Source organism: Caballeronia sp. AZ7_KS35 (genome assembly GCF_023631045.1).
GTDB classification, from domain to species: domain Bacteria; phylum Pseudomonadota; class Gammaproteobacteria; order Burkholderiales; family Burkholderiaceae; genus Caballeronia; species Caballeronia zhejiangensis.
Genome location: NZ_JALQDV010000001.1, coordinates 966,245 through 1,021,586, shown reverse-complemented (window position 1 = coordinate 1,021,586; position 55,342 = coordinate 966,245). Strand labels below are relative to the sequence as shown.

Sequence of the window (55,342 nt, the reverse complement as noted above, 5' to 3'; positions counted from 1 at the left end):
GATCGGAATGGCGAGGAAGAACGAGAACTCCGTCGCCACGCGCCGTTCGAGCCCGAACAACATGCCGCCGATGATCGTCGCACCCGAACGCGAGGTGCCCGGAATCAGCGCGAAACATTGCGCGAGGCCGACCTTGAAGGCATCCCCATAGGAAAGATCGTCGACGGAATGCACGCGCGTGATGACGCCCCGCTCGCGCTGGCGCGACTCCGCCCAGAGAATGACGATGCCGCCGACGATCAGCGCGACCGACACCGGCACCGGCGAGAACAGCACCGCCTTGATGTGCTTTTCGAGCAGGAGACCGAGCACGATGGCCGGAATCGTCGCGATGATGAGGTTGAGCGTGAAGCGCCGCGCGTCGGAGCGTGCGGGCAGGCCGGCGACGACGGAGCCGATCTTCGCGCGGTATTCCCAGCAAATCGCGAGAATCGCGCCGAACTGGATGACGACGTCGAAGGTTTTCGATTGCGCGTCGGTGAAATTCAGCAAGCTGCCCGCCACGATCAGATGCCCCGTGCTCGAGACCGGCAGAAATTCGGTCAAGCCCTCCACGACGCCCAGGATGAGCGCCTTCACCATCAATATCCAGTCCATCCGTCAGCCCTTGTTCGCGGTGTAGCCGTAGGTTTTGATGCACATTGCGCAGCGATTTCGATTCACTTCTCGACAATCTGCACACGTATGCCGTTTGTAAGGACTGTGATTGTACCGGGTTCGTAAGACACCCCGGCGAACTGGAGCTCCTCGGGCTTGAAGGTGTGGATCGGATAGCGGTCGAGCAATTGCGCCGCGAGTTGCGCGCCGACCGACGCGATCTGCTGGTTATATTGCGCGGCATCGCCCGTGAACTGCGCATCGTCGACGGACGGCGACACGAGAATGACCGAACGGCTCGGCGCATCGTAGCCGAGCTGCGTCGAGAGCGTGAACGCGCCGATCACGGGATTCGGCATGAACGGCGTCGAAAGTCGCGCATCGACGCGCACGGTCACGCGATTGCGATCCGGCGCCATCCCGACGACGGGATTGCTCAGGACGACGTCGAATATCTGCGAAGCCGTGCGTTGCAGCGGGAACTTGCGCGCGACGGCGGCTTGCACCTGCTGCGTCGAGAATGTGTAGTGATCCGGAATGAAGGGGAATACCGAGTTCGAGGCCGCGTGGGCCTTCGATGCGAGTGCGAGCGCGGGCAGCGCCATCAGCCCTGCCCGCACGAACCGGCGCCGCAGCGGCGCGACGGGTTCCGTCATGCTTGATCCTCCAGTGTTCTTCTTCGAATCTGCGCCGTCTTCGGCGCGGTCCGCGAATTGGACTGTCGATCGTCACGACAGTTGCGTCGGCTGCGTCGCTGTTTCGAGCCGCTCGATCCACGTCAGCGCATATTCGCGCGTCTCGCCGCACATCTCGTGCGAAGGCTGCAATCCGCCGCAGCACGCCGGCCTGCGCGGATCGCCGAAAATCCTGCAGCGCAGATCGTCGCCCAATTGAACGCAGCGTTCGCCCGCGCGCTTGCCATCCGGCATCCCCGGAATCGGACTCGAGATGGACGGCGCGATGCAACAGGCGCCGCAGCCCTCGCGGCAGGCATGGGGCGAAGAATCGATCGACATGGCGTGACTGAACAGCGCAAAGAGAACCGGCATTTTCTCATGCCTCTTCTTTGCGGTTCGTCAAATGCTGCCATTGGGCTGCGACCTTATCACGCAATGTTCGCGCGCATCGTCCGACTACACTCGGACGTTCCCCCCGAGGTCCGCCATGACTCCCGCCGCCCCGCTCTTTCGCCCCGACCTGCTCGCGCGCTACGACGCGCACGGTCCGCGCTACACGTCCTATCCGACCGCCGTCCAGTTCACCGATTCCTTCGACGCCGCGCACTATCGCGAAGCCGCGAGCCAGTCCAACGCGAACGCCGATCTCTCGCTCTACTTCCACATTCCGTTCTGCGACACCGTCTGCTTCTACTGCGGCTGCAACAAGGTCGCGACGAAGAATCGCGCGCACGCTCGCCCGTACCTCGATCGCATGAAGCGCGAGCTGGCGCTGCAAGCAGCGCTTTTCGATACGTCGCGCGCGGTGACGCAGCTTCACTGGGGCGGCGGCACGCCGACTTTCCTCTCGCACGACGAGATGGCCGAGCTGATGTCCGCGACGCGCGAGCACTTCAATCTCGTTTCCGACGAGCGCGCGGAATATTCGATCGAAGTCGATCCGCGCGAGGCGTCGGCGCAAACCGTCGCGTTGCTGCGCGAACTCGGCTTCAACCGCCTGAGCCTCGGCGTGCAGGACTTCGACGAACGCGTGCAGCGCGCCGTCAATCGCATTCAGCCGCGCGAAATGACCGAAACCGTGCTCGACGCCGCGCGCGCGAACGGTTTCAAGTCGGTGAGCGTCGATCTGATCTACGGCCTGCCGCATCAGAGCGTCGAAAGCTTTTCGCGCACGCTCGACGCGATCGTCGATCTGAAACCGGATCGCGTCTCCGTGTTCGGCTACGCGCACATGCCGGCACTCTTCAAGATGCAGCGGCAGATCGACGAAAGCGCGCTGCCTTCACCGGCCGTGCGTCTCGCGATTCTCGAGCGCGTGATCGGGCGCATGAGCGACGCGGGCTACGTGTACATCGGCATGGATCATTTCGCACTGCCCGGCGACGAGCTCGCGCGCGCCTTCGAAGCCGGCACGCTCCAGCGCAACTTCCAGGGCTACAGCACGCATGCGGATTGCGATCTGATCGGCATCGGCGCGTCGTCGATCGGCAAGATCGGCGATGTCTATGCGCAGAACGCCCGCGAACTCGCCGACTATGCCGCGGCAATCGACGCGGGGCGGCTCGCCATCGCGCGCGGCGTGCGCCTGTCCGCCGACGATGCACTGCGCCGCGACGTCATCATGCGTCTCATGTGCGGCGGCGAGCTGCGCTTCGACGATGTCGCGAGCCCGCACGGCATCGAATTCCCCGCCGTTTTCGCCGACGAACTCGCGCGCCTCGCGCCGATGGCCGGCGATGGCCTCATCGATCTCTCGCGCGACGCGATCCGCGTGCTGCCCGCTGGCCGCATGCTGGTGCGCAACGTCGCATCGGTATTCGACCGCTATCTGGGTCAATCGAGTCTGCGGCGCTTCTCGCGCACGATCTGAGCGGTGTTCGATCGGCGTCGGTGGCTTAGAATGACAGCCACCTTGGACGCCCCGGCTTTCGGCTGCGGCGTCCATCCACTCACTGCCGATGCGAAGCGCCGGGCATTGCCGGCTTCTCGCAGACGGCGACGCCACTGCCCGACGCCATGCCGACCACTTCGCCGCAGTTCGCCCCTCTCGCCCAACTCGCCGCCGATCTGAAAAGCGGCCGCACGACGAGCCGCGCGCTCGTCGAGACGGCGCTCGAACGGATCGCCGACCCGGCGGGCCAGGGCTCGACCGTTTTCCTGCATGTCGATGCCGATCACGCACGCGCCGCCGCCGATGCGCACGACGCGCTGCGCCGCGCCGGGACCGTGCTCTCGCCGCTCGCGGGCATTCCTGTGTCGATCAAAGATCTCTTCGATGTCGAAGGCCAGGTGACGCGCGCCGGCTCGAAAGCGCTCGCCGACAACGCGCCCGCCAGCGCCGACGCCGTGACCGTCGCGCGCCTGCGCCGTGCGGGCGCGGTGATCGTCGGGCGCACCAACATGAGCGAGTTCGCGTTCTCGGGCCTCGGGCTCAATCCGCATTACGGCACGCCGCGCTCGCCGTGGCGCGCGAACGTGCCGGGCGACGCGCGCATCGCGGGCGGCTCGTCGTCGGGCGCGGCGGCATCGGTCGCCGATGGCATGGCAGCCGTCGCGCTCGGCACCGACACCGGCGGCTCGATCCGCATTCCGGCCGCGCTGTGCGGCCTCACCGGCCTCAAGCCGACCGCGAGCCGCATCCCGAAGCAAGGCGGCGTGCCGCTGTCGAAAACGCTCGATTCGTTCGGTCCGATCGGCGTGTCGGTCGCATGCTGCGCGCTCGTCGACCGGATTCTCGCGGGGCGCGATCCCGGCGTGCCCGCGACGCGCCCGCTCGAAGGCGTGCGCCTCGGCGTGCTGACGAACTACGTCACCGATGGCGTCGAGGCGAGCGTCGCCAGCGCCGTCGCCGCGGCCGTCAATCATCTCGCGGCGGCCGGCGCGCTCGTGGAAGACGTGCGCTTTGCGCCGCTCGATCGTCTGCCGGAGATCAATCGCTATCCGCTCGTCGCGATCGAAGCGTATGCATGGCATCGCAAGCTGATGGCCGAGCGCGGCGCCGATTACGATCCGCGCGTGCTGGCGCGCCTGCAACGCGCCGAAGCGGCGAGCGCGGCGGATTACATCGACTTGTGCGAGGCGCGCGCCGCGATGATCGAAGCCGCGCGCACGACGCTCTGGCAACGTTTCGACGCGATTCTCTGCCCGACGGTGCCGGTGCTGCCGCCGCGCATCGCCGATCTCGAATCGGATGACGACGCCTTCACGCGCACCAACGCGCTGATCCTGCGCAATCCGACCGCGTTCAATTTTCTCGATGCCTGCGCGCTCTCGCTCCCCTGCCATCCGCGCGGCGAGGCGCCCGTCGGCCTGATGCTCGCGGGCGCGCCGAACTCCGACGACACGTTGCTGTCGATCGGACGGGCGGTCGAAGCGGTGCTGGAAACGACGCGCTGAACGGGCCGGGAAACTCGGCCAATCGTCGCGGCTGATTTTGCGCACCGGGCGTTCGCGCTAGAATTCCCCGCGATCCCCGCGCAACTCAGGTGCTTCCTTCTCGAATCGTTGCGAAATAATGAACAACTCTTTACATCACTTCACGATGCATCAGGACGACCGGGTGATGCGCCGCGAGCGCCGCCTGCTCGTGCTGCTCGGTTTGGTCAGTCTCGGTCTCGTCGGCGGTGCGCTGTATCTGCAGTTCTTCCATAACGAAGATCCCTGCCCGCTTTGCATCATCCAGCGCTATTTCTTCGTGCTGATCGCGATCTTCGCGTTTCTCGGCGCGGCATTCCGCAACTGGCGCGGCATTGCGCTTTTAGAGACGCTGGTCGCGATTTCGGCGCTCGGCGGTCTCATCACCGCGATTCGCCACGTCTATGTGCAGTCGCATCCCGGCTTCAGTTGCGGCTTCGACGCGCTGCAACCGATCGTCGACGGCCTGCCGCCCGCAAGCTGGCTGCCGCAAGTGTTCAAGGTCGCCGGTCTGTGCGAAACGCCGTATCCGCCGATCCTCGGACTCTCGCTGCCGCAGTGGTCGCTGATCGCGTTCGCGCTGATCTTCGTGCTCGTCGCGGCCAGCCTGCGATTCAAGCGCAAACTGCGCTCGACCGTCCGGTAATGTGTTCCGGGCGGCCGTCCGCGCCGCCCGTCCTTCCCCGCTTCATCGCGCTTTGCGCGCTTTCTCTTTCCCGCATCAGCGCATCCGCATAATCTTGATACGTCTGCCGCAATGTTTTTGGGATATTGCGGTGTTAAGGTCGTGTCTGGATGGCGATCTACGTGCGCGCAGTCCGCTTCGCTCAAAGGCAACCGGTTTTTTTCACGGTAACGCATGAAACGAACGGAAACCGCGTAACGCGCGCCCGGTCCGCAATGTCTTCATGAATCATGACAACGCAAACCATCCGCTTCCCTTCGGCTCTGCGCCCTATTCCTATGCGCTCGCACGCGTTTGCGTGTGCGCGCTTTTCCCGCTTTTCTCTCGCTGGCCGATGGGATGTCCATCGCCCGGTAAACTAGCGTCTGCGACGACGCAAATCCGCGCAAACCCCGCACAAACCCGATCACTTCCGGAGCTCACTCGATGCAAGTTTGGCTGAACGACCTGCAACACCTGCTCGCGCACGGCGACGCCGTCGTGCTCGTGACGGTCGCGCGTGTCGAAGGCTCCGCGCCGCGCGAGCCGGGCACGAAGATGATCGTCACCCGCGAGGACGCGCGCTACACGATCGGCGGCGGCCATCTGGAATGGAAGGCCATCGAAACCGCACGGCAAGTGCTGAAGGACGGCATGCGCAGCCCGCGCATGCGCAGACTCGAGCGTTTCGCGCTCGGCCCGAGCCTCGGCCAGTGCTGCGGCGGCGCCGTCGTGCTCGCATTCGAGCGGCTCGACGTCGCGGATCTGAACTGGGTGACGACGCTCGGCAAGCGCACCGCGCAAGGTTTATCGACCGTGCGCAGCGTTTCCTTCGCGCCGGATCCCGAGCTTCGCGATGCGGTGATGCTCTCCGATCCCGAACCGGGCGCGACCGACGCCGACTGCCTGCTGTGGGACGGCGCCGGTTTCGACGAGCGCGGCGCGCTTTTGACCGAGACCATCGCGCCGAACGACTTTCAGGTCGTGCTGTTCGGCGCGGGCCATGTCGGGGCGGCGCTCGTGCGCGTGCTCGCGACGCTGCCGTGTCACGTGACCTGGGTGGACGAGCGCGATGCGGCATTTCCCGCACCGCAGTTCGTGCCCGATAACGTGACGATCGAGCCGACCGACGCGCCCGACGAAGCTGTCGATAATGCGCCGCCCAACGCGTACTTCATCGTGATGACGCACAACCACACGGTGGATCTCGCGCTGGCCGAATGCATCCTGCGGCGCGGCGACTTTGCGTTCTTCGGCATGATCGGCTCGTTCACGAAGAAGAAGCAGTTCGAGCATCGGCTCGCGGCGCGCGGCATCGACCCGGCGCGCATCGCGCGGATGGTGTGTCCGATCGGCATCGACGGCATCGTCGACAAAGCGCCCGAAGTGATCGCCGTTGCAGCGGCAGCCCAACTGCTGCAGGCGGTCGAAGCCAACGCTTCGAGCCATGCGTCGTCGCAACAGACCGCCTGACCCACAGGCGAACTTGTAGCCCCAAAACTCAAAAGCCCAAATGAATCCCACACTCGCCGACAAGATTGCGCACGCGCCGAAAGCCGAGTTGCATATCCATATCGAAGGGTCGCTAGAGCCGGAACTGATCTTCGCGCTCGCGAAGCGCAATAACGTGAAGCTCGCGTACGACTCGATCGATGCGCTTCGCGCGGCTTACGCGTTCACCGACTTGCAGTCGTTTCTCGACATCTACTATGCGGGCGCGAGCGTGCTGCTCACGGAGCAGGATTTCTACGACATGACGATGGCCTACGTCGAACGCGCACTCGCGGATCACGTCGTGCATGCGGAAATCTTCTTCGATCCGCAAACGCACACGGAACGCGGCGTGCCGATCGAAACGGTCGTCGCGGGCATCGACGCCGCGCTCGCGGAAGGCGAAAAGCGCGGCTTGTCGAGCAAGCTGATTCTCTGCTTCCTGCGCCATCTGTCCGAAGACGACGCGCTCGCCACCTTCGACAGCGCGTTGCCGCTGTTCGACAAGTACGCACATCGGCTGATCGGCGTCGGGCTGGATTCGTCGGAACGCGGCCATCCGCCGTCGAAATTCGAGCGCGTGTTCGCGAAAGCGCGCGAACGCGGTCTGAAGCTCGTCGCGCATGCGGGCGAAGAAGGACCGCCGTCGTATGTCTACGAAGCGCTCGATCTGCTGAAAGTGGATCGCGTCGATCACGGCGTGCGCAGCATCGAGGACGCGGCGCTCGTCGCGCGTCTCGCCGATGCGCGCATCGCATTGACGGTGTGCCCGCTCTCGAACATCAAGCTCTGCGTGTTCGACGACATGACGAAGCACACGCTGAAGGATCTGCTCGATCAGGGCGTCGCGGTGATGATCAATTCCGACGATCCGGCGTACTTCGGCGGCTACGTCAACGCGAATTACTTCGCGATCGTCGATGCGTTGAAGCTCACCGATCACGAGGTCTACACGCTGCTGAAAAACAGCCTCGAAGCCTCGTTCGTCACCGAAGAAGAACGCGACGCGATGGTCGCGCGCCTGGATCAGCACTGGAAGCAGTAAGCAAGCACGATGGAAACAACCGCAACAACACAACAAGACAGCACCGCGCTCGAACGATTCTTCGGCATTCGCGCGGCCGGCTCGCGCACGAAGACGGAAATCGTCGCGGGCATCACGACGTTCCTCACGGCGATGTACATCATCGTCGTCAATCCGGGCATTTTGTCGGCGGCGGGCGTGCCGTTTCCGGCGGCGCTCACCGCCACGGTCATCGTCAGCTTTCTCGGCAGCTGCGCGATGGGCCTGTATGCGCGCAATCCGGTGCTCGTCGCGCCCGGCATGGGCATGAACGCGCTTTTTGCGTTCGTCATGGTTCACGGCGGCAGGATGCCGTGGCAGACCGCGCTCGGCTGCGTGTTCTGGTCCGGCGTGATCTTCGCGATTCTCGCGGCGTTCAACGCGCGCAAGCTCGTCGTCGATGCGATTCCCGCGAATCTGCGGCACGCGGTCTCGTGCGGCATCGGACTCTTCATCAGCCTGATCGGGCTCGTGAACGCGAAGTTCGTCGTCGGCGATCCGGTGACGATCGTGCATTCGGCGTCGCTCAATCCGGTGGTCGTCACGTTTCTGATCGGCCTCGCCGTCACGACGATTCTCGTCGCGCGCAAGGTCACGGGCGCGCTGATGCTCGGCATCGTGTTCACGACGATCATCGCGATTCCGATCGGCCGCTTCTACGGCGACGGCACCGCGTACTGGCCCGCCGCCATCGCCACGAAAACGCTCGTCAACTGGAACGGCCTCTTCGCCGCGCCGGACTTTTCGGCGGTCGGGCAGCTCGATCTGATGGGCTCGCTGAAGGTCATCTACTGGCCGTTCATCTTCGTGATGCTGTTCACGTCGTTCTTCGACGCGCTGTCCACGTTCATGGCGATTTCGGAAGCCGGCAAGCTCTACGACAAGGACGGCAATCCGCGCAACATCCGCCAGTCGATGATGGTCGACTCCTTCTCCGCGCTCATTTCCGCGCCGCTCGGCACGAGCCCGGCGAACGCGTACATCGAATCGGCGGCGGGCATTTCGGCGGGCGGACGCACGGGTCTCGTCGCGGTCGTCGCCGGATTGTGCTTCCTGCCGTTCCTGTTCCTTTCGCCGCTCCTGTCGCTCGTGCCGGCGATCGCGACCGCGCCCGCGCTCGTGCTCGTCGGCGTGTTCATGATGGAAGCGATCACGAAGATCGAATGGCATCGCTTCGACGAAGCCATTCCCGCGTTCCTCGCGATGATCCTGATCCCGCTGACGTACTCGATCACCGATGGCGTCGCGTACGGCTTTCTCGCGTTCGTCGTGCTGAAGTCGGCGACCGGGCGCGCGCGTGAGATCAAGCCGGCGATGTGGATCATCGCGGCTTTCTCGTTAGTCCTGCTTTCGCAGCTTTGAAAATCAGTTACGGAGACGTTGCACCATGACTCAGACCGCCTACCGCGCCCAATTGCTGACCTTTCGCGAGGACCCCGCGCATGCCGCCGACGGCGCGGTGTACGAGGCCGATGGCCTCCTCGTCGTCGATGACGGCAAAGTGGTCGCGGCAGGCGCGTATGCGTCGCTGCGCGACACGCTCGCCGCCGACGCGACCGTCCACACGATGCGCGACAAGCTGATCGTGCCGGGTTTCATCGACTCGCACATCCACTATCCGCAGACGGACATGATCGCGTCGCCCGCGCCGGGCCTTTTGCCGTGGCTCAACACGTACACGTTTCCGACCGAGCGCGGCTTTGAGAATCCCGCCGTGGCGCGCGAGACGGCGAGCTTTTTCATCGACGAGCTGCTCGCGTGCGGCACGACGACCGCGCTCGTCTACTGCACGGTTCACAAGCAATCCGCCGATGCGTTCTTCACTGAAAGCGAAGCGCGCGGCACGCGCATGATCGCGGGCAAGGTGCTGATGGACCGCAACTGCCCCGAGTTTCTGCGCGACACGGCGCAATCCGGCTACGACGACAGCGCCGAACTCATCGCGCGCTGGCACGGGCGCGGCCGTCAGCAGTACGCGCTGACGCCGCGTTTCGCGCCGACATCGACGGAAGCCCAACTCGAAGCATGCGGCGTGCTCGCGCAAAAGCACAACGACGTGTTCATCCAGACGCACGTCGCGGAAAACACCGACGAGATCAAATGGGTCGAGAGCCTGTTTCCGGGACATCGCAGCTATCTCGACATTTACGATCACTACGGCTTGCTGCGTCGCCGCGCGGTGTACGGCCACTGCATCCATCTCGACGACAAGGACCGCGCGCGCATGGCGGAAACGGGCTCGGTTGCATCGCACTGCCCGACTTCGAACCTCTTCCTCGGCAGCGGCTTGTTCGATTTCGAGAAAGCTGGCGAGTCAAACATGCCGGTCGCGCTCGCGACGGACGTCGGCGGCGGCACGTCCTTCTCCATGCTTCAGACGATGGGCGCCGCGCACAAGATCGCGCGTCTCACCGGCCATCATCTGACCGCGACGCGCATGTTCTGGCTCGCGACGACAGGCGCCGCGCAAGTGCTCGAACTCGACGACAGGATCGGCACGCTCGCGCCCGGCAGCGAGGCGGATTTCGTCGTGCTCGATCCGAACTCGACGCCGCTGCTCGCGCGCCGGACGTCGCGCACCGAATCACTGGAAGAACTGCTGTTCGCGTTCGCGCTGCTCGGCGACGATCGCGCGGTCTTCGAGACCTACGCGGCCGGCAAGCGCGTGCACGCGCGCGACACGCGCAACACGGCGAAGCTGGAACTGGCGGCCTGACGCGTTCAGGAATCCGCGCAACCGACGCCCTTCCTTCGAAGGGCGTTTTTGTATGTAGCGTCACGCAAACCGCGACGATCCACTCGACGGAATGAGCACTTTTGTTGCAATCTCGTTAAAGTGCTGGCTGTTACGTTCGCTGCTTCGCCATGATCGCTGCCCGACTCGTTCGCTTTGTTCTGCCGATGACGCTCGCGTCGCTGGCCGCGCTCGCCCACGCGGAAGCGCTCGATGCGCAACTCGATTGCAAGTCGACGCCGCACGCTTTCATCGCGCCGCTGCAAGAAAACAATCTGCTGGAAAAGAAGCCGATGCGCGTCGAGCCGAACTCGATCAACGCGTTCCGCGCGGCGAAAGGCGCGACGCTGACGGCATATGGATTCAAGGTCTACGCGCTGGTGGCGTATCAGAAGGACGATCCGCTCTTCAGGCAGGGCAAGGGCGAGCCGATCGGGGATGCGGCATACGGCGCGGTCGTCTGGGGCGGCGACGCCGAAGTCGAGCAGAAAGTGCGCGCGGCGGGCAGCGACGCGGTCGTGCGCCACGTCGCGCCCTTCATCACGGCGATTTTCTGCAAGCTGTAATCAGCGCAGCAGCGTCACGAACGACGAAATCAGGCGATCCATGTCGTTCGCGTCGAGCGCGCCCATCGTCGAGATGCGGAACAGTTCCTTCGACAGGCCGCCCTGCCCCGCATAAATCACGAAGCCCTTCGCCTTGAGCGCGTCGTGCAGCGTTTCATACGTGACGCCCCTCGGCAGCCGATACGCACGCAACACCACCGACGACTCTTCCGGCGGCAACGCGCTCTCGATGCCGAGCGCAGCCAGCCCCGCGCGCACCTGTTCGGCGAGCTTCGCGTAACGCTGATGCCGCGCGCGCCAGCCGCCTTCTTCCTCGAACTCGCGCAGCGCCTCGACGAGCGCGTAATACGCATGCACCGACGGCGTGAACGGCGTGTTGCGCTCGTCCTGCAGCTTCGCGAGGCGCGCGATGCCGAGGTAATAGTTGCGGCTCGCGGCCTGCGCCAGCGCATCGCGACGCGCGATGACGAACGCCGCGCCCGGCACGCCGTGCAGGCACTTGTTCGCGGTCGCGGCAATCGCGGCGATGCCGCCGCCCGCGAAATCGATCGCTTCGGCGCCGAAGCTGCTCACCGCGTCGAGCAACAGACCGACGCCGCGTTCCTTGCACGCGCGCGAAAGCTGATCGATCGCGTTCAGGCGGCCGGTCGTCGTTTCGTGATGAATGATCGCGACATTGCTGAACTTCTTCGTGTCGAGCAGGCCGATGATCGCGTCGATGTCCGGCGCCTGCATCCACTCGTATTTGACGACCTCGTGATCGATCCCGTACTGCTTCGCGATCTGCGCGATGCGATCGCCATACACGCCGTTTTCCACGACGAGCAGCCGCCCGCCTTCCGGCACGAGCCCGGCGATCATGCTTTCGACCGCTGCCGTGCCCGAACCGGTCATCAGCACGGCGCTCCACACGGCCGGATCGAGCGCGTAAGCGGCGACGAGACGCTCGCGCGCTTCGTCCTGCAGATCGAAGAACTCCGGCTCGCGATGGCACAAGTCGGTTTGCAGCAGGCTCTTGCGCACGCGTTCGCTCAGCGTGACAGGGCCCGGATTGAGCAGCAGCATCAACGGCCTCCTATGTGTTGTTGCAGACGCGCGCGCACGTCCTCGGGCGTGATTTTCGGACGAGGCAAGTCGGCGGGCGTGCCGGTTCTGATCGACAGCCGCGCGAAACGCACGCCGCCGACATCCTTCGCTTCGAAGAGACGATCGATCACGCCGATGTCGTCGCCGTCGAGCGCGAGCGCATAGCCGCACGCCGATGCGATCGACGCGAAATCGACTTCGCGCGACACCGTCGCCTGGCCGCCGGTCGATTCGTGCGCGCCGTTGTCGAGCAGCAGGTGAACGAGATTCGACGGGCCGTATGCGCCGAGCGTCGCGAACGCGCCCATCCGCATGAGCGCGGCGCCGTCGCCATCGAGGGCGACGACGGTCAGATCCGGACGCGAGAGCGCGAGGCCGAGCGCCATCGGCGTGACACAGCCCATCGAGCCGACGAGATAGAGCTGATTCTCGCGGTCGTCGATCGCGTACAGCTCACGTCCGCAAAAACCGGTCGATGCGAGCACGACCGTCGCATCCTTCGGCGTCTTCGCGATGACCTTTTGCAGCGCGTCGTGGCGCGTCACGCGCTCGCCTTCGAAGCGCTGCACGCTCGCCGGATTCGCATTGACGCGCACGCCGGACAAGCCGGTTTTCTTCAGCTCGTAAGGCGCGACGCTGCCCTTTTGCATCACGAGCGCGTACGGCCGGCCCGTGCGGTCCATGTAGTCGGTCGCGCGATCGAGCGCCGGGCCGATCTCGCCGGCTTCCGTGGGGAACAGCTCCCACGGGATTTCCATCGTCTCGAGCATCTGCGGCGTGATGGGGCCCATCAGCGCGTGCTGCGGCTCGTCGTGGACGCCCGGCTGGCCGCGCCACGTGACGATCAGCAATTGCGGCAGACGGAAGGTCCACGTGAGCGACGTCAGCGGGCTTACGGCATTGCCGAGACCGGAGTTCTGCATCATCGCGATGCCGCGACGCTTCTTCCCGCCGCCCAACGCGACGCCGGCGATCAGCGCGACCGCGTCGCCTTCGTTCGCCGCCGACACGTAATGCAGCGATTCGTCCTGCAACACGTAGTTGATGAACGGAGTCAGAAACGAGCACGGCACGCCTGCATACCAGTCGAAGCCTCGCTCGCGCGCCGCCTCGACAAACTGGGCGGCCTCAATCACGCGCGTTCTCCGTGCTTTCCGAGCCGATCGGCGTCTGACCGTGCGCGAAATCGCCCGCGCGACGGAAATCGTCGAGATCGTTCACGCCGCGCCAGTGGCCGTGCACGTATTGCACTTCGATTTTCTGGCCATCGGCGATCAGCGCGTTGAGAAGCGCGGCCGTGTCGAGCGTGTCGAAATCGGCGCGTTGCTGCAGCGTGCCGAGCGTTGCGAGCAGGCGTTCGCGCGCAGCGGCGCGCACCTTGACGAGGCCCATCCAGCGGCCTTGCGGCGCGCGTCCATCGGCGATCGTCTGGCCCGCGCCGACCACGCTTTCGAGCCACACTTTCTGGCCGAAGAGCGCGCGGTCGTCAGCGGTCGAGCAGTACGCGAAATCGGTTGCTGCCGCGCCCGCCTGTAGCGTCTGCGACGAATCGACGACCACGCAGAAGTCGCTGTCCGACTCGACCAGATCGCGCAGGATGTAGCTGCGGAACAGCAGGTCGCCGTAGGAAATCACAGTGTCGCCGTTCATGTGCTGGACGGCGCACGCGAGCGACGCAAGTTCGCCCGTGCTTTCGTGCTTCTCGTTGACGACGAGGCGGATGCCGCCCTTCTCGATCGCATCGGCGCGATATCCGCCGACCACGGTGATGTCGTTGATGCTTTCCTTCTTGAACGCCTCGACGAGATGGCGCAGCAGCGGCTTGCCGGCGACCGGCAACATCACCTTCGGACGCGCTTCGGTCAGCGCTTCGAGGCCCGCGCCGCGGCTCGCGGCGAGCACGATCGCGCTGCGCTTCTCGTTGGCCGCGCTCAGGTAGATGTTCTCGGCGGCGGAATATTCGTCCGCGTCCTGCAGACGGAAAATCTCGTTCACCGACGCGATGCGGTCCTCGACGTTGACGAGCGTCTCGCTGTCGTGGATTTCCTTCGCGATCGCCTGCATCGCCGAAACCGCGCCGCGAATCAGATGATTCGCCCAGATCACGCAGCTGATGCCCGCCTGACGGAACGCATCGGTGGGCGTGCTGTAGTACTTCGTCGGCACGATGACGAGCGGACCGCGCCCCGCCCATTCGCGCGCGAACGTGAGGATTTCGTCGGGCTTCGAGAGCTTGCTGTGGATGAGAATCGCATCCGCGCCCGCCTGGCGATACGCTTCGGCGCGCTTCAACGCCTCTTCCATGCCCCAGCCGGCGATCAGCGCTTCCACGCGCGCGACGATCGAAAAATTCGGATCGCTTTGCGAATCCTTGCCCGCCTTGATCTTGCCGCAGAACTCGTCGATATCCGCGAGCGGCTGCGCTTCGCCGTTGATGAAGCTGTTGGTCTTCGGAAACTGCTTGTCCTCGATGCACACGCCCGCGATGCCGCGTTGCTCGAGCTTGCGCACGAGACGCCGCACGTTGTTGAAGTTGCCGTAGCCGGTATCGCCGTCGAGCAGGATCGGCAGATCGCTTGCGTCGGCCATGAATTCGAGGTTGTCGACGACCTGCGTCCAGCTCGCTTCGTTGTTGTCGCGCACGCCGAATTGCGCGGAGATCGACAGGCCCGAGCCCCAGATCGCCTTGAAGCCGGCTTCCTTCGCGATGCGCGCCGAAATGCCGTTGTGCGCTTCCATCAGGAATTCGAGGCGGTTGCTTTGCAGCATTTCGCGCAGGCGCAGCGTGCGCGAGTAGCCAACCGGGATTTGCGTGGGTGCGTTCATTGTTGCGAGGCTCCTGCAAACTGACGCAGCGCGTTGAGCGACGGCAACACTTCGTCCGCGGCGCGCTTCACGTCGTTCTGAAAATCGATTTCGATCCACGGCGCGCCGGTCACATCGGCGATATCGAACGCGTGGGACTTTTCCAGCAACAGGTCGCGCACCGCTTCTTCGTGCGGCATCTTCGCGCGGCCCGTCGCGACATAATCGGCGCAGATTTCGGCGAGGCGCGTGGCCGTCGCGTGATCGAAGCGGAAGAAGCCGACAGATTCGCCGATCGTGTCGTACTTCAGCCCCGCCGCGACCTGCTTGCGCAGTTCGACCGGCACGCCGTTCTCGACGCACAGCTTCACCGGCTCGTCGCCGGCTTCGAAATCGCGATCGATCAGCAGACGATTCAACGAGCCGCCCGCGACGAGCGGCTCGAAGATGCGTTCGTCGTAGAGCACGTCGGCGTCCATCAGAAGGACGTCGCCGCCGCGCGTCATCGCGTCGCGCGCGGTGTGCACGGACAGCACGCTGCCGAGCGTGAATTCGTCGTTGACGACGATTTCCGTCTTCGGCTTCCAGTCGATCGCCGCAAGCTCCGCCTCGATCTGCTCGCTCTTGAAGCCGGTCACGAAGACGACTTCATCGACGTTCGCGGCTTTCAGAAAGTGCAGATGACGTTCGAGCAACGATGCATCACCAAAGCGCAGCAGACACTTCGGCTTTTGCTGGCCTTCGGGCTGAACGAGGCGCAAGCCCATCCCGGCCGCAAGAATAATTGCGCGCATGCTTGTGTTCCCTTCGTGGGTGGGTCAGTCGATATCCGGCACGCGCGCGAGACGGCGGCGCTGCCAGCCTTTTTCAACGAAATGCAGATAGACGATGCCCGGCACGCCGAGCAGCAGTTCGCGCGCGCGCTTCGCAAGCGACAGCGCGAGCGCCGCTTCCGGCGGCAAGCCGACCAGACGCGCAAGCAGCAGATAGCCGCCTTCCTGCACGCCGAGCGAGCCGGGAATGGCGAAGGCCGCGCCGCGAATCGCCTGGCCGAGACTTTCGAGCAGCAACGCTTCCGCCCAGCCGACCGGATGGCCGAGCAGATGCAGCGCAAGCCACACTTCGCCCGTGCCGACGATCCAGCCGACGAGACTCAGCCCGAAGCTCGCCGCGACCTTGCCGCGCTCGCGATACATCTCGTGGACGGCGGCGTCGACGGCTTCGGCGCGCGTGACGAGCGACGACCAGTCGCGCTTCGCCGAGAACTTCGCGGCGATGCCGGACGCAAAGCGCATCGCGCGGCCGAAGAGACCGCGCCGCTGCGCGAGATAGAAACCGAAGATCATCAGACCGATCACGCCGATCACCGCGAGCACGGCGATCGTGACCGTCGATGACGAGCCGCCCGCCGCATAGCCTGTCAGCAGCACGACGCCGATCAGCGCGAAGATCAGTTGCGCGACGGTCTGCATCGTCGTGCTGACGGTGATGACGGCGGCCGCGTCGCGCGCGCGCATGCCGCGCTGCGCGAGATAGCGGACCATCAGCATCGGCCCGCCGATCTGGCCCGCGGGCATCAGGCTATTGACCGATTCGCCGGCCCAGCGCGCGAGCAAGGCGTCGCGCAGGGACACGTCGCGTTCCTTGCGGGAGAAGAGCACGCTGATCGCGCCGGCATCGACGACGAGCGGCACGAAGTGAAACGCCGCGACCGCGATCAATCCCCAGCCCGCCGCGGCCAGCGTCGATGCAACCGAACCGAAGCCTTGCCAGCCGAGCAGCGCGATGAACAGCACCACGCCGACCGACAGCAGGAATGTGCCCGCGCGGCTCATGCCTGTCCGTTCTTGCCGCCCTTGCGGCGAAAGACCTGCCTGAATCCGAAATACGCGATCGAGTCTTTCATGTTCGAGATGAAGCGCTGAAACGGACGCATGTTCGGGTTCGTCACGTACTCGAACGTGAGCGACACGCGCATCTCGTTTTCGCCGAGCGGCGTGACGCGATGGCGCAGCTTGTCGCCGTCGAAAAACACGAACGCGCCGGGCGGATATTGCACGGAGCCCGGCTGATCGGGAACCGCCGGATTCTTCGTGTGCAGTTCGTAATCGAGCTTGCAGGACGAATCGTCGATCACGCCGAGCAGGAGCGTGTAGCGGCGGCCATCGTAATACGACGTGTCGTAATGCCAGCCGATGTGGTCGCCGGGCTTCGTGTAAAAGTAAAGCGCGTAGGCGTGAGGATCGTCCTCCGGCGAGAGTTGCAGCTTGTCGCCGGTGATCGATTCCAGCCACTTGATGAGCGCTTCCGATCGATACAGGTCGGCGATGAACGGCGCGAGCTTGTCGAGCGTGTGACGGCTCACGCTGCCGCCCGCCTTGTGCCCCGGCAGATAGTTGCGGTTCACGGACGGCATCACGTCGTGCACGGCGGCGATCAGCCGCTCGGTGTAGTCGCGCGGCAGGAAGTCTTCGATATAGAGAAACGAGCCTTGCTGACCGTACTCGTCGCGCAGCTTCGGCGTCTGCAGCGCGGCGAGGCGCGCGTTCATCGTCGAATCGATATCGCGCTTCGACGGGCGCGCGGTCGTCGCCGTCTGCGCCGGTTGTGTCAGCGTGCTCTCCGGAGTTGCCGTATCGCTCATCTCACCGCCTGGAAATCTTTGTCGTCTTTTGCATGCGTGGCCTGCGCGCGGCGTTTCGTCTGCGCGACGACGCGCTGATAGTCCACCGCCACATAAATGGCGAAGAGCGGCGCGCCGATCGCCGCGGCGATCAGAAACGGCGTCATGCCGTTCAGAATGGTCACGAGCGGAAGCAGATACAGCACGTCTTCCGTTTCGAATCCGGCCAACGACGCCTGTTTCGTGCCCGACTTGCCGATCATCGATTCGATACGCATGCGCAGGAAAAAGATCAGCGCAACCGCCACGCCCGCCATGCCGCCGAGCCATTGCGCGGGCACGATCATCGACGGATGATGCACGGCCACGTAAAACCCGATGCCGAGGAACAGCAGCACGGTCACGAGCGCATCGCACGCGAGATCGTAGAAATGGCCGATCTTGCTCGACTGGCCGCTGATGCGCGCGAGTTCGCCGTCGGTGTGATCGACGAAATTCGACAGCGCGACGAGAAGCGCGCCGAGCGTGCACATCCAGAACTGGCCGAGCGACAGATACCACGCTCCAGCCAAGCCGATGGCGAGGCGCAGCGTGGTCAGATGGTTGGGCGTTACCGGCGTGCCGACGAGCGGCGTGACGAGACGGCGTGCGAGCCGCGCATCCCATGTGGTGGGCTCGGGAACGGCTTCAGGATTGGGCGGACACGATTTTGTCATCCCGGGAATATATCGCTAATTGACCGAAGCTGCATATATTGCGGCCCGGCGCCGCCGCGATATTTCCCTGTTTAGTCAAGGGCGGCGGGCGTGTTTGAAACATTTCCCGAAGCCGTAAAAGGCAATGCTCACTGCGCATGACGGCAAAAAATTCCGATGCCGTTTTCGCGTCGATGCGACGGCCCGATCAATCGACGGTTTTCGCTGCGGGCGCGGGTGCGACGCTGCGCTCGTTCGGTCCGGCCGACGCGGCCGTCTCGTTCGACATGCCGCCGCTCTTGTCCACCGGCAGCGTCACCGTTCTGACCGTGCCGTTACCGAGCGGAAAGTCCGCCAGCGCGCTGCGCACGAGATACGGCATCGCCTGATACAGCGACGGATCGCCCGTCGCGTTCACCGCCGTCACCTTGTACGTCTCGCGGCCGGTCTTGCGGTCGTTCATGCGGATCTGCAGCGCGTGGGTATAGACCGGATAGCTCTGATCGACGTAACCCGTCGCGCCCCACGAACCGTACGGCCCCCACCCGCCCCACGGTCCGCCCCAGTATGGGCCGGCGCCCCACGGACCGTACATCGGCCACGGATCGTAGTAGACCGGTTGACGCACGGTCACCATGTCGCCGCGAACCGAATAGGCGATCGCGATCTGATAGTTCGCGCTCGCCTCGGGCGCCTGACGGAAGTTGTACTTCGCGAGTTCGTTGGCGACGAGCGTCTCGTAGGTCGTCTGCTCGATGCTGTTCTGCTGCTCGCCCTTGCGCGTGAACGCGTAGGTGCGGGTCGCGTCGCTGCCGCTCCAGTCGGAGAATGCAGTGACCTGCGTCTGCACGTAGGTCGTGCAGCCGGCGAGCCACATCGCCGCCAGCATCAGCGGCCATGTGACGAGCGTCCTGATCGGGAATTTCATGGTCGTCCTCACTTCGTTCAGCACCCTTCTCCGTTATAGACAGCACCGCCTTGCGTCGCATGGCGGCGTCCTTGTTTTGTGGGGTCCACGACGCGTGGCGCCGCCCGATTCACGATCGCCGGGCGGCTTGTACAATGATTCGACCAGGCGCGCACGCGTTGGTGCGCTAAAAGCGCACGCGCGAGACGCCGGCGCCGTTCAATCCAAACATGAAGATCTTGCCATGTCTACCACGACCGCATCCGCTGTGATTCGCCGCCAGGACTACACGCCGCCCGCGTTCCTGATCGATTCCGTCGCGCTCGAATTCGACCTCGTGCCATCGCGCACGGTCGTGAAGAACACGATGAAGCTGCGGCGCAACCCCGACGCCCAAGGCGACGCATCGCGCCTCGAACTGATGGGCGAGCAGCTCGAATTCGTGAGCGCGGCGATCGACGGCGTCGCGCACGCGGATGTCCGCGTCAATGAAAACGGACTGTCCATCGGCAGTATTCCCGCGGATGCTTTCGAGCTTAGCATCGAGAGCATCTGCAATCCGGCCGAGAACACGACGCTCTCCGGACTTTACGTCTCCAGTGGCAACTTCTTCACGCAGTGCGAAGCCGAGGGCTTTCGGCGCATCACCTACTTCCTCGATCGCCCGGATGTGATGGCTACCTACACCGTCACGCTGCGCGCCGACAAGACCGCGTGTCCGGTGCTGCTGTCGAACGGCAATCTGATCGAGGAAGGCGATCTGCCCGATGGCCGCCACTTCGCCAAATGGGAAGATCCGTTCAAGAAGCCGAGTTATCTGTTCGCGCTCGTCGCGGGCAAGCTCGTGTGCATCGAGGAACGCATCGAATCGGGCTCGGGCAAGGAAAAGCTGCTGCAAGTCTGGGTCGAGCCGCACGATCTCGACAAGACCCGTCACGCGATGGATTCGCTCATCAACTCGATCCGCTGGGACGAGAAGCGCTTCGGCCTCGAGCTCGATCTGGACCGCTTCATGATCGTCGCGGTGAGCGACTTCAACATGGGCGCGATGGAGAACAAGGGCCTCAACATCTTCAATACGAAGTATGTGCTCGCAAACCCGGAAACCGCGACGGACACCGACTTCTCCAACATCGAGGCCGTGGTCGGCCACGAGTACTTCCATAACTGGACCGGCAATCGCGTGACCTGCCGCGACTGGTTCCAGTTGAGCCTGAAGGAAGGCCTGACCGTGTTTCGCGATCAGGAATTTTCCGCCGATATGGCCGCCGGCGACGTCGAGGGCGCGGCGAGCGCCGCCGCACGCGCGACCAAGCGCATCGAGGACGTGCGCGTGCTGCGTCAAATGCAGTTCGCCGAGGACGCCGGCCCGATGGCGCATCCGGTGCGCCCGGAAAGCTACGTCGAGATCAACAACTTCTACACGATGACCGTCTACGAAAAAGGCTCGGAAGTCGTGCGGATGTATCAGACGCTTTTCGGTCGCGACGGCTTCCGCCGCGGCATGGACCTGTATTTCAAGCGGTTCGACGGCCAGGCCGTGACCTGCGACGACTTCCGCCAGGCGCTCGCCGACGCGAATCATCGCGATCTCGCGCAATTCGAGCGCTGGTACAGCCAGGCGGGCACGCCGCGCGTGTCGGTGCGCGCAAATTACGACGCCGGGACGAAGCGCTACACGCTGACGCTCACGCAGGGTTACGGCGACGGGTCGGAAGCTGCGCGCGAAACGCAGAAGGGGCCGCTGCTGATTCCGTTCTCGGTCGGCCTGATCGGCCAGAACGGCGCGGACTTGCCGCTGCGCCTCGAAGGCGAGAAGGAACCGAACGGCACGACGCGCGTGCTCGAATTCACGGAGCGCGAGCAGTCGTTCACTTTCGTCGACGTGAACGAGGCGCCGCTGCCGTCGCTGCTGCGCAATTTCTCCGCGCCGGTGATCGTCGAATACGACTATACGAACGATGAACTCGCGTTCCTGCTCGCGCACGACAGCGATCCGTTCAACCGCTGGGAAGCCGGCCAGCGGCTCGCCACGCGCGAGTTGCTGGCGCTCGCCGAGCGCGCGGCCAAGGGCGAGGCGCTCGCCATCGACGATCAGGTGATCGCCGCGTTCGCCCGCGTGCTCGACGACACCACGCTCACGCCCGCCTTCCGCGAGCTCGCGCTGATGCTGCCGTCGGAGAGCTATCTGGCCGAGCAGATGACCGTGTCCGATCCCGCCGCCGTCCACGCTGCGCGCGTGTTCATGAGCCGCCGTCTCGCGTCGCAAATGCGCGACAAATGGCTCGCGACGTACGAAGCGAACCGCACGCCGGGCGAATATCGTCCGACGCCGGAAGACGCGGGCAAGCGCGGCCTGAAGAACCTCGCGCTCGCCTATCTCAGCCAGCTCGACGATCCGCGCGACGCCGTCAAGCTCGCGCAGGCGCAGTACGACGCCGCCAACAACATGACCGACCGCTCGGCGGCGCTTTCCGCGCTGCTGCTTGCGAGCGCGACCAAGGGCGCGGATGCGACCGTCGCGGACGCGGCGCTCGCGGACTTCTATCGCCGCTTCGAGAACGAGGCGCTCGTCATCGACAAGTGGTTCGCGCTTCAGGCGACGCAGCGCGGCGGCCCGGATCGCAAGGTGATCGAGATCGTGCGCAAGCTGATGCAGCATCCGGCGTTCAACATCAAGAATCCGAATCGCGCGCGCTCGCTGATCTTCAGCTTCTGCAGCGGCAATCCCGCGCAATTCCACGCCGCCGACGGCTCCGGCTACGCGTTCTGGGCCGAACAGGTGATCGCGCTCGACGCGCTCAATCCGCAGGTCGCGGCGCGGCTCGCACGCGGGCTCGAACTGTGGCGCCGCTTCACGCCGCAGTTGCGCGAGAAGATGCACGCGGCGTTGAGCGACGTCGCCGCGAAGGCGAAATCGCGCGACGTTCGCGAGGTCGTCGAAAAGGCGCTCGCTGCTTAAGCGCTGTTTCGTCGGGAGTTTCTGGTGTTTAGCGGCCGCCGCGCGAGAACCTCGCGCGGCGGCCGTTCTCGCTTATGGCGGATGCAGGCGGTCGCTGTCACATGGAGCGGCCGGGTCGAGCGGTTAGAATCGTGAATATTCGTCTAACGCTCACGGAGCCTAAGCATGTCCTCCATTTCCAGCCGCACCACGCTCTCGAAGTATCTGATCGAGCAGCAGCGTGAACATCAGAACCTGCCTGCCGACTTGCGTCTGTTGATCGAAGTCGTCGCGCGTGCCTGCAAGCAGATCAGCTATCACGTCAGCAAGGGCGCCCTAGGCGAGGCGCTCGGCTCGGCAGGCAGCGAGAACGTCCAGGGCGAAGTGCAGAAGAAGCTCGACGTGCTTTCGAACGAAATCCTGCTCGAAGCCAACGAATGGGGCGGCAATCTGGCCGCGATGGCATCGGAAGAAATGGAAAAGATCTTCCCGATTCCGAATCGCTACCCGAAGGGCAACTATCTGCTGACGTTCGATCCGCTCGACGGCTCGTCGAACATCGACGTGAACGTGTCGATCGGCACGATCTTTTCGGTGCTGCGTTGCCCGGACGGCGCCGATCCGAGCGAAGCGGCGTTCATGCAGCCGGGTTCGCAGCAGGTCGCGGCGGGCTATGCGGTGTACGGTCCGCAAACCGTCCTCGTGTTGACGACCGGCCACGGCGTGAACTGCTTCACGCTCGATCGCGAGCTCGGCTCTTGGGTGCTCACGCAGCGCGACATGAAAATCCCCGTCGAGACCCGCGAATACGCGATCAACGCGTCGAACAGCCGTCACTGGTATGAGCCGGTGCAGCGCTACATCGGCGAGCTGAACGACGGCAAGGACGGCCCGCGCAAGGAAGACTTCAACATGCGCTGGATCGCATCGATGGTCGCGGACGTGCATCGCATTCTGAATCGCGGCGGCATCTTCATGTATCCGGCCGACAAGCGCGATCCGTCGAAGCCCGGCAAGCTGCGTCTGATGTACGAGGCTAACCCGATGTCGTTCATCGTCGAGCAGGCGGGCGGCGCCGCGACCAACGGCGAACAGCGCATCCTCGATATCGTTCCGACGAGCCTGCATCAGCGCGTCGCCGTGTTCCTCGGCTCGAAGAGCGAGGTCGATCGCGTGACGCGCTACCACGTCGAAAAGAAAAATTGATCTTAGGTATTGCCAAAGCCAGAAAGGCTCTGCATAATCTCACTTCTTCGTTGCTGACGAACTAAACGAACGCAAAAAACGAAGAAAAAAAAATTCGGAGCCGGAATAGCTCAGACGGTAGAGCAGCGCATTCGTAATGCGAAGGTCGGGGGTTCGATTCCTCTTTCCGGCACCACAAGAATTCAGGCAGTTCTAAAAACCCGCGATCACGCATGTGTCGCGGGTTTTTGCTTTTTGCGCCGCGTTTCTCGAAACCCCCGCAATCTTTCGCACTTTCGCAACGATCGCCATCGCGACACACAGGTTTGCGATTCGAACCGAAAATCGGCTTCAGCGATTTCACATTCGGCAGCACCCGCGCGCCTGATTCGTCTTATATGTGCGCTTTCGTACAACAACGAGCCATTTTCCGCTGCGCACCATGAAGCGTCAACGCTGGTTTCCCGGTATCGTTATATCCATAGAGGAAAAGCTACAGTTTAAGTACGCGCTGATGCCTTTCGGGGTAGAGCCCAAGCTGGATGCGGCTCGCGGGGCGGCAGTCGCGACGCGATAAAACGTAGTTTTTGCAGCAACGAATACAGCGGCCGGCAATCAATTACCGAAGCCATTCCGGTCCCGACACGAACGATCATGCGTTGTTGATGAAACGCGCCGATTCGGCTCAAGCAGAAGCGGTGGCGATCCGATAACGCATCTATGGAAGGAACCGTAATCGGCAATTCGGCTGCATGCGGCGGCGCAATAGCCGCATCGACCGTGTTAGCGCAATTGTTGTAGTCATTCAGGAGAGAAATCATGGACGCAAAACCGACGAAAATCCCGACGCCCGACAAGGTGCTTTGTCCGGATCCGGAACCGGTTGGCGTCGAGTTTCTCGCGACGGAGCTGCCCGAGCATGTGCGCGCGTTCTTCGACGAACAGCGCGACTCGGCGCAGTCGAAGTAGGCGGACCCGCTGGATCACGCCGTCGTCGTGAGAACGACGCCCGCCGCGCGCGGCGCACTCGGACCATCCGGTCCGCACATGGCTCACGCCAGGACGCGTCGCGCCTCTCGTTCATGACCGCATCGGGGCGGGTCGTGCGCTACGGCTCGCCTCGTGAAATCCCCTCCGCCAGTTGGCTGCCGTCGTTCCCGTTTGACCGCGGTGCGCTATTCTGGCGCTTTTGCCCGGATACCGATGCGCCGCCGATCGCCCCCTTCTCTCCTCGCCTCCGCCGCGTTCGCCTGTGCGCTTGCGTTCGCCGCGCCCTCTTCCGTGCATGCAGACGGCGACGACACTCCGTTCACCAACCTCATCGCCCTCGTCTCCCAACGGCTCGCACTCGCGGAGCCGGTCGCGCGCTGGAAGTGGGCGCATCACGAGCCGATCACCGATGCGCCGCGCGAAGAAGCGTTGCTCAAGCACGTCGAGGAAAAGGCCGGCGCCGCGCAGGTCGATCCCGAATTCGCGCGTCAGTTCTTTCGCGATCAGATCGAAGCCAGCAAGGATGTGCAGAACGCGCTCTTCGCGAACTGGCGCGCGCTGAAAGCTGCGCCGGAAGAAGCGCCGCCCGATCTCGCCAAGGACACGCGTCCGAAGCTCGATCGGCTGACGCAGTCGCTCGTCTCGGCGCTCGCGCATGTCGAGCCGATCCGCCATGCCGAAGACTGCCCAGTGCGGCTCGCGGAAAGCGTCGCGCGATGGAAGCATCTGACGCGCTACAACTCGTCGATGAACGCGCCGCTCATGCGCGCGCTGTCGCACGTCTGCGCGTCGGGCGGCGTGGGCGCGGTGGGGTGACGGCGCGTCAGATGGCGGACGCGAGCGTTGCGGCGACAAGCGGTGTCGCGACGAGACCGCGCGCGAGACGCTCGCTCAGAATTCGATAAGTGGACAGCTCGAACGCGGGAGAATCCGCGCTTGCGCGCAGCGCGCCGGCTTCCTCGAGCGTGCCGGCCGTGCCGAGATAGCGCCAGTTGTCGATGACATGCCACGCGCGTTGCCCCGATGCCGCATCGCACTCTTCGATCGCGATAGCACCCGCATACGGCCAAGGCGCGCCGCGAACGTCGCCGGAACGCGACTTCGGCGCGCGGTTGTGCGCTGGACGCGCGCTCGCGATCCATTGCGCCTCGGCCAGCAATGCCCCGATTTCGCCGCCCGTCGCCTTCCATTCGACACGACGCACCAGCGCGGCGAGACGCAGATCCTTCGCCGAGCGCCGCGGGCCGACGAGATGCGAACGCACACGCTGACGCAAGCGCACGCTGCGGCCAGCGTAGAGCGGCGCGTCGTCGTCGCCATAAAACATGTAGACGCCGCAGCCCGAAACGATCTGCTCGATCGTGTCCTCGTCGATGTGCGCGGCGAGCTGGAACCGGCGCGTCACGCGTTCGAGATGCGTGCGCATCACATCCGGCGCATGCGCGCGATGCAGGTGCTGCCAGAATTGCCACAGCAAATCGGCATCGGCGAGCGCACGATGCCGCGCCGCCGGCACGAGCGCGTGGCGCGCGACGAGCGCATCGAGACCGTGACGGCTTTCCGCCGGATAAACGGCGCGGGAAAGCTGTACCGTGCACAGCACGTCGGGCGCGAAGCGAAGGTCCACGCGCCGGAATTCGTCCTTCAGAAAGCTGTGGTCGAAGTGTGCGTTGTGCGCGATGAAAAGGCGGCCCTTCATGCGGTCGAGCAAGCCGGACGCCAGCTGCTCGAACGTCGGAGCCTCGCGCACCATTGCATCGGTGATGCCCGTCAACTGTTGCACGAACGAAGGAATCGGCCGCTGCGGATTGACGAGCGATGTCCACTGCGACACGCCCGCCGGCCCGACTTCGACAACGCCGATCTCGGTGATTCGGTCCACGCCGAATGTGCCGCCGGTCGTTTCGAGATCGACGAAGACGATGGGTTCGGAGGGATAAGCGTAGCTTGCGGACGGATCGGGATGCATCGTGAACGGCGAGAGACGGCGGGATGCGCCTTGGATGGAGCGAATGCTGGATTGCCCATTCTAACGCAGCCGGAAGCGGCGGACTTTTACCGGAACAGTCGGTGGGCGGGACGAGTCGGCTTTTTTGGCTAGTTTTTGCTTCAGTTAAAACCACACCATTTTGATAGTTTTCCATTAAGCCGATGCTGAATTTAACGCATCGCAATGGCGGATAACCCTTAAAAGCATTTCCGGATTATCAAGAATACGAGTTTGCGGCCGTCGCGGCTCGCTGAGCCGCAGGAAGGCGAACCTTGCGAGGCTTGGGCGAGGGCCGTTCCGCCGCGCTCGCCCGTGGCTGCCGCCCGCCAGCGTCCATTTAGGGCGCTGACCGTTTTCTCGCTTAGTTAATCGGTCCGCATTAAATGAAAATAGCGCAAGCACGGTTTATCGGCGAAAAAGAACAGCGACGCAACGCGGCTTCTCCTATACCGAACGATATTAAGACTTTAGTGCCTCCGGGCTGCACAGAGCATTATATTAATCGTCAGCGCCTTTCGTCTTGCCCGATTCTCCGACATTAACCGACGTGCAAACTAAGTCGCAACTTAAATGTAATGAAACAAATCGGCGATGATTCCGCTCGACCGATTCGAGCAAGATGCCAAACGCTTGTCGCGTCTTCCTTACTGCGCGCCGCGGCCGCTTAAAAGCTTTCGCGCCGCGGACGCGAAGCCAAGTCCCAGAAGGCTTCGGGCAAAAAAAAGCGCGACCGGGAAGTCGCGCTGACAAAGTTTGGAGATCTTTTTCCGTCAACGAAAAAGTCTGCTTCGGAAAGCAGAGACGACAGTATAACGATGCGGCCCGCATTCATTACCCGCAAAAGCAGCAAACTTCTGTTTCAAATATCTCAACAATCGCATTTCCAGAAGTTTCCCGTTGTTTTCTTGCGGCAATCCGTGTCGCGCATGCGCAACGTCATTTGGTTGACACCGCATCTCTTACGACTTTATTCGCGGATAAACCCTTGTATATAAAGAAAAATACGCGTTCGGTCGATCATTGCCGCATCCACAATGATTTATTGTGGAAATTGGAACGCCTTGCGCTGTAACACCGTCTTTACACTTCGTCTGGTCCGGAAACAAATGTGTCGGTGACGCCGATCCATTGCTCCTCCGCCCGCGCCTCTCGCAGCGCGCCGGAGCGAGGTTTCCTCAAAGCCTGGGTCCCCGGCCCTATCTGCTCTCGGAGTTACAAAGATGAAAAAGACTCTCATGGTCGCCGCCCTGTCGGGCGTTTTTGCGACCGCCGCCCATGCGCAAAGCAGCGTCACGCTGTACGGCCTGATCGATGCGGGCATCACCTACACGAACAACCAGCAAGGCCACAGCAACTGGAAGGCGACGAGCGGTTCGGTCAACGGCAGCCGTTGGGGCCTGCGCGGTTCGGAAGACCTCGGTGGCGGCTTGAAGGCGATCTTCACGTTGGAAAACGGCTTCAACATCATGAACGGCACGAACGGCCAGGGCGGTCGTGAGTTCGGCCGTCAGGCGTTCGTCGGTCTGTCGAGCAACCAGTTCGGCTCGATCACGCTCGGCCGTCAATATGACTCCGTGGTCGACTTCCTCGGGCCTCTGGCTCTGACGGGCACGCAATACGGCGGCACGCAGTTCGCTCACCCGTTCGACAACGACAACCTCGACAACACGTTCCGCGTCAACAACTCGGTCAAGTACACGAGCGCGAACTACGCTGGCTTCAAGATGGGCGCGATGTACGGCTTCTCGAACGAAGCCGGCGGTTTCGCGGATAACCGTGCGTACAGCGTCGGCGCGTCGTACAACTACGGCCCGTTGAACGTTGCTGCAGCGTACATGCAACTGAACAACGTCGGCTCGCCGACGAACAACACGGCCGGTGCGGTCACGACCGACAACACGCCTTTCGTCGCTTCGCGTCAGCGCATCTTCGGCGGCGGCATCAACTACGCGTTCGGCCCGGCAACCGTCGGCTTCGTGTTCACGCAGACGATGCTCGACAACGCGACGCAGCTGACGAACGTCGGCTCGCAAGGCGCTGGCAACATCGCGCTGAACGGCGACAGCATGCGCTTCACGAACTACGAAGTGAACGGCCGCTACAACCTGACGCCGGCTCTGTCGATCGCAGGTGCGTACACGTACACGGATAGCCGTATCGAAGGCGAAAAGCCGAAGTTCCACCAGTTCAGCCTGCAAACGGCGTATGCGCTGTCGAAGCGCACCGACGTGTACCTGCAAGGCGAATACCAGCACATGACCGACCAGGACGGCCTGCCGGTCGGCGCGGTGATCAACGGCGTTGGTATGTCGTCGAACGGCAACCAGGTTTCGGCGACGGTCGGCATGCGTCACCGCTTCTAAGCTTCACAAGCAGTCCCGCTGTAGAAAAGCCGCTCTTCGGAGCGGCTTTTTTTTCGTCGTTGCGCGTCGCTTCAGCGTGGATATCGGACGTCCAGGATGTCGATCTGCTGAATGCCTGCAGGCGTGTGCAACGGCACCGTATCGCCGATCTTCGCCTTTAGCAGCGCGCGCGCGACCGGCGAGATCCAGCTCACGTAGCCGCGATCCAGATCGACTTCGTCGACGCCGACGATCGTCACCGTCTTCACGTCGCCGTCGTCGCCCGCGTAGTCCACCGTCGCGCCGAAGAACACCTGATCGACATTCTCCTGCTTGCTGCTGTCCACCACTTCCGCGAGATCCAGGCGCTTGCCCAGGAAGCGGATGCGCCGGTCGATCTCGCGCAGCCGCCGCTTGCCGTAGATGTAGTCGCCGTTCTCCGAGCGATCGCCGTTCGAAGCGGCCCACGAAACGAGCCTGACGACTTCCGGGCGCTCCGTATCGAGAAGCTGCAGCAACTCGTCACGCAGCCGCTGATGGCCTTGAGGCGTGATGTAGTTCTTCGTGCCCGCCGGGACGTCGGGCTGGCCGAGTTCGAGGTCGTCGTCGGTGTCGTCCGACTCTTTGACAAATGCCTTGTTCATGATGCCGCTCGTTGCCGATTGATGTCGAATTCCGGAATGTACTTGCTTTCGAAACATCAACTTACCACGTCGAGGCCATCTTTCGTCGGAGGCGCATCGACCGAAAATTCGAAATTCTGGCCAAAACCCCTTCCTTTTCAGAATAGGCTTGGCTATAATTCCGCTTCTGCGTGCGGCTGTAGCTCAGTTGGATAGAGTACTTGGCTACGAACCAAGGGGTCGTGGGTTCGAATCCTGCCAGCCGCGCCACCTTTTCGGATGTTCTCGCTCTGACGAGGTCATCAAGCGCTTAACCATTAGCGCGTTGAAGTAACATAGTGTTGTACCGTTTTGCGTGCGGCTGTAGCTCAGTTGGATAGAGTACTTGGCTACGAACCAAGGGGTCGTGGGTTCGAATCCTGCCAGCCGCGCCATCTTTCGAAGGGCCTTCCAGACGGAAGGCCCTTTTTGTTTGTCCCGACCGTAGCGCGCAATCTACTGTCGCGGCACCGAGCCGATATCGCCGATACCCAGGTCCGGCCTCGGCACATCCTCCACCGAAGCCACCGCGCTCGACTCCCCGATCGCCTCAGCCCGCGCGCCGAGCAGCGTCTGAGAACGGCGCGGGAATTCGTCGTCGACGGCATCGCCGAAAGCATGCCGCACGAACGCCCGCAGCAAGGCGATGCGTAGCGACGCGCCGCGCCCTTCCACGGGTTTGCCGTCCTTGCCGAACGTGACGGTGCAGACCACTTCCCCGCGCCCGTGATCGTGCATCTCGAGCTTGCAGGCGCGCTCCAGAACCACGGCCGCTGCATCCCATGACGTCGATGGCAGGAAACGCCCGTCCCAGGGCTTGCCGCGATCGTTGCCGCGAATGGACAGCGTCTCGCCGCTATCGGTGAAGTGGATTTCCCGGATGAATTCGTGCAGCCCGCGCGCGACCCAATAGTCGAGCGTGGCGCCTTCGAGATCGGATGTGTTCATTACGGCGCTCTCTCCTGTTCGTCGAACGACGACAGGCATGCACGCCGCATACCCGCGCCGCGTCAGTAGTCGGCGCGCTCGCGGTCGATGCGCATGCCGCCGTCCTGATTGCGGTGATGCGGTTCGTCGCTCGGACGCTCGCGCGCGATGCGCATCACGTCCGGATTGGTGCGCACGCGGCGCATGACGTTCGCCAGATGCACGCGGTCGCTCACCTGGATCACGAAGCGCAGCAGCTTCGCTTCCTGCGACACGTCTTCGTCCATCGCGATATGCACGATGTTCGCGTCCGCCGACGTGATGTCCGCCGCGACGCGCGCGAACACGCCCTTCGTGTTCTTCACGAGCACCTTGACGGCGACGTCGAACAGACGGCCCGGCTGCGGCGCCCACGCGACGTCGATCCAGCGGCCCGGATCGCGCCGATGGATGCGCTGCGCCACGCGGCATTCGGTCGTATGGATGGCCATGCCGAGTCCGATGCCGATATAGCCCATGATGTCGTCGCCCGGAATCGGTCGGCAGCACGGTGACAGTTGCACCGACATGCCTTCCGTACCCGTGATGACGACCGGCGGCGCGGTATTCGTGTTGTGATGCTCGCGATGCGGGTGATCTTCGTCATCGGCGATGCCGTTCATCAGCACCTCGATGCGCTTGGCCATGACCGCCGCCACGCGCCGGCCGAGACCGATATCGGCGAAGATTTCCTGACGCGTCTTGTTGCCGGTCCAAAGCACGAGCTTTTCCCATACTTCCGGCGTGACGTCGGATAGCGCGAGACCGTAACCCTTGAGACTCTGATCGACGAGCCGCTCGCCCAACTGGACCGACTCGTTCAGTCGCATCGTCTTCAGATAGTGACGGATGGCCGAGCGCGCCTTGCCGGTGCGCACGAAGCCGAGCCACGCGGGATTCGGCTTCGAGTACGGTGCGGTGATCACCTCGACGATGTCACCGCTCTTCAACTCCGTGCGAAGCGGCAGCAGTTCGTTGTTGATCTTCACCGCGACGCACTGGTTGCCCAGGTCGCTGTGAATCGAATACGCGAAGTCGAGCGCCGTCGCGCCGCGCGGCAGCGGCATGATCTTCGACTTCGGCGTGAACACGTAGACGGCGTCCGGGAACAGGTCGATCTTGACGTGTTCGAGGAACTCGCTCGAGTCGCCCGCCTCGCTCTGAATGTCCAGCAGCGACTTGAGCCATTGATGCGCGCGCTTCTGCACGTCGTTCAGATCGGCGCCGCCGTTCTTGTAGAGCCAATGCGCCGCGACGCCCGCCTCGGCGATCTCGTGCATCTTGCGCGTGCGGATCTGGAACTCGATCGGCGCGCCGAACGGGCCGACCAGCGTCGTGTGCAAGGATTGATAGCCGTTCACCTTCGGAATGGCGATGTAGTCCTTGAATTTGCCCGGCACGGGCTTGTAGAGCGCATGCAGCGCGCCGATGCACGTATAGCATTCGAGCGCGCCCTCGACGACGACCCGAAAGCCGTACACATCGAGCACCTGCGAGAACGACAACTGCTTGTCGCGCATCTTCTTGTAGATGCTGTAGATCGTTTTTTCGCGGCCGGTGACTTCCGCGTTGATCTTCGCATCCGCGATGGTGCGCTGCACCGCTTCGAGAATCTTGCCGACCACTTCGCGCCGGTTGCCGCGCGCCGCTTTCACCGCTTTTTCGAGCGTCGCGTAACGATTCGGATTGAAGTTCGCGAACGACAAATCCTGCAACTCGCGATACGTATTGTTCAGACCGAGCCGATGCGCGATCGGCGCATAGATATCCAGCGTCTCGCGCGCGACGCGCCTGCGCTTTTCCGGCGGCACCGCGCCGAGCGTGCGCATGTTGTGCAGCCGGTCCGCGAGCTTGACGAGAATGACGCGCACGTCGCGCGCCATCGCGAGCAGCATCTTGCGGAAGTTTTCCGCCTGCGCTTCCTCGCGATTGCGGAATTCCATCTTGTCCAGCTTGGACAAGCCGTCGACCAGTTCCGCGACCTTGGCGCCGAAGCGCTCCGCGATTTCGGTCTTGGTCACGCCCTGGTCTTCGATCACGTCATGCAGCAGCGCCGCCATGATCGATTGCGCATCGAGCTTCCAGCCCGCGCAAATTTCCGCGACCGCGACCGGATGCGTGATGTACGGCTCGCCGCTCTGCCGATACTGGCCGAGGTGCGCTTCGTCGCTGAAGTGGAAAGCCGCCTTGACTTCCTTGATCTCTTCCGGAGTGATGTAGCTCGCGAGCGCGTTCGTGAGTTTCGCGATGGAAACGACGTCGTGCTTGCGCGGCTGCTCCGGCGTGGCGGTCGGCCCGAACAGATGGCGGAAGGATTGTTCGAGAACCGCGTCGATGTACTTGCGCGCCGCGTGCGGCTTTTCGGCATCGAGCATCGAGTCGGCGTCGACTTCGATATCGGGATCCACGGCGGTGGAGATGGGCAACGGTGTCTGACTCATCTTCCCCTCCGTGGTGATGTGACGCGCTGGGTTGTCGGTTGCAAAAAATGAAACCGTGTGGAACTGCGGCCCTTAGACGGGCACCTTCTTCAACATTTCGATGCCAACCTGGCCCGCGGCGATCTCGCGCAGCGCGACGACGGTCGGCTTGTCGCGGCTTTCGATCTTCGGCGTGTGGCCTTGTGCGAGCTGGCGCGCGCGATACGTTGCCGCAAGCGCGAGCTCGAAGCGATTCGGGATTTGTTTCAGGCAGTCTTCGACAGTGATGCGGGCCATGTTTGTTTCCTTCGGAATATGGGTTTTATTCTACCTTATGTGACCGATCGACCCGGCCACTGCAATGCGTCACGCTTGCGGCGTGGAGTGGATGCCGAGGTCCACGAAAAGCTGCGTGTTGCGTGCGTATTGCGACGTGAAGCGCAGGCGCGTCGCGGCGACGAGACAGCGCAGTTCGTTAAGCGCGCGATCGAAGTTCTCGTTGATGACGACATACTCCGCTTCCGATGCATGCGCCATCTCGCTGCCGGCCGCGAGCAGACGCCGCACGATCACTTTTTCGGAATCCTGGCCACGTTTCTTGAGGCGGTCTTCGAGCGCATCGAGCGACGGCGGCAGAATGAAAATCTCCACCGCATTGCGGAACTGCTTCTTAACCTGCTGCGCGCCCTGCCAGTCGATTTCCAGCAGCACGTCATGGCCCTGCTTCATCTGCTCCGCGATCCACAGCTTCGATGTCGCGTAGTAGTTGCCGTGCACTTCGGCGCTTTCGAGAAACTCGCCCTTGTCGCGCCGCTCCATGAATTCATCGACGGACACGAAGTGATACTGCACGCCATTGGTTTCCTTCGAGCGCGCCTCGCGCGTCGTGTACGAAACCGACAGCAGAATGTCCTTGTCCTCGGCGAGCAGCGCGTTCACGAGCGTGGACTTGCCCGCGCCCGAGGGCGCTACGACCATGAACAGGTTGCCCGGATAGATGCCCGTGTAATGGCTGTGCGAGCGATGCGTGGTATTCGGCATGATGTTGCGTTACTCCAGATTCTGTACTTGCTCGCGCATCTGCTCGATGAGCAGTTTCAGCGTCATCGATGCGTCGGCGAGTTCCTTCGCGGCGGCCTTCGAGCCGAGCGTGTTCGCTTCGCGGTTGAGCTCCTGCATCATGAAGTCGAGACGCTTGCCGACCTTGCCGCCCTTTTGCAGCACATGGCGCGTTTCGTTCAGATGCGCGGTGAGACGCTGCAATTCTTCCGCGATGTCGATGCGAATGCCGTACATCGTCACTTCCTGGCGGATACGCTCGGCGATTTCCTCGCGCGGCACGCTCGTCGTGACCGCGCCGCCGCCTTCGGTCGTCGCGATGCCGAGCGCGTCCTGCAGCCGCTCGACAATTTTCTGCTGATGCTTCGCGATGAGTTCCGGCACGAGCGGCGTGATGCGCGCGACGATCGTTTCCATCTCCGTCACGTTGTCGATCAGCACTTTGCCGAGCGCCGCGCCTTCGCGCGCCCGCACTTCGATGAGATCGGCGATCGCCTGCTTGCCGCACGCGAGCACGGCCTCACGCAACGTTTCCTGCGACACCGAGCTTTCCGCGAGCACGCCGGGCCAGCGCAGGATTTCGCCGGTACGCATGCGCTCGGCGTCGGGGAAGATATCGAGCACGGCGCGTTCGAGCGCGGCGAGCTGCGTGAGCGCGTCGCGATTGAGCGCGCCCGCGTTTGCCGTCTGCTCGACGCGATTCAGGTTGATGCGGATATCGACCTTGCCGCGCGAGAGCTTGGTCATCAGCATTTCGCGCAATTGCGGCTCGGTCGCGCGCACGTCTTCGGGCATGCGGAAGTTCAGGTCGAGAAAGCGCGAATTCACCGTGCGCAATTCCACCGATACACCGACGCCCGAACCGCCCGCGCCATCGGGTCCCGCGCCATCCGCGACGACTTCGCGCGTCGCGCTGGCATAGCCTGTCATGCTGTAGATCATGGTACGTCTCGCGATAGAGAGCCTTCGTTGCGAAGACCCATTCGATACGAAACGCCCGGCGCTGTCGAAAGTGCCTGTGAGTGGCCTGCGTTGGGCCGCCGGGCGAGGAACCCGCATTATCCCATTTTTACCGCGAAAGCCGCCCGGACGGCGGACCGGCGCGCATGGCGCACGCGCAACGCCTGAAAGTGAATGACGATAAAATCGCTGGGTTTGCTGGTTCCACACTCTTCTTCCGACATCCATGACCGACTCTCCCCTGCTCAAGCCTTCTCCCCCGCGTCCGAGCGGCCGCCGTGCGAATCAGCTGCGCGACGTACGCATCACGCGGCATTACACGAAGCACGCGGAAGGCTCGGTGCTCGTCGAATTCGGCGATACCAAGGTGATCTGCACGGCGAGCATCGCCGAGCGCGTGCCCGAGTTTCTGCGCGGCCGGGAGCAAGGCTGGCTCACCGCGGAATACGGCATGCTGCCGCGCGCGACGCACACGCGCAGCGACCGCGAAGCCGCGCGCGGCAAGCAGACGGGCCGCACGCAGGAGATTCAGCGGCTGATCGGCCGCGCATTGCGCTCGGTGTTCGATCTGGACGCGCTCGGCGCGCGCACGCTGCATATCGATTGCGACGTCATTCAGGCCGATGGCGGCACGCGCACGGCGAGCATCACGGGCGCGTTCGTCGCCGCGCACGATGCGGTCGGCAAACTGCTCGCGTCGGGCAGGATCGCGAAGTCGCCGGTGAAGGATTTCGTCGCGGCGATTTCGGTCGGCATCTTCGCAGGCTCGCCCGTGCTCGATCTCGACTACGACGAAGACTCGCAATGCGATACCGACATGAACGTCGTGATGACGGGCGCGGGCGGCTTCGTCGAAGTGCAGGGCACGGCGGAAGGCGCGCCCTTCACGCGCGACGAGATGAACGAGCTGATCGCGCTCGCCGACAGCGGCATCAAGGCGCTGATCCTGAAGCAGAAGGAAGCACTGGGGATTCGCGGTGTCTGACGTCAATGGTCTTGGGCGCGTCGTGCTCGCATCGAACAATGCGGGCAAGCTGCGCGAATTCGCATCGCTGCTGGATGCGGCGGGCATCGAACTGATCGCGCAGGGCGAACTCGGCGTGCCCGAAGCGCCCGAACCGCACCCGACCTTCGTCGAGAACGCGCTGGCGAAGGCGCGGCACGCCGCGACGTTCACCGGCCTGCCCGCGCTCGCCGACGATTCCGGCCTTTGCGTGCGCGCGCTCAACGGCGCGCCGGGCGTGTATTCGGCGCGCTATGCGTCGATGAGCGGCGGCGCCAAAAGCGATGCCGCGAACAACGCGAAGCTCGTCGCCGACCTCGCTCAGCACACGGATCGCCGCGCTTACTACTTCTGCGTGCTCGTGCTCGTGCGTCACGCGGACGATCCCGAGCCGCTCATCGCGGAAGGCCGCTGGCATGGCGAAGTGATCGATGCGCCGCGCGGCGCAAATGGCTTCGGCTACGATCCGCACTTCTTCCTGCCGACGCTCGATGCGACCGCCGCCGAACTCGATCCCGCGCGCAAGAACGCGCTCAGCCATCGCGCGCTCGCGTTGCGCGAGTTACTGCAACGACTGAAGGAACTTGCGTGAGCGCCGGACCGAAGACGATCAACATCGTGCAGGCGTTCACGTCGCCGGGAAGCATCCGGCTGACGTCGCTGCCGCCGCTTTCGCTGTACGTGCATTTCCCGTGGTGCGTGCGCAAGTGTCCGTACTGCGACTTCAACTCGCACGAGTGGAAGGACGACACGTTTCCCGAAGAACGTTATCTCGATGCCCTGCGCGCCGATCTCGAAAGCGCGCTGCCGCTCGTGTGGGGACGGCAGGTGCATACGATTTTCATCGGCGGCGGCACGCCATCGCTGTTATCGGCGAAAGGGCTGGACCGCCTTCTCTCCGATGCGCGCGCGCTGCTGCCCATCGATGCCGACGCCGAAATCACGCTCGAAGCGAATCCCGGCACGTTCGAGGCGGCCAAGTTCGCGTCGTTTCGCGCGAGCGGCGTGAATCGTTTGTCGATCGGCATTCAGAGTTTCAACGAGGCGCATCTGAAGGCGCTCGGCCGCATTCACGATGCGATGCAGGCGAAAAAAGCCGTCGAGATCGCCGCGAAGCACTTCGACAACTTCAATCTCGATCTGATGTTCGCGCTGCCGCAGCAATCGCTCGACGAGTGCAAGCACGATATCGAGACGGCCATCTCGTTCGCGCCGCCGCATCTGTCGCTGTATCACCTGACGATGGAGCCGAACACGGTCTTCGCCAAATACCCGCCCGCGCTCCCCGACGACGACGCTTCCGCCGACATGCAGGACTGGATCCACGAGCGCACGCGCGAGGCCGGTTACGCGCGCTACGAAGTGTCGGCGTATGCGAAGCCGCACCGTCAGAGCAGGCATAACCTGAACTACTGGCGCTTCGGCGATTACCTCGGCATCGGCGCGGGCGCGCATACGAAGCTGTCGTTTCCGTCCAAGATTCTGCGTCAGGCGCGCTTCAAGCATCCTTCGAGCTATATGGATCACGCGCTTTCGCCGGCCGAAACCGCGATCCAGGAAGAACGCGAAGTCGGTCCGCGCGATCTGCCGTTCGAGTTCATGCTGAACACGCTTAGGCTCGTCGAAGGCTTTCCGGTGCATTCGTTCGTCGAGCGCACGGGACTGGCGCTGTCCGCGATCGAGCCGGCGCTCGCCGAAGCGGAAAAACGCGGGCTCATCACGCGCGACATCGAACGCATTGCGCCGACCGAACTCGGCCAACGCTTTCTCAACGATCTCCAGGAACTGTTCTTGAAGGATCCGCACAATTGAGCGCGCCGACGATGGCGCCGAACTCGGTGATGCGGCATCGCCCGTTCGCGCTTTTCTGGAGCGCTCGGGTGATGTCGTCGGTGGCGTTTCAGATGATGTCGGTCGCGATCGGATGGCAGGTTTATTCGATCACGCATAGCGCCTACGCGCTCGGTCTCGTCGGCCTCGCGCAATTCCTGCCGATGTTCGTGCTGACGCTCGTCGTCGGGCACGTTGCGGACCGTTACGACAGACGCGTGATCGCGTACGTGTGCCAGTCGATCGAGGGCATCGCCGCGCTCGTGCTGTGTCTCGGCGCGTGGCACGGCTGGCACGATGTCGCGCCGATCTACGCGATCGCCGCCGTGACGGGTGCGGCGCGCGCGTTCGAATCGCCGTCGATGGCCGCGCTCTTGCCCAATCTCGTCGCCCGCAATCAGTTGCAGCATGCGAGCGCGTGGTCGACGTCGGCGAATCAGACGGCGCAGATCCTGGGTCCCGCGATGGGCGGCGTGCTCTACGGGTTCGGCGCGCTGACCGTGTACGGCGCGGTGAGCGTCGCGTTTCTCGTCGCGGCGTGCGCCGTGGCCGCGATCAGAATCGACGAAGCCGTGCGTATGCGCGCGCCGCTCTCGTTCGAAGCGCTCTTTTCGGGTATCGGTTTCATTCGCAGCAAGCCGGTGATTCTGGGCGCGCTGTCGCTCGATCTTTTCGCCGTGTTGCTCGGCGGCGCGACCGCGCTCCTGCCGGTCTACGCGCGCGACATCCTGCATACCGGACCGTGGGGACTCGGCGTTCTGCGCGCGGCGCCCGCGGCCGGCGCGCTGGCCGGATCGATCTGGCTCGCGCATTTTCCGCTGCGGCAGCGCGCGGGCAATGCGCTGTTCGGCGGGGTGATCGCGTTCGGAATCGCGACGATCGTCTTCGGACTGTCGCGCAATATCTACGTGTCGCTGATTGCGCTGGCGGCGCTGGGCGCGTCGGATGTGATCAGCGTCGTCGTGCGGATGTCGCTCGTGCAGTTGCAGACGCCCGACGAAATGCGCGGACGCGTCGGCGCGATCAATTCGCTGTTCATCGGCACGTCGAATCAGCTCGGCGAGTTCGAATCGGGGATGACCGCGGGACTGCTCGGCGCGGTGCCGGCGGTGCTGATCGGCGGAATCGGCACGATTGTCGTCGCGCTGTTGTGGATGCGCCTTTTTCCCGCGCTCAAGGCGACGAAATCGCTCGAAGGATGAGCGTTCCTGCGCGGCTGCGAGTTGCGCTACAATACGCGCCTTGCTGGAGGTGTGGCCGAGCGGTTTAAGGCACCGGTCTTGAAAACCGGCGAAGGAGCGATCCTTCCGTGAGTTCGAATCTCACCGCCTCCGCCAGATCAAATCAAGCCTCGTAAGTTCAAACGCTTACGGGGCTTTGTCTTTTGCCGCTGCGTTTTCGCGACGCGCTCGAACGCGCCAAGGCTGGCCCGTTGCTTCGCTATCCTGAACCATCAATTTCAGACAAAACGCCTATCCGACGTCTCCGGAGCCACGTATCTTCCCTTCTGCCTCCTTCCGAGTTCCCCCCATGCTCGATTCGAAGGAGGTCTTCAATGGGAAAGGTTGGACTTGGGCCTCGCACTCGCGAGGCTTTTTTTCGTCCGATGCCACGCCCCGAGAAACAATCGACGTGAACACTACGGACATAACGCCATCTAACCGCCTCATCGATCACAACGCGGAGAGTCGCCCATGAAGTCAGGCCGCATCATGCCCATCCTCGTCGGCTGCATCGCCGCCGTGAGCCTGTCGGCGCATGCCCAGCCTCAGCCAAACGCGCAATGGCGCGCGACCGAAACAACGCTCTTCGACCTGATTCAAAACGGATATGGGATCGTCGCGGTAACGAGCGTGGCCGCGCGCAACTCCGGCCTTCCCGAAGACACCTACGTGCTTCAGAAAAACAATAGCCTCTACCGCTGCGTGGAAACGCGCGCGGCCGAAACCGGCGCGGTCAGATCTGCCGCGCCGATGCGCTGCGCCGAACTCGTCAAGCCCTACACCGAATAATCGAAACCGAACGCTCAATTGTCATCGGATCTGACGGGCGGCCGGACGTGCGGAACCGGCTCCGCCTTCGCAGCGTCCTGTTTGGGCGCGGCGCGTTGCGATTCGCTCTTCGAATGCGCCGCGGAAGCCGGTTGCTGCTTCCTTGCGGGCGCGCCCGACGGTGCAGGATCGTTCTTGCGTGTCATGGCATTCTCCCGAAATCCGGGGACATCCCCTTTCCACATTAGCACCGCGCCGCCGATACCGCACACGCCATGCACGACTCAGCCGACCGGCGCCTCGCCCTCACCCGACTGCTTGCCCGGCCTGTCGTTCGGACCTTGCTTGCGGTTGTCGTCATCGCGCTCGGGCAGCTTGCTTTTCTCGTTGTCGCTGTGCTCGGCCGTCTTTCCGTCTTCCGGACGGTTGGTCTCGCTGTTCATGGCGCCCTCCTTAAAGTGCTTTCGAATGAAAGCATCGGCAGCAAACTGCGCGCCTGAATGCGTCCGGGCGCACGAATTCGGTTCGCTGACGGCCTTTGCAGCGACTACCATTTAAGTAACGCCATCCCGCCATTGTTGCGATGTCCGCGTCACGTTTTCGCCGTACCGCCGCCGCGCTCGTCCTTGCGTCGGCGATGAGCGCCTGCACGATCACCCCGCCCCCCAGCGTCGTGGCTGCGCGCGCGCCCGCGCCGGCCGTCTCCGGTCAAACGCTCGACGAGTACAAGGCGCGCATCGCGCAGCGCATCTTCGAGCGCAATCCGTCGCTCGTGCTGAAGGGCACGCCGCAAGCGATGCTGCGCTCGTTCGTGCTCGTGTCGTTTACGGTGGATCGCGGCGGGCGGCTCGTCGAATCGTCGGTGTATCGCACCAACGGCGATGACGAAGCCGAAGCCACCGCGCTCGCCTCGCTGCGCCGCGCATCGCCGCTGCCCGCGCCGCCCGCGCGCCTTTTGAACGGCAACGGCCAACTGGAGCTTTTCGAAGGCTGGATGTTCAACGACAACGGCCAGTTCCAGCTACAGACGTCCCATTCGCCGCAAGCCACGACCATCGATTGATTGGCGCTCCGCCGGCACGCTCGTTATAATTTTTTGCACCCCGGCCGGACCCGCTTCCGGCGTGGCCTGCGCCTCGCGCTCACCCCGCGCGTCCGGCGTAGCGCCCGAGCGCAGCCGAACTGCGCCGCGACACCGCGCGCCACTCACGCGCCGTCCAACCCTGGCTTCCCGCCATTGCATCGCAATCCCTACAAAAAGCTGACGCGCGCCGGACGACGACATCGTTCGTCATTCCGATCGCTCTTGCCCGGCGATGCGCGCGACAATGCTTCGCACCAAGGCAACACGACAACGGAGACAACATGGCCTCACCCTCGCTTTCCGCCGCAAAGCCCGGCGACGGATCCCAAAGCGCTTCCCGCGTGATTTTCGCGAGCTTCATCGGCACCGCGATCGAGTTCTACGACTTCTATGTCTACGCGACCGCCGCCGCGCTCGTCATCGGACCGGTGTTCTTTCCGCACGACTCGCCCGCCGCGCAGGCGCTCTCGGCGTTCGTCACCTTCGGCATCGCGTTCTTCGCGCGGCCTATCGGCTCGTTCATCTTCGGACACTTCGGCGATCGCATCGGCCGCAAATCGACGCTCGTCGCCTCGCTGCTCGTGATGGGCCTCTCGACGACGCTCATCGGCTTCGTGCCCGGCTACGATTCGATCGGCAGCGCGGCCCCGATCCTCCTGTGCATCCTGCGGTTCGGCCAAGGCATTGGGCTGGGCGGCGAATGGGGCGGCGCGGCGCTGCTCGCGACCGAATACGCACCGAAGGGCAAACGCGGTCTCTTCGGCATGTTTCCGCAGCTCGGGCCGTCGATCGGCTTTCTCGCGTCGAACGGTCTGTTCTTCGGTCTCGCGCTCTCGCTCTCCGATGAGCAATTCCGCAGCTGGGGCTGGCGCGTGCCGTTCATCGTGAGCGCGGTGCTGGTCGCGCTCGGCCTGTACGTGCGCCTGAAGATCGCGGAAACGCCGGCGTTCCGCGCGGCCGTCGAGCGCGAAGAACGCGTCAAGGTGCCGGTCGCGACGCTGCTCGGGCGGCATCTCGTGCCGACGCTGCTCGGCGCGTTCGCGATGGTCGTCTGCTACACGCTCTTCTATATCTCGACGGTGTTTTCGCTGTCGTACGGCGTGGCCAAACTGCATTTCGCGCGCGAGACCTTCCTCGGCCTTCTGTGCCTCGCCGTGGTGTTCATGGCGCTCGCCACGCCGATCTCCGCGATCGCGAGCGACCGTTTCGGACGCAAGCCGGTGCTGATCGTCGGCTGTCTGCTGGCGATCCTCTCCGGCTTCGCGATGGCTCCGCTCCTCGGCAGCGGCGACACGATCCAGGTCGCGCTCTTCCTGACGATCGAGCTCTTCCTGATGGGCGTCACGTTCGCACCGATGGGCGCGCTCCTGCCCGAGCTCTTCCCGACCAACGTGCGTTACACGGGCGCGGGCGTCGCGTACAACCTCGGCGGGATTCTGGGCGCATCGGTGGCGCCGTACATCGCGCAATTGCTCGCCAATCGCGGCGGGCTCGCGTGGGTCGGCGGATATGTGTCGGCGGCTGCGGCGGTGAGTTTGATCGCCGTGCTGTGCATGCGCGAGACGCGCCACATCACGCTGGAGTAAGCACGAGAGAAACCGGCGCGCTCAGCGATCGCGCCGGCTCGTGGCGTGCGCCGGGACCGGCCTGCCCTCGATGACGGGCATACGCGGCGCCGGCCGCTCGACGCTCTTCGCACGCGCCGCTTTCGCCGCCTTCCGATCCGCCCAGAAGCGCGCGAGCGCAAGCAGGCCGACGATGGCGATGCCATCGGCGATCAGCCCCAGAATCCAGTGCGACGGATACCGCCCGAGCCCGAGCACGCCCATCGCGCGCAGCGCCGAATCGAGCACGAGCGACACGCATGTGCCCGCGATGAAGCACACGAGCCCCTGCTGGCCGATCGTGACGACGCCCGGCAGCCTGCGTGCGAGCTTGCCGACCCAGCCCGCATACACGCCGCGCGCGACGATCCACGCGATGGCGGCGAAGCTCACGATGCGCAGCGTCGCGAGATTCTGCTTCATGTATCCCGGCGGCGCCTGCGTTTCGAGGAAGAGCTTGGCGAACGCGAAGGTCAGCGCCAGCGCGATCGCCCCGGCGGTCAGCCAGCGCGCGAATCGGCCGGCGTGGAATTCGTCGCTGATCGGCTGCACGCGCGCGAGCACGCCGGTCATGAACATCAACTGCCACGCGAACGGATTGAACGACCACGCTTCGCCGTATGTGCCCGGCAGGAAGCGCAGCAGCGGCATGGCCGCGAGCCACACAAGCAGGCTGCCGAATATGGCGATGACGGGTTTCCTCTGCGCGAGCGGCACGATCGCCGGGACTGCGAGCGCGAACACCGAATACATCGGCAAAACCGCCGACAGATACGGCTGCTGACGCAACAGCACGATATCGACCGCAAGGCCGAACGGCCGCGTGAGAAAGTTCGGCCACTCGGTGTACTGGACCATCGGCGTGTCGACTTGAAGCGCCATCAGGATCGCGCCGCCGACCAGCATCAGAAACGCCGTGAACAGATACGCGCGATAAATTTCCCAACTGCGTTTGAAAAAGCGTCGGCGGGCGGCTGAATCGCTACGGCGAGTCGCAAGCGCCGTATAAGCCGCCGCCGACGCATAACCTCCGAGAAACACGAAAACTTCGGCGGAATCGCAAAACGCATACTGGTGCAGCGTAAAGCGCGATAGCACGCTTCCCGTTATATGGTCGACCGCGATAATGAGCAGCACGATTCCTCGAAAGAAATCGACTTCGAGAGAACGTGTCGTCGGGGAAGTCATCTGGCGAATGCTCCACGGACCTGCGGTTTGGGCGCGCCGCCGGACGGGCTGGCGCACATACGCGGTTTGTACCTGCTCCGAAAGGAAAATTCCCTTAATCAACGAGTATTTAAATTAACACTCGGTGCCAGTCGGCAAGCTGGCGGCAAAATGACTTTTTTGTCCGCTTTCCAGTAAATATGCCGCTGCCTATACTCGAAACAAGTTTGACAAAAACGATGCGCGGAAAACTTGTGCCGCGAACCAGAAGGAGGCCGGGCATGCGTATTCATGTTGAGAGCGCTCATCTCGTCGCGATGATCGCCATCGCGCTTTCGACCGCGTTGCTGCTCGCGATCAAGTTCCGACCGGCGACATGGCGAGGCGTGCTCGTCGAAGCCGTCATCGCGAATGTCGGCGCGATCCTGGCCGTGCTCGCCTTCGAAGTGCTGACCGCCTGAGCCGCGCGCGCCGGCATCAGACGCCGGACCTACAGAAAAATTTCAAATCGGTTGAACTTTCCCCCGCGCGGGCACTCTGAGCAGGTAATGCCGTTCGTCGGATCGCTCGTCGAACCTAACGCACGGCTCTCATCTCCTCTCCGCTCCTGCTTATGGCGGGAGCGTTTCTTGGGCGCCCGGCGAAAGCCTCGCGCCTGTTCTTTTTTCTGGCCCCGGAAAACGCTGATCGACCGCGCATCGGCGGCGTCGAAATGACACGCGCAAACGATAACGCGCCAAGCAAAAGAGCCAGAATCCCGAGACTCTGGCTCTTTCGATAAACGCGGCGCGCAAGCACGCGCCGCACGCGGCATCACGCCTGCGGAATTTCGATCTTCACTTCCAGCACTTCGAGATCGTCCTGACGTTCGAGGCTGACTCGAATATCGTCATCGGAAATCTTCACGTACTTCGAAATCACGGCAACCAGTTCCCGTTGCAACGCCGGCAGATAATCGGCGGCGGCTTTGCCACCCGCGCGCTCGTGCGCAATGATCAACTGCAAGCGTTCCTTCGCGACCGTAGCGGACTTCTTCTTCTCGCCCAGCAAAAACGAAAGAATCGACATTGCGTCCCCTTACTTGGTGCCGAAGATGCGTTGCAGCAAACCGGGCTTCTGATAATCGGTGAAGCGCAGCGCCTTTTCCTCGCCGAGGAATCGCGACACCACGTCCTTGTACGATTCCGCGACATCCGTGCCATCGAGATGCACGGCCGGCAAACCCTGGTTCGATGCGTGCAGCACCGCTTCCGATTCCGGAATCACGCCGATCAGATCGATGCGCAGGATTTCCTGGATGTCGGAGAGCGACAGCATTTCGCCCTCGCTTACGCGCTTCGGGTTGTAGCGCGTGATGAGCAGATGTTCCTTGACCGGTTCCTTGCCTTCGATCGCGCGCTTGGTCTTCGACGACAGAATGCCCAGAATGCGGTCCGAATCGCGCACGGACGACACTTCCGGATTCGTCACGATGAGCGCTTCGTCGGCGAAGTGCATTGCCATCAGCGCGCCGGATTCGATGCCCGCCGGCGAATCGCAGACGATGTACTCGAAGTCCATCTTGATCAGCTCGTTGATGACCTTCTCGACGCCTTCGAGAGTCAGCGCGTCTTTATCGCGCGTTTGCGATGCCGGCAGGATGTAGAGGTTCTCGCACTTCTTGTCCTTGATGAGCGCCTGATGCAGATTCGCTTCGCCCTGGATGACGTTGATCAGGTCGTACACGACGCGGCGTTCGCAACCCATGATGAGGTCGAGATTGCGCAGACCGACGTCGAAGTCGATCACGGCCGTCTTGTGGCCGCGCAATGCGAGCGCCGATGCGAAGCTCGCGCTGGTGGTCGTCTTGCCGACGCCGCCCTTTCCCGAGGTCACCACAATGATTTTTGCCATACAAGTACCTTGTGTTCGTCAATAAGTCCGCTTGCGTTGCCTGCGAGCGCGCGCCAAGGGCATCGGGCGCGCGAATCGATGCAACCCGTCAGGTCAGACGCAGCGGTTCGATCATCAGTTTTTCTTCGTTCAGCCAGATCTGCACCGGCTTGCTGAGCACGTCGGCCGGCAGCGGGTTCTCGGTCGTCCGATAGATGCCCGCGATGGAGATGAGTTCCGGCTCGAGACAGGTGCAGAAGATGCGCGCGTCGAGATTGCCGTGCACGCCCGCGAGCGCGCGGCCTCGCAACGGCGCATAGATATGGATATTGCCTTCGGCGATCACTTCGGCCCCGTACGACACGAGCCCGAGGACGATGAGATCGCCCTTCGCATAGACCTGCTGCCCCGAGCGCAGCGGACGATCGATGATGGTCGCCGGCGCCGGCAGCGCGGGCGGCGGCGGCGTGTTCGCGACCGCGGCTTCGATCACCGCGGCAGCTTCGGTGTTGGGCTTCGCTTCGTCGACGGAGGGCTTGGGCGCGCCGCGCCGGTCACGTGCTTCGAGAACAGGCAGGCCGCCCGCGTTCGCCCATTGAATCGCCCACGTCTGCTCGGGCAGCGCGACGATGCCGATCGGACGCATGCGGACGTCTCTCAGCACCTTTTCCAGATCGGCAAGCGCGACACGTTCGCCTTCGGCGAGACGGCGCACGTCGATGGCGACGACATCGCCTGCGAAAAATTCGGGAGTCGCTTCGAAGCGCCGCGTGAGTTCAGTGCGCAGGGCATCGAGGTCGGGAGTCTTGACGACGAAGAGAAGCGTGTCGACGGAGCCGCTGCGCAGTTCGAAGAAGGGCGTTTTGTTGAGCGACATAAGAACGGCCAAAAATTTTGCGTATTTTACAGGCGTTGTCGCACACGGCCATAATTTTTAGGACCGATTTCAGCTATCGGAAACGAGAAGTGCGTGCGACGAACGCGCACGACGAACATGCGTGAAGCGAAGACGAAGCCGAAGCGGAGGCGCCTCAGTCGTCCTCTTCGGGATGCATGTGGCGCACGAAGAGCGACTCGGCTTCTTGCTCGTGAGACGGCATCGCGCGACGATCGCCGGTGGGACCGAAGCCGAGGCGCTCGTAGAAGCGCACCGCGGTGCGGTTCTCCTCGGATATCCACGCATGCACCTCTGCGACGCCTTGCTGCGCGAGCCATCGCGACGCGACGTTCACGAGCAGTTCGCCGCCACGCAGATGCCGCACGGCCGGCGCGACCCACAGCGCGCTCACGAATGCGCGCTCGTTCGGCGCCTCTTCGATGTACGCGTGCACGAGACCGCAAGGATGGCCTTCGGTGTAGAGCAGAAACGTCGCGAGCCGGGGCGAACTCGCATGCAGCGACGCGGTGTCGTCGAACGACGACGGATCGACGAGCAGCGCATCTTCCAGCGTTTCGCCGAATGCGTATGGCGCTTCGCGCAGCGATGCCGTGCGAAGCTCGCGCAAGACCGAACCTTGTTGCGCGGCGATGCGGCTGACGGTCAGTGAGGGACTCATGCGGGCGCTCATGCGGACAATTTCTCTCTGGCTTTCAGGCGGGATACGCGTGCGGCTCTGTCGGCCGGTCCGGCGCTCGGGCCATCGGCATAGCTTCAACCGAACGGGCGAACCCGTCAATTCCTAAATCCGGGAAAGTGCTTTACAACGCACACGGCATGGCGAACGCGCGCTCATGGCGCTGCATAGCTGCCCGTGCCATCCGGCCACGGCGTGAGCACTTCGAAGCCGTCGTCGGTCACGGCGACCATGTGCTCCCACTGCGCGGACAACGAGCGGTCCTTCGTCGTCACGGTCCAGCCGTCGCGCGACTGCTGCGTGCCGGCGCGGCCCGCGTTGATCATCGGCTCGATCGTGAAGACGAGGCCCGGCTTCAGACGCAGGCCCGCGCCACGCTGACCGTAATGCAACACTTGCGGATCTTCGTGATACACGCGGCCGATGCCGTGTCCGCAATACTCGCGCACCACCGAGAAGCCTTCCCGATGCGCGACGCTTTGAATCGCCGCGCCGACGTCGCCGAGCGTCGCGCCGGGACGCACTTCGCGCATGCCGGCGACCATCGCTTCGTAGGTGGTTTCGGTGAGGCGGCGCGCCTGCTCGCTCGGTGTGCCGGCGTAGTACATGCGGCTCGTGTCGCCGTAGTAGCCGTCCTTGATGATCGCGACATCGATGTTGATGATGTCGCCTTCCTTCAGTTCCTTCGCCCCCGGAATGCCGTGGCATACGACGTGATTCACCGACGTGCAGATCGTTTTCGGAAAGCCCATGTAGCCGACGTTCGCGGGCACGGCCTTCAGTTCGTTGACGATGAAGCGATTGCAGATGGCGTCGAGTTCGTCGGTGGTGACGCCCGGGCGGACGTATTCGCCGATCATCGCGAGGACTTCGGCGGCCATGCGGCCGGAGATGCGCAACTTTTCGATGTCGGCGGGTGTCTTGAGGGTGATGGCCATTGAGCAATGCGAATGGGTTCGTGCCGCCTCGCGCGCGCCTTTTCGCCGATGTTCGACGCAGGCGGCGCGCGAGGACAATGGGCCCGATGATAGCACTCCCGCGCAGCCTCTCCGCTCGCGGAGGCGCATCGGCGCTGCATTTCGAGCCTTCGGGCGCGTTGTTTGTACGTGCGTCGCCGTCGTCGTTCGATCTTGTGATGAGCGACCGTTTGTGTTTTAGTGGCGCGACTTCTGACCTGCCGGAGTGTTATGAACCTGCATCGATCTGCTTCTCTTTGCGCCGTGCTGTCGGGCGTCGCCACCCTCGCCGCCTGCAGTTCGACGAGCGATCCCGAACTGCGTGCGTCGAAACCCGTGATTCATGTTTCGTCGGCGCGGCCTGCGTCGGATATATCGAGTTGTCTGCAACGCATGATTCCGTCCGCGCAGACGCGACGCGATCAGGGCTCGACGGAGTTGCTGGTCGGCTCGAATGCGTGGCTCGTGACGCTCACGCCTTCGGCTTATGGATCGATCGTGAAGGTGCAGCAGTCATCGAGCGACGATGGCGGCGTGCCCGAACCCGAATTGCGCTTCGATATCGCGAGGTGCACGACCTGAAGACGCGCTCTGCCTCGACGAAGCGGAGCCACCAAAGCAAAACCCCGCAAGCCTTTCGACTTGCGGGGTTTTTGTGTCTTGGCGGAGAGGGTGGGATTCGAACCCACGGTACGGGAAAACCGTACGCCTGATTTCGAGTCAGGTACATTCGACCACTCTGCCACCTCTCCGTCTACCCTTGCGGGTCTTCGTGAACTGGTCGTTGCTCAACGAAGAACGAAAGTATATCGAACCCTTTCGCGCTTTCCAAGCCCCTTTTTGAAAATAAACATCAGGCCGACGCGGAAACTTCGATTCTTTCCGCGCCGCGCATGTACGGACGCAGCACTGTGGGAATCGTCACCGAGCCGTCCGCATTCTGGAAGTTCTCCAGCACCGCGACGAGCGTGCGGCCGACCGCCAGGCCCGAGCCGTTCAGCGTATGCACGAACTCGGGCTTGCCCTGCGCATTGCGGAAGCGCGCCTGCATGCGACGCGCCTGGAACGCCTCGGTATTCGAGCAGCTCGAAATCTCGCGATACGTGTTTTGCGCCGGCAGCCACACTTCCAGATCGAACGTCTTCGCCGCCGAAAAGCCCATGTCGCCGGTGCACAGCGTAATCACGCGATACGGCAGTTCGAGCTTCTGCAAGATCGTCTCCGCCTGGCCGACCATCTCGTCGAGCGCGGCGTACGAATGCTCGGGCGCCACGATCTGCACCATCTCGACCTTGTCGAACTGATGCTGGCGGATCAGGCCGCGCGTATCGCGCCCGTACGAGCCCGCTTCGGAGCGGAAGCACGGCGAATGCGCGGTCAGCTTCACCGGCAGCGCGTCGGCTTCGAGGATGCTGTCGCGCACCGTGTTGGTGAGCGAGATCTCCGACGTCGAGATGAGGTACTGCGTGACCGTGTTCTCGTCGCCGCCTTTCTCGACGCGGAACATGTCGTCGGCGAACTTGGGCAGCTGGCCCGTGCCGTAGAGAATCTCCGGATTCACGATGTACGGCGTGTACGCCTCGGTGTAGCCGTGCTGCTCCGTATGCGTGTCGATCATGAATTGCGCGAGCGCGCGATGCAGCCGGGCGATCGGCCCGCGCAACAGCGTGAAGCGCGCGCCGGAGAGCTTCGCGCCCGTTTCGAAATCGAGACCGAGCGGCGCGCCGACATCGACGTGATCCTTGACTTCGAAGTCGAACGAACGCGGCGCGCCCCAGCGCCGCACTTCGACGTTCTGCGTCTCGTCGTTGCCGACCGGCACGCTTTCGTGCGGCAGGTTCGGCACGGTCAGCATCAGGTCCGACAGACGCTTCTGGATCTCATCCAGCTTCGCCGCCGATTCCTTCATCGTGTCGCCGATGCCGCTCACTTCCGCCATCACCGCCGACGTGTCCTCGCCGCGGCCTTTCATCGCGCCGATCTGCTTCGACAGGCTGTTGCGGCGTGCCTGGAGTTCTTCGGTGCGGGTCTGGATCTCGCGACGCTCGGCTTCGAGCGCGGCGAACGCGGCGACGTCGAGCGTGTAGCCTCGAGTGGCGAGACGCTTCGCGACGCCGTCCAGGTCTTTGCGGAGGGTTTGGATGTCGAGCATGGCGGGGCTGCTTTGTTAAGTAATCGGAAACGCCGATTTTAGCGCACGGTCATCGCGCGCCGGGCGGGATCGGCGAAACGCGGCGAGCGCGCGCGCGAAACGGACCGCGCCGGTTTCAGCGCTTCTTCTCGTCGCGATGCTCGCGCCGCCACGCATCGTCGAGTTCGGCGAGACGCGAGAGCTTTTCGCCGATCTTCCCTTCGAGTCCGCGCGGCGTCGGCTTGTACCAGTACGGATCGCGCATGCCGTCGGGCAGATAAGTCTCGCCGGCCGCGTAGGCGTCGGGCTCGTCGTGCGCGTAGCGATATTCGTGGCCGTAGCCGAGTTCCTTCATCAGCTTGGTCGGCGCGTTGCGCAGATGCACCGGCACGCCGCGCGACTGATCCTTGCCGACGAAGCGCCGCGCTTCGTTGTACGCGTTGTAGCCGGCGTTCGATTTCGGCGCGACGGCGAGATAGATGAGCGCCTGCGCGAGCGCCAGTTCGCCTTCGGGCGAGCCGAGCCGCTCGTAGGTTTCGGCGGCGTCGAGCGCGATGCGCGCGCCGCGTGGATCGGCGAGGCCGATGTCCTCCCACGCCATCCGGACAATGCGCCGCGCCATGTAGCGCGGGTCCGCGCCGCCGTCGAGCATGCGGCAGAACCAGTAGAGCGCCGCGTCCGGATTGCTGCCGCGAACCGATTTGTGCAGCGCGCTGATCTGGTCATAGAACGCGTCGCCGCCCTTGTCGAAGCGGCGCAGGTTTTCGGCGAGCGCGCTGCCGAGCAGTGCGCCGTCGACCTCCGTCCGCTTTTGCTGCGCCGCCGCGCGCGCGACGATTTCCAGATTGTTCAGGAGCTTGCGGCCGTCGCCATCGGCGGAACCGATCAGCGCGTCGCGGGCTTCGTCGGTGAACGTGAGGCCGCCGAGTTCCTTCGTTGCGCGTTCCAGCAGTTCCTTGAGTTCATCGGCGTCCAGACTCTTCAGCACGTACACCGCCGCGCGCGACAACAATGCGCTGTTCACCTCGAACGACGGATTCTCCGTCGTCGCGCCGACGAACACGAACAATCCCGATTCGACGTGCGGCAAGAACGCATCCTGCTGGCTCTTGTTGAAGCGATGCACCTCGTCGACGAACACGAGCGTCTGATGCCCGTTCGCGCGATGAATCTGCGCCGTTTCCACCGCCTCGCGAATGTCCTTGACACCGGACAGCACCGCCGACAGCGAGATGAACTGCGCGTGAAACGCATCGGCCATGAGACGCGCGAGCGTGGTCTTGCCGACGCCGGGCGGGCCCCAGAGAATCATCGAATGCGCCTCGCCCGATTCGAAGGCGACGCGCAGCGGTTTGCTTGGCCCGAGCAGATGCTTCTGGCCGATCACGTCGTCGATGGTGCGGGGGCGCAGGCGCTCCGCGAGCGGAACGGTGCCACGGTTTTCTTCGAACATGTGCTGTGCGATGCAGATTGACGCAGTTGGGTGGATCGCGGCGATAATCTCGCGCTTCGGCAAAGGCGCGGCGCGGCCGCAGAATCGGGTCATTATGACAGCCTGAGGGCCGCGACCAACGCGGGCCACGCCTGAACAATCCATATAAGGACGCAATCCGATGGGGCAAGAGCACACCACGAACGCCGCAGCGCACGGCGAAACTTCGACTTACGCGCCGCTCACGCCGGTGCCGCCGGAGCGGCGCGCATTCGGCACGAGCGACGCCTTCGCGCTCTGGTTCTCGCTCGGCATCGGCCTGCTGGTCGCGCAGGCGGGCGCGCTGCTGGTGCCGGGATTGTCGCTGCCGCACGCCCTCGCGGCGATCGTCATCGGCACGGTGATCGGCGTCGTGCTGCTCGCGCTCGCGGGCGTCGTCGGCACGGATACGGGGCTTGCGGCGATGTCCTCGCTGCGCCCGACGCTCGGCGTGCGCGGCGCATCGGTGCCGGCGGTGCTCAACGCAATCCAGCTCGTCGGCTGGGGTTCGTTCGAGATCATCGTGATGCGCGATTCCGCCGACGCGCTCGCGAAGCAATCCTTCAATCTCTCGATGCCGCTCGTCTGGACGCTCGTCTTCGGCGCGCTCGCTACCTTGCTCGCGGTGAGCGGCCCGCTCTCCTTCGTGCGCCGCTTTCTGAGAACGTGGGGAATCTGGCTCCTGCTCGGCGGCGCGGGCTGGCTCACCTGGAATCTGCTCGCGAAGCACGATCTCGCCGCGCTGATGGCGCGTCCCGGCACCGGCGAAATGGCGTTCGGCGCGGGCATCGATCTGGTCGTCGCGATGCCGCTGTCGTGGCTGCCGCTGATCGCCGATTACACGCGTTTCGGCAAGAGCGCGGGCGGCGCGTTCCGCGGCACGCTTCTCGGCTACGGCATCGCGAATCTGTGGTTCTATGCGCTCGGCGCGATCTACGGGCTCGCGGCGGGCGGCGGCGATGCGCTTCTCACGACCGCGTTCGCGCAGGCGGGCGGCGGACTCGCGCTCTTCCTGATCCTGATCGACGAAACCGACAACGCCTTCGCCGATATCCACTCCGCCGCCGTATCGACGGGCACGTTCTGGGCGCGCGCGAGCGTGCCGCTGCTCTCGTGCGCGTTCGGCGCGCTGTGCACGCTCGTCGCGCTCGTCGTCGAGATGGGCAAGTATCAGAACTTCCTGCTGCTGATCGGCTCGGTGTTCGCGCCGCTCTTCGGCGTCGTGCTGGCGGATCACTTCATCGTGCGCAAGCGCCGCATCGAAGCGGCCGTGCTCGCCGATGTCAACGGCCGCTATGGCTTCTCCGGCGGATGGCACGTCAGCGCGTTCATCGCATGGGGCATCGGGATCGCGGCGTATCACGCGATCAATCAATGGCTGCCGAATCTCGGCGCGACGCTGCCCGCGCTCGCACTCGGCGCGGTGTGCTATCTGCTGCTCGTGTCGGGCAGACGTCGCGCCTACGCGTAAGCGTTATTTCGCCGCGCGATACTCCACGCCCGGCAGCACGCACAGCAACTCGAACGCGAGGTTCGCGCCGAGCAGCGCGGTCGTGCCGAACGGATCGTAAGGCGGCGCGACTTCGACGAGATCCGCGCCGACGATGTTCAGCCCGCGCGCGCCGCGCACGATCTCCAGCGCTTGCGGCACCGTCAGCCCGGCGATTTCCGGCGTGCCGGTGCCGGGCGCGAACGCGGGATCGATGCCGTCGATATCGAAGGTGATGTACACCGGCCCATCGCCCATCTGCGCGCGCACTTCGTCCATCAACGGAACGAGCGACTTGTTCCAGCATTCCTCCGTCTGCACGACGCGAAAGCCCTGCTCGCGGCACCAGTCGAAATCGCCCGCTTCGTAGCCCGTGCCGCGCAGCCCGATCTGCACGACGCGCGAGCAATCGAGCAAGCCCTCTTCCACCGCGCGGCGAAACGGCGTGCCGTGCGCGATCTTCTCGCCGAACATGGTGTCGTTGACGTCCGCGTGCGCGTCGATATGAATCAGCCCGACCTTGCCGTGCTTCGCGTGAATCGCGCGCAGGATCGGCAGCGCGATGGTGTGATCGCCGCCGAGCGTCAGCGGCTTGCAGCCGTGCTTCAGGATTTCGCGATACGCGCGCTCGATGCGGTCGATCGAATCGAGCAGGTTGTACGGATTGATCGCGACATCGCCGATATCAGCCACGCGCAGCGAATCGAACGGCGCGGCGCGCGTCGCCATGTTGTACGGACGCAGCAGCACCGACTCGCTGCGCACCTGACGCGGGCCAAAGCGCGCGCCGGTGCGATTCGACGTGCCGAGATCGAACGGCACGCCGACGAAACAGGCATCCAGCCCTTCCGCCGATTGAACGTGCGGCAGACGCATCATCGTCGTGATGCCGCCGCAGCGCGGCATCTGATTGCCGGAAAGCGGCTGCGGACGCTCGGCGCGCTGTTCGAGGAAATGCGAATCGAAGTGTTCGGCTGGAGCGAAAAGCGACGAAGGCGAGGAAGGATTCATGGCGTCGAATGGCGGCGGGTGGTCGATCCGACAATTAATAGCCGCTTTCCCGCGGAGATAAAATGGCGAAGAAATCAACTTAACATCGATATTTATCGATGTATCGACGGCGGCCATGTTCACTCACCTTTCCGATCTGGATCTGCGCCTGATCCGCGTGTTTCTCGCCATCGTCGATGCGGGCGGCGTCTCGTCCGCGCAAGCGACGCTCAACGTCGGGCAGTCGACCATCAGCACGCAGCTCGCGACGCTGGAAACGCGGCTCGGCTACCGGCTTTGCGAGCGCGGACGCGGCGGCTTCGCGCTGACCTCGCGCGGCGAGCCGTTCGTCGAGGCGTGCCGGACGCTGCTCGCGGCCATCGACACCTTCGATTCGACCGCGCGAAATGTCGGCAAGAAGCTCGTCGGCACGCTGACGCTCGGGATGATCGGCAACACGCCTGTCAGCGCGAACGCGCGCGTCAGCGAGGCGATCGCGCGTTTCCGGCAGCGCGACGAATCCGTGCGCTTCGCGGTGCTCGTGCGCTCGCCCGGTGAACTCGAAGAGATGCTGCTCGCCGAACGCATCCAGATGGCGATCGGATACTTCTGGCATCGCGTGCCGTCGCTCGAATACACCGAAATTTTCGCGGAGGATCAACTCGCGTATTGCGGACGCGAGCATCCGCTGTTCGCGCGCGCGGGACGTGTCGCCGTACCGGAAGCGTTCGAGCACGACTGGGCGTGGCGCAGCTATCCGCTGCCGGAAGCGGGCGAGCTGACGCCGCGCAATATCGGGGCGGTCGCGGACAACATGGAGGCCGTCGCGATGCTCGTGCTGTCGGGCCGGCATCTCGGCTATCTGCCCGAGCATTTCGCCGCGCCCTACGTGAAGGAAGGGTTGCTCGCGCCGTTGAACCCGAAAGCGATGCGCTATCGCGTCGCGTTTCAGATGGTCACGCGCGCTGAACGCTCGGGCAGCGCGAAACGGGAAATCGTGGAAGCGTTCGTCGAGGACATGCAAGCCGCGCACGCCTGACGCGCGCGGCCGGACCTGAAACCTCAGCCGTTGATGACATCCGCGCCCTTCGGCACGGTGAATTTGAACGTATCGCTCTTGATGGGCGGGTTCTTCTGGATGTTCGAGAACGTCAGCAGCGTCACGTTGCCGAAAACGTCGTGCAGTTCCATCGCCTGCAGGTTGCCGTCCTTGAAGCCGATGCCGACCGTCTCGAATTGCGTGTCCTTCGCCTTGGGCGTGAGTTCGAGCCAGTCGATGCCGCCCTTCTCCCCCGCGTCGCGCAGGTTGAAGTTCTTTTCCAGATCGTTACTGCCGAAGAGAA

Annotated in this window: 56 protein-coding genes and 5 tRNA genes (2 of these 61 cut by a window edge); 29 read left to right on the top strand and 32 right to left on the bottom strand. The window is 63.8% G+C overall.

Annotation, left to right across the window (positions count from 1 at the left end):
• The 3 genes from NCT05_RS04875 to NCT05_RS04865 form a co-directional block, all read right to left on the bottom strand.
• Positions 1-597 carry the 5' portion of an undecaprenyl-diphosphate phosphatase gene (locus tag NCT05_RS04875; protein ID WP_250501825.1) on the bottom strand. 237 nt of this gene lie to the left of the window's left edge, so only the first 597 of its 834 coding nucleotides appear in the window; it begins with the start codon at positions 595-597; its stop codon lies off the left edge, out of view.
• Positions 598-659: 62 nt separating this feature from the next.
• Positions 660-1,253 (bottom strand): DUF1439 domain-containing protein, encoded by a 594-nt coding sequence (locus NCT05_RS04870; RefSeq protein ID WP_244807807.1) that lies wholly within the window; start codon positions 1,251-1,253, stop codon positions 660-662.
• Positions 1,254-1,325: 72 nt separating this feature from the next.
• Positions 1,326-1,613: a YkgJ family cysteine cluster protein gene (locus NCT05_RS04865; RefSeq protein ID WP_033536695.1), complete on the bottom strand. Its 288-nt coding sequence runs from the start codon at positions 1,611-1,613 to the stop codon at positions 1,326-1,328.
• Between the two features lie 148 nt (positions 1,614-1,761).
• Between NCT05_RS04865 and hemN the strand changes: the two genes are divergently transcribed.
• The 8 genes from hemN (at position 1,762) to NCT05_RS04825 (ending at position 11,206) form a co-directional block, all read left to right on the top strand.
• Positions 1,762-3,144 (top strand): oxygen-independent coproporphyrinogen III oxidase, encoded by a 1,383-nt coding sequence (hemN, locus tag NCT05_RS04860; RefSeq protein WP_250501824.1) that lies wholly within the window; start codon positions 1,762-1,764, stop codon positions 3,142-3,144.
• A 146-nt stretch (positions 3,145-3,290) separates the two neighbouring features.
• A complete protein-coding gene (locus tag NCT05_RS04855; RefSeq protein ID WP_250501823.1) occupies positions 3,291-4,670 on the top strand; it encodes an amidase in 1,380 nt (459 codons plus the stop codon).
• A gap of 145 nt (positions 4,671-4,815) precedes the next feature.
• A complete protein-coding gene (locus tag NCT05_RS04850; protein ID WP_033536679.1) occupies positions 4,816-5,334 on the top strand; it encodes a disulfide bond formation protein B in 519 nt (172 codons plus the stop codon).
• A 465-nt stretch (positions 5,335-5,799) separates the two neighbouring features.
• The gene (gene xdhC / locus NCT05_RS04845) at positions 5,800-6,825 is read left to right on the top strand and encodes a xanthine dehydrogenase accessory protein XdhC (protein WP_008350887.1); all 1,026 of its coding nucleotides are present in this window, start codon (positions 5,800-5,802) and stop codon (positions 6,823-6,825) included.
• Between the two features lie 40 nt (positions 6,826-6,865).
• A complete protein-coding gene (locus tag NCT05_RS04840) occupies positions 6,866-7,888 on the top strand; it encodes an adenosine deaminase (protein WP_008350888.1) in 1,023 nt (340 codons plus the stop codon).
• Between the two features lie 9 nt (positions 7,889-7,897).
• Positions 7,898-9,268, top strand: a complete 1,371-nt coding sequence (locus NCT05_RS04835) for an NCS2 family permease (RefSeq protein ID WP_250501822.1) — start codon at positions 7,898-7,900, stop codon at positions 9,266-9,268.
• A 25-nt stretch (positions 9,269-9,293) separates the two neighbouring features.
• On the top strand, positions 9,294-10,622 hold the full coding sequence (gene guaD / locus NCT05_RS04830) for a guanine deaminase (protein ID WP_034471346.1): 1,329 nt from the start codon (positions 9,294-9,296) through the stop codon (positions 10,620-10,622).
• A 149-nt stretch (positions 10,623-10,771) separates the two neighbouring features.
• Entirely contained in the window at positions 10,772-11,206 is a 435-nt protein-coding gene (locus tag NCT05_RS04825) for a hypothetical protein (protein ID WP_008350894.1), read from the top strand.
• Here NCT05_RS04825 and NCT05_RS04820 read toward each other — a convergent pair whose 3' ends face one another.
• The 8 genes from NCT05_RS04820 to NCT05_RS04785 all read right to left on the bottom strand — a co-directional run bounded on the left by NCT05_RS04820 (position 11,207) and on the right by NCT05_RS04785 (position 19,343).
• Entirely contained in the window at positions 11,207-12,271 is a 1,065-nt protein-coding gene (locus NCT05_RS04820; RefSeq protein ID WP_250501821.1) for a 2-aminoethylphosphonate aminotransferase, read from the bottom strand.
• On the bottom strand, positions 12,271-13,428 hold the full coding sequence (aepY, locus tag NCT05_RS04815; RefSeq protein ID WP_008350898.1) for a phosphonopyruvate decarboxylase: 1,158 nt from the start codon (positions 13,426-13,428) through the stop codon (positions 12,271-12,273). The genes NCT05_RS04820 and aepY overlap by 1 nt, the downstream gene beginning before the upstream one ends.
• Positions 13,421-15,118 (bottom strand): phosphoenolpyruvate mutase, encoded by a 1,698-nt coding sequence (aepX, locus tag NCT05_RS04810; protein ID WP_008350901.1) that lies wholly within the window; start codon positions 15,116-15,118, stop codon positions 13,421-13,423. The genes aepY and aepX overlap by 8 nt, the downstream gene beginning before the upstream one ends.
• Positions 15,115-15,891, bottom strand: coding sequence for a phosphocholine cytidylyltransferase family protein (locus NCT05_RS04805; protein ID WP_008350902.1), 777 nt, complete (start codon positions 15,889-15,891; stop codon positions 15,115-15,117). Before NCT05_RS04805 ends, aepX begins: the two co-directional genes overlap by 4 nt.
• Positions 15,892-15,915: 24 nt before the next feature.
• Positions 15,916-16,932: a flippase-like domain-containing protein gene (locus tag NCT05_RS04800; protein WP_175981772.1), complete on the bottom strand. Its 1,017-nt coding sequence runs from the start codon at positions 16,930-16,932 to the stop codon at positions 15,916-15,918.
• Positions 16,929-17,741: a HalD/BesD family halogenase gene (locus tag NCT05_RS04795; RefSeq protein WP_008350907.1), complete on the bottom strand. Its 813-nt coding sequence runs from the start codon at positions 17,739-17,741 to the stop codon at positions 16,929-16,931. The genes NCT05_RS04800 and NCT05_RS04795 overlap by 4 nt, the downstream gene beginning before the upstream one ends.
• On the bottom strand, positions 17,738-18,436 hold the full coding sequence (locus NCT05_RS04790; protein WP_250501820.1) for a CDP-alcohol phosphatidyltransferase family protein: 699 nt from the start codon (positions 18,434-18,436) through the stop codon (positions 17,738-17,740). Before NCT05_RS04790 ends, NCT05_RS04795 begins: the two co-directional genes overlap by 4 nt.
• 187 nt (positions 18,437-18,623) lie before the next feature.
• A complete protein-coding gene (locus tag NCT05_RS04785) occupies positions 18,624-19,343 on the bottom strand; it encodes a DUF4136 domain-containing protein (protein WP_250439267.1) in 720 nt (239 codons plus the stop codon).
• A 223-nt stretch (positions 19,344-19,566) separates the two neighbouring features.
• Between NCT05_RS04785 and pepN the strand changes: the two genes are divergently transcribed.
• The 3 genes from pepN to NCT05_RS04770 all read left to right on the top strand — a co-directional run bounded on the left by pepN (position 19,567) and on the right by NCT05_RS04770 (position 23,644).
• Positions 19,567-22,284, top strand: a complete 2,718-nt coding sequence (pepN, locus tag NCT05_RS04780) for an aminopeptidase N (RefSeq protein WP_034471352.1) — start codon at positions 19,567-19,569, stop codon at positions 22,282-22,284.
• A gap of 165 nt (positions 22,285-22,449) precedes the next feature.
• On the top strand, positions 22,450-23,469 hold the full coding sequence (locus NCT05_RS04775) for a class 1 fructose-bisphosphatase (protein WP_008350914.1): 1,020 nt from the start codon (positions 22,450-22,452) through the stop codon (positions 23,467-23,469).
• Positions 23,470-23,568: 99 nt separating this feature from the next.
• Positions 23,569-23,644, top strand: a tRNA-Thr gene (locus NCT05_RS04770).
• A 304-nt stretch (positions 23,645-23,948) separates the two neighbouring features.
• Here the strand turns inward: NCT05_RS04770 and NCT05_RS04765 are convergent.
• Positions 23,949-24,269 carry a hypothetical protein gene (locus NCT05_RS04765; RefSeq protein ID WP_250501819.1) on the bottom strand — a complete coding sequence of 107 codons (321 nt, stop codon included), beginning with the start codon at positions 24,267-24,269 and terminating at the stop codon, positions 23,949-23,951.
• Between NCT05_RS04765 and NCT05_RS04760 the strand changes: the two genes are divergently transcribed.
• Both NCT05_RS04760 and NCT05_RS04755 read left to right on the top strand, forming a co-directional pair.
• Positions 24,268-24,417, top strand: coding sequence for a hypothetical protein (locus NCT05_RS04760; RefSeq protein ID WP_008350916.1), 150 nt, complete (start codon positions 24,268-24,270; stop codon positions 24,415-24,417). The genes NCT05_RS04765 and NCT05_RS04760 overlap by 2 nt on opposite strands.
• A gap of 234 nt (positions 24,418-24,651) precedes the next feature.
• Positions 24,652-25,254: a chorismate mutase gene (locus NCT05_RS04755; RefSeq protein ID WP_008350918.1), complete on the top strand. Its 603-nt coding sequence runs from the start codon at positions 24,652-24,654 to the stop codon at positions 25,252-25,254.
• Between the two features lie 7 nt (positions 25,255-25,261).
• On the opposite strand, the gene NCT05_RS04750 is transcribed toward NCT05_RS04755, so the two are convergent.
• Complete coding sequence (locus tag NCT05_RS04750; RefSeq protein ID WP_250480370.1) at positions 25,262-26,407, bottom strand: exonuclease domain-containing protein; 1,146 nt, start codon at positions 26,405-26,407, stop codon at positions 25,262-25,264.
• A gap of 640 nt (positions 26,408-27,047) precedes the next feature.
• Between NCT05_RS04750 and NCT05_RS04745 the strand changes: the two genes are divergently transcribed.
• Complete coding sequence (locus NCT05_RS04745) at positions 27,048-27,500, top strand: hypothetical protein (protein WP_250501818.1); 453 nt, start codon at positions 27,048-27,050, stop codon at positions 27,498-27,500.
• Between the two features lie 148 nt (positions 27,501-27,648).
• Entirely contained in the window at positions 27,649-28,791 is a 1,143-nt protein-coding gene (locus NCT05_RS04740) for a porin (protein WP_008350922.1), read from the top strand.
• Between the two features lie 71 nt (positions 28,792-28,862).
• Here NCT05_RS04740 and greB read toward each other — a convergent pair whose 3' ends face one another.
• On the bottom strand, positions 28,863-29,414 hold the full coding sequence (gene greB / locus NCT05_RS04735) for a transcription elongation factor GreB (protein ID WP_008350924.1): 552 nt from the start codon (positions 29,412-29,414) through the stop codon (positions 28,863-28,865).
• 172 nt (positions 29,415-29,586) lie between these two features.
• On the opposite strand from greB, the gene NCT05_RS04730 reads away from it, so the two are divergent.
• Both NCT05_RS04730 and NCT05_RS04725 read left to right on the top strand, forming a co-directional pair.
• Positions 29,587-29,663: transfer RNA gene (locus NCT05_RS04730), tRNA-Arg, on the top strand.
• An 87-nt stretch (positions 29,664-29,750) separates the two neighbouring features.
• Positions 29,751-29,827, top strand: a tRNA-Arg gene (locus tag NCT05_RS04725).
• Positions 29,828-29,888: 61 nt separating this feature from the next.
• Here the strand turns inward: NCT05_RS04725 and NCT05_RS04720 are convergent.
• From NCT05_RS04720 to NCT05_RS04700, 5 genes are all read right to left on the bottom strand, one after another.
• Complete coding sequence (locus NCT05_RS04720) at positions 29,889-30,380, bottom strand: phage protein NinX family protein (protein ID WP_008350926.1); 492 nt, start codon at positions 30,378-30,380, stop codon at positions 29,889-29,891.
• A 62-nt stretch (positions 30,381-30,442) separates the two neighbouring features.
• Positions 30,443-32,839, bottom strand: coding sequence for a RelA/SpoT family protein (locus NCT05_RS04715; RefSeq protein ID WP_008350928.1), 2,397 nt, complete (start codon positions 32,837-32,839; stop codon positions 30,443-30,445).
• A 72-nt stretch (positions 32,840-32,911) separates the two neighbouring features.
• Entirely contained in the window at positions 32,912-33,115 is a 204-nt protein-coding gene (gene rpoZ, locus NCT05_RS04710; RefSeq protein ID WP_006999799.1) for a DNA-directed RNA polymerase subunit omega, read from the bottom strand.
• A 69-nt stretch (positions 33,116-33,184) separates the two neighbouring features.
• Positions 33,185-33,859 carry a guanylate kinase gene (gene gmk, locus NCT05_RS04705; protein ID WP_008350937.1) on the bottom strand — a complete coding sequence of 225 codons (675 nt, stop codon included), beginning with the start codon at positions 33,857-33,859 and terminating at the stop codon, positions 33,185-33,187.
• Between the two features lie 9 nt (positions 33,860-33,868).
• Positions 33,869-34,819 carry a YicC/YloC family endoribonuclease gene (locus NCT05_RS04700; RefSeq protein WP_250434147.1) on the bottom strand — a complete coding sequence of 317 codons (951 nt, stop codon included), beginning with the start codon at positions 34,817-34,819 and terminating at the stop codon, positions 33,869-33,871.
• Positions 34,820-35,063: 244 nt separating this feature from the next.
• On the opposite strand from NCT05_RS04700, the gene rph reads away from it, so the two are divergent.
• The 6 genes from rph (at position 35,064) to NCT05_RS04670 (ending at position 39,682) form a co-directional block, all read left to right on the top strand.
• Complete coding sequence (gene rph, locus NCT05_RS04695) at positions 35,064-35,822, top strand: ribonuclease PH (protein ID WP_008350941.1); 759 nt, start codon at positions 35,064-35,066, stop codon at positions 35,820-35,822.
• Entirely contained in the window at positions 35,815-36,432 is a 618-nt protein-coding gene (gene rdgB / locus NCT05_RS04690) for an RdgB/HAM1 family non-canonical purine NTP pyrophosphatase (protein ID WP_008350944.1), read from the top strand. Before rph ends, rdgB begins: the two co-directional genes overlap by 8 nt.
• Positions 36,429-37,652: a radical SAM family heme chaperone HemW gene (gene hemW, locus NCT05_RS04685; RefSeq protein WP_008350946.1), complete on the top strand. Its 1,224-nt coding sequence runs from the start codon at positions 36,429-36,431 to the stop codon at positions 37,650-37,652. Before rdgB ends, hemW begins: the two co-directional genes overlap by 4 nt.
• Positions 37,653-37,663: 11 nt before the next feature.
• The gene (locus NCT05_RS04680) at positions 37,664-38,872 is read left to right on the top strand and encodes an MFS transporter (protein WP_175981895.1); all 1,209 of its coding nucleotides are present in this window, start codon (positions 37,664-37,666) and stop codon (positions 38,870-38,872) included.
• A gap of 45 nt (positions 38,873-38,917) precedes the next feature.
• Positions 38,918-39,007: transfer RNA gene (locus NCT05_RS04675), tRNA-Ser, on the top strand.
• A 357-nt stretch (positions 39,008-39,364) separates the two neighbouring features.
• A complete protein-coding gene (locus tag NCT05_RS04670) occupies positions 39,365-39,682 on the top strand; it encodes a hypothetical protein (RefSeq protein ID WP_034471367.1) in 318 nt (105 codons plus the stop codon).
• Between the two features lie 14 nt (positions 39,683-39,696).
• On the opposite strand, the gene NCT05_RS04665 is transcribed toward NCT05_RS04670, so the two are convergent.
• Positions 39,697-39,867, bottom strand: a complete 171-nt coding sequence (locus NCT05_RS04665) for a hypothetical protein (RefSeq protein ID WP_160172884.1) — start codon at positions 39,865-39,867, stop codon at positions 39,697-39,699.
• A 78-nt stretch (positions 39,868-39,945) separates the two neighbouring features.
• Entirely contained in the window at positions 39,946-40,104 is a 159-nt protein-coding gene (locus tag NCT05_RS04660) for a hypothetical protein (protein ID WP_008350949.1), read from the bottom strand.
• A gap of 140 nt (positions 40,105-40,244) precedes the next feature.
• Between NCT05_RS04660 and NCT05_RS04655 the strand changes: the two genes are divergently transcribed.
• Both NCT05_RS04655 and NCT05_RS04650 read left to right on the top strand, forming a co-directional pair.
• On the top strand, positions 40,245-40,724 hold the full coding sequence (locus NCT05_RS04655; RefSeq protein WP_008350950.1) for a TonB family protein: 480 nt from the start codon (positions 40,245-40,247) through the stop codon (positions 40,722-40,724).
• Positions 40,725-41,026: 302 nt separating this feature from the next.
• Positions 41,027-42,331 (top strand): MFS transporter, encoded by a 1,305-nt coding sequence (locus tag NCT05_RS04650; protein ID WP_034471371.1) that lies wholly within the window; start codon positions 41,027-41,029, stop codon positions 42,329-42,331.
• Positions 42,332-42,352: 21 nt separating this feature from the next.
• Here NCT05_RS04650 and opgC read toward each other — a convergent pair whose 3' ends face one another.
• On the bottom strand, positions 42,353-43,486 hold the full coding sequence (gene opgC, locus NCT05_RS04645; RefSeq protein WP_502801771.1) for an OpgC domain-containing protein: 1,134 nt from the start codon (positions 43,484-43,486) through the stop codon (positions 42,353-42,355).
• 311 nt (positions 43,487-43,797) lie between these two features.
• Between opgC and NCT05_RS04640 the strand changes: the two genes are divergently transcribed.
• Positions 43,798-43,977 (top strand): hypothetical protein, encoded by a 180-nt coding sequence (locus tag NCT05_RS04640; RefSeq protein ID WP_034471375.1) that lies wholly within the window; start codon positions 43,798-43,800, stop codon positions 43,975-43,977.
• Between the two features lie 352 nt (positions 43,978-44,329).
• Here the strand turns inward: NCT05_RS04640 and minE are convergent, their stop codons facing one another.
• The 5 genes from minE to map form a co-directional block, all read right to left on the bottom strand.
• Positions 44,330-44,584, bottom strand: a complete 255-nt coding sequence (gene minE / locus NCT05_RS04635) for a cell division topological specificity factor MinE (RefSeq protein ID WP_008350955.1) — start codon at positions 44,582-44,584, stop codon at positions 44,330-44,332.
• A gap of 9 nt (positions 44,585-44,593) precedes the next feature.
• The gene (gene minD, locus NCT05_RS04630; RefSeq protein ID WP_008350957.1) at positions 44,594-45,409 is read right to left on the bottom strand and encodes a septum site-determining protein MinD; all 816 of its coding nucleotides are present in this window, start codon (positions 45,407-45,409) and stop codon (positions 44,594-44,596) included.
• 88 nt (positions 45,410-45,497) lie between these two features.
• Positions 45,498-46,265, bottom strand: coding sequence for a septum site-determining protein MinC (gene minC, locus NCT05_RS04625; RefSeq protein ID WP_008350959.1), 768 nt, complete (start codon positions 46,263-46,265; stop codon positions 45,498-45,500).
• A gap of 154 nt (positions 46,266-46,419) precedes the next feature.
• Positions 46,420-46,944: a GNAT family N-acetyltransferase gene (locus tag NCT05_RS04620; protein ID WP_008350962.1), complete on the bottom strand. Its 525-nt coding sequence runs from the start codon at positions 46,942-46,944 to the stop codon at positions 46,420-46,422.
• Positions 46,945-47,117: 173 nt separating this feature from the next.
• Positions 47,118-47,900: a type I methionyl aminopeptidase gene (gene map, locus NCT05_RS04615; protein WP_008350964.1), complete on the bottom strand. Its 783-nt coding sequence runs from the start codon at positions 47,898-47,900 to the stop codon at positions 47,118-47,120.
• A gap of 249 nt (positions 47,901-48,149) precedes the next feature.
• On the opposite strand from map, the gene NCT05_RS04610 reads away from it, so the two are divergent.
• Entirely contained in the window at positions 48,150-48,500 is a 351-nt protein-coding gene (locus tag NCT05_RS04610; protein ID WP_034471379.1) for a hypothetical protein, read from the top strand.
• 79 nt (positions 48,501-48,579) lie between these two features.
• On the opposite strand, the gene NCT05_RS04605 is transcribed toward NCT05_RS04610, so the two are convergent.
• The 3 genes from NCT05_RS04605 to NCT05_RS04595 form a co-directional block, all read right to left on the bottom strand.
• Positions 48,580-48,670 (bottom strand) — tRNA-Ser (locus NCT05_RS04605).
• Between the two features lie 101 nt (positions 48,671-48,771).
• Entirely contained in the window at positions 48,772-50,070 is a 1,299-nt protein-coding gene (serS, locus tag NCT05_RS04600) for a serine--tRNA ligase (RefSeq protein WP_008350969.1), read from the bottom strand.
• 115 nt (positions 50,071-50,185) lie between these two features.
• Positions 50,186-51,502 carry a replication-associated recombination protein A gene (locus NCT05_RS04595; protein WP_250501816.1) on the bottom strand — a complete coding sequence of 439 codons (1,317 nt, stop codon included), beginning with the start codon at positions 51,500-51,502 and terminating at the stop codon, positions 50,186-50,188.
• 160 nt (positions 51,503-51,662) lie between these two features.
• Between NCT05_RS04595 and cytX the strand changes: the two genes are divergently transcribed.
• Complete coding sequence (gene cytX, locus NCT05_RS04590) at positions 51,663-52,991, top strand: putative hydroxymethylpyrimidine transporter CytX (RefSeq protein WP_250456540.1); 1,329 nt, start codon at positions 51,663-51,665, stop codon at positions 52,989-52,991.
• A gap of 3 nt (positions 52,992-52,994) precedes the next feature.
• On the opposite strand, the gene speB is transcribed toward cytX, so the two are convergent.
• Complete coding sequence (speB, locus tag NCT05_RS04585; protein ID WP_175981751.1) at positions 52,995-54,020, bottom strand: agmatinase; 1,026 nt, start codon at positions 54,018-54,020, stop codon at positions 52,995-52,997.
• 115 nt (positions 54,021-54,135) lie between these two features.
• On the opposite strand from speB, the gene NCT05_RS04580 reads away from it, so the two are divergent.
• On the top strand, positions 54,136-55,038 hold the full coding sequence (locus NCT05_RS04580; RefSeq protein WP_175981749.1) for a LysR family transcriptional regulator: 903 nt from the start codon (positions 54,136-54,138) through the stop codon (positions 55,036-55,038).
• A gap of 23 nt (positions 55,039-55,061) precedes the next feature.
• Here NCT05_RS04580 and lolA read toward each other — a convergent pair whose 3' ends face one another.
• Positions 55,062-55,342, bottom strand: partial view of an outer membrane lipoprotein chaperone LolA gene (gene lolA / locus NCT05_RS04575; protein WP_081851844.1) — the final stretch only. The gene runs 400 nt beyond the window's last position; only the last 281 of its 681 coding nucleotides appear in the window; the start codon falls outside the window, past its right edge; it ends in the stop codon at positions 55,062-55,064.

Coding starts and splice junctions, on each gene's coding strand:
- NCT05_RS04800 (WP_175981772.1), bottom strand. CDS start 16,932: ATGAGCCGCGCGGGCACATTCCTGCTGTCGGTCGGCGTGGTGCTGTTC.
- NCT05_RS04720 (WP_008350926.1), bottom strand. CDS start 30,380: ATGAACACATCCGATCTCGAAGGCGCCACGCTCGACTATTGGGTCGCG.
- NCT05_RS04680 (WP_175981895.1), top strand. CDS start 37,664: ATGGCGCCGAACTCGGTGATGCGGCATCGCCCGTTCGCGCTTTTCTGG.
- NCT05_RS04750 (WP_250480370.1), bottom strand. CDS start 26,407: ATGCATCCCGATCCGTCCGCAAGCTACGCTTATCCCTCCGAACCCATC.
- NCT05_RS04870 (WP_244807807.1), bottom strand. CDS start 1,253: ATGACGGAACCCGTCGCGCCGCTGCGGCGCCGGTTCGTGCGGGCAGGG.
- NCT05_RS04790 (WP_250501820.1), bottom strand. CDS start 18,436: ATGACAAAATCGTGTCCGCCCAATCCTGAAGCCGTTCCCGAGCCCACC.
- NCT05_RS04760 (WP_008350916.1), top strand. CDS start 24,268: ATGGACGCAAAACCGACGAAAATCCCGACGCCCGACAAGGTGCTTTGT.
- NCT05_RS04665 (WP_160172884.1), bottom strand. CDS start 39,867: ATGACACGCAAGAACGATCCTGCACCGTCGGGCGCGCCCGCAAGGAAG.
- gmk (WP_008350937.1), bottom strand. CDS start 33,859: ATGCCGAATACCACGCATCGCTCGCACAGCCATTACACGGGCATCTAT.
- pepN (WP_034471352.1), top strand. CDS start 19,567: ATGTCTACCACGACCGCATCCGCTGTGATTCGCCGCCAGGACTACACG.
- aepX (WP_008350901.1), bottom strand. CDS start 15,118: ATGAACGCACCCACGCAAATCCCGGTTGGCTACTCGCGCACGCTGCGC.
- NCT05_RS04840 (WP_008350888.1), top strand. CDS start 6,866: ATGAATCCCACACTCGCCGACAAGATTGCGCACGCGCCGAAAGCCGAG.
- greB (WP_008350924.1), bottom strand. CDS start 29,414: ATGAACAAGGCATTTGTCAAAGAGTCGGACGACACCGACGACGACCTC.
- cytX (WP_250456540.1), top strand. CDS start 51,663: ATGGGGCAAGAGCACACCACGAACGCCGCAGCGCACGGCGAAACTTCG.
- NCT05_RS04580 (WP_175981749.1), top strand. CDS start 54,136: ATGTTCACTCACCTTTCCGATCTGGATCTGCGCCTGATCCGCGTGTTT.
- xdhC (WP_008350887.1), top strand. CDS start 5,800: ATGCAAGTTTGGCTGAACGACCTGCAACACCTGCTCGCGCACGGCGAC.
- minC (WP_008350959.1), bottom strand. CDS start 46,265: ATGTCGCTCAACAAAACGCCCTTCTTCGAACTGCGCAGCGGCTCCGTC.
- NCT05_RS04740 (WP_008350922.1), top strand. CDS start 27,649: ATGAAAAAGACTCTCATGGTCGCCGCCCTGTCGGGCGTTTTTGCGACC.
- NCT05_RS04865 (WP_033536695.1), bottom strand. CDS start 1,613: ATGTCGATCGATTCTTCGCCCCATGCCTGCCGCGAGGGCTGCGGCGCC.
- NCT05_RS04620 (WP_008350962.1), bottom strand. CDS start 46,944: ATGAGTCCCTCACTGACCGTCAGCCGCATCGCCGCGCAACAAGGTTCG.
- guaD (WP_034471346.1), top strand. CDS start 9,294: ATGACTCAGACCGCCTACCGCGCCCAATTGCTGACCTTTCGCGAGGAC.
- rph (WP_008350941.1), top strand. CDS start 35,064: ATGACCGACTCTCCCCTGCTCAAGCCTTCTCCCCCGCGTCCGAGCGGC.
- NCT05_RS04755 (WP_008350918.1), top strand. CDS start 24,652: ATGCGCCGCCGATCGCCCCCTTCTCTCCTCGCCTCCGCCGCGTTCGCC.
- NCT05_RS04775 (WP_008350914.1), top strand. CDS start 22,450: ATGTCCTCCATTTCCAGCCGCACCACGCTCTCGAAGTATCTGATCGAG.
- NCT05_RS04835 (WP_250501822.1), top strand. CDS start 7,898: ATGGAAACAACCGCAACAACACAACAAGACAGCACCGCGCTCGAACGA.
- serS (WP_008350969.1), bottom strand. CDS start 50,070: ATGCTCGACATCCAAACCCTCCGCAAAGACCTGGACGGCGTCGCGAAG.
- NCT05_RS04610 (WP_034471379.1), top strand. CDS start 48,150: ATGAACCTGCATCGATCTGCTTCTCTTTGCGCCGTGCTGTCGGGCGTC.
- NCT05_RS04820 (WP_250501821.1), bottom strand. CDS start 12,271: ATGCTGCTGCTCAATCCGGGCCCTGTCACGCTGAGCGAACGCGTGCGC.
- NCT05_RS04805 (WP_008350902.1), bottom strand. CDS start 15,891: ATGCGCGCAATTATTCTTGCGGCCGGGATGGGCTTGCGCCTCGTTCAG.
- NCT05_RS04660 (WP_008350949.1), bottom strand. CDS start 40,104: ATGAACAGCGAGACCAACCGTCCGGAAGACGGAAAGACGGCCGAGCAC.
- map (WP_008350964.1), bottom strand. CDS start 47,900: ATGGCCATCACCCTCAAGACACCCGCCGACATCGAAAAGTTGCGCATC.
- NCT05_RS04745 (WP_250501818.1), top strand. CDS start 27,048: ATGCCAAACGCTTGTCGCGTCTTCCTTACTGCGCGCCGCGGCCGCTTA.
- NCT05_RS04765 (WP_250501819.1), bottom strand. CDS start 24,269: ATGATTTCTCTCCTGAATGACTACAACAATTGCGCTAACACGGTCGAT.
- minE (WP_008350955.1), bottom strand. CDS start 44,584: ATGTCGATTCTTTCGTTTTTGCTGGGCGAGAAGAAGAAGTCCGCTACG.
- NCT05_RS04650 (WP_034471371.1), top strand. CDS start 41,027: ATGGCCTCACCCTCGCTTTCCGCCGCAAAGCCCGGCGACGGATCCCAA.
- hemN (WP_250501824.1), top strand. CDS start 1,762: ATGACTCCCGCCGCCCCGCTCTTTCGCCCCGACCTGCTCGCGCGCTAC.
- NCT05_RS04850 (WP_033536679.1), top strand. CDS start 4,816: ATGCATCAGGACGACCGGGTGATGCGCCGCGAGCGCCGCCTGCTCGTG.
- NCT05_RS04595 (WP_250501816.1), bottom strand. CDS start 51,502: ATGTTCGAAGAAAACCGTGGCACCGTTCCGCTCGCGGAGCGCCTGCGC.
- NCT05_RS04670 (WP_034471367.1), top strand. CDS start 39,365: ATGAAGTCAGGCCGCATCATGCCCATCCTCGTCGGCTGCATCGCCGCC.
- NCT05_RS04795 (WP_008350907.1), bottom strand. CDS start 17,741: ATGAGCGATACGGCAACTCCGGAGAGCACGCTGACACAACCGGCGCAG.
- NCT05_RS04640 (WP_034471375.1), top strand. CDS start 43,798: ATGCGTATTCATGTTGAGAGCGCTCATCTCGTCGCGATGATCGCCATC.
- minD (WP_008350957.1), bottom strand. CDS start 45,409: ATGGCAAAAATCATTGTGGTGACCTCGGGAAAGGGCGGCGTCGGCAAG.
- NCT05_RS04825 (WP_008350894.1), top strand. CDS start 10,772: ATGATCGCTGCCCGACTCGTTCGCTTTGTTCTGCCGATGACGCTCGCG.
- NCT05_RS04855 (WP_250501823.1), top strand. CDS start 3,291: ATGCCGACCACTTCGCCGCAGTTCGCCCCTCTCGCCCAACTCGCCGCC.
- rpoZ (WP_006999799.1), bottom strand. CDS start 33,115: ATGGCCCGCATCACTGTCGAAGACTGCCTGAAACAAATCCCGAATCGC.
- NCT05_RS04785 (WP_250439267.1), bottom strand. CDS start 19,343: ATGAAATTCCCGATCAGGACGCTCGTCACATGGCCGCTGATGCTGGCG.
- NCT05_RS04715 (WP_008350928.1), bottom strand. CDS start 32,839: ATGAGTCAGACACCGTTGCCCATCTCCACCGCCGTGGATCCCGATATC.
- speB (WP_175981751.1), bottom strand. CDS start 54,020: ATGAATCCTTCCTCGCCTTCGTCGCTTTTCGCTCCAGCCGAACACTTC.
- NCT05_RS04700 (WP_250434147.1), bottom strand. CDS start 34,819: ATGATCTACAGCATGACAGGCTATGCCAGCGCGACGCGCGAAGTCGTC.
- NCT05_RS04655 (WP_008350950.1), top strand. CDS start 40,245: ATGTCCGCGTCACGTTTTCGCCGTACCGCCGCCGCGCTCGTCCTTGCG.